Origin of the sequence: Clostridium boliviensis (assembly GCF_033342255.1) — a bacterium.
Lineage (GTDB): Bacteria > Bacillota > Clostridia > Lachnospirales > Lachnospiraceae > Lacrimispora > Lacrimispora boliviensis.
The window spans coordinates 1-57671 of the sequence record NZ_JAWONS010000278.1 but is presented as its reverse complement, the minus strand read 5'-3'; the positions used below and the strand labels follow the sequence as shown (position 1 = coordinate 57671).

Annotated in this window: 60 protein-coding genes and 1 riboswitch (1 of these 61 running past the window's edge); of the genes, 26 read left to right on the top strand and 34 right to left on the bottom strand. The window is 40.7% G+C overall.

From position 1 onward, the window contains the following. The 7 genes from RZO55_RS18420 to RZO55_RS18390 all read left to right on the top strand — a co-directional run. Positions 1–242, top strand: the final stretch of a protein-coding gene (locus RZO55_RS18420; RefSeq protein ID WP_336624332.1) for a biotin/lipoyl attachment domain-containing protein. It extends 1198 nt beyond the left edge of the window; the window shows 242 of its 1440 coding nt (coding positions 1199–1440); its start codon lies off the left edge, out of view; it ends in the stop codon at positions 240–242. Positions 243–254: 12 nt separating this feature from the next. Further along, positions 255–959 carry a YggS family pyridoxal phosphate-dependent enzyme gene (locus RZO55_RS18415; RefSeq protein ID WP_318065724.1) on the top strand — a complete coding sequence of 235 codons (705 nt, stop codon included), beginning with the start codon at positions 255–257 and terminating at the stop codon, positions 957–959. Then, a complete protein-coding gene (locus RZO55_RS18410; RefSeq protein ID WP_097004170.1) occupies positions 956–1474 on the top strand; it encodes a cell division protein SepF in 519 nt (172 codons plus the stop codon). Before RZO55_RS18415 ends, RZO55_RS18410 begins: the two co-directional genes overlap by 4 nt. Before the next feature lie 156 nt (positions 1475–1630). Continuing rightward, positions 1631–2719, top strand: coding sequence for a 3-dehydroquinate synthase (gene aroB / locus RZO55_RS18405; RefSeq protein ID WP_318065723.1), 1089 nt, complete (start codon positions 1631–1633; stop codon positions 2717–2719). A gap of 9 nt (positions 2720–2728) precedes the next feature. Continuing rightward, entirely contained in the window at positions 2729–3247 is a 519-nt protein-coding gene (gene lspA, locus RZO55_RS18400; protein ID WP_318065722.1) for a signal peptidase II, read from the top strand. After that, a complete protein-coding gene (locus RZO55_RS18395; RefSeq protein ID WP_318065721.1) occupies positions 3244–4158 on the top strand; it encodes an RluA family pseudouridine synthase in 915 nt (304 codons plus the stop codon). The genes lspA and RZO55_RS18395 overlap by 4 nt, the downstream gene beginning before the upstream one ends. Positions 4159–4285: 127 nt before the next feature. Beyond that, positions 4286–4921, top strand: coding sequence for a cytidylate kinase-like family protein (locus tag RZO55_RS18390; protein WP_318065720.1), 636 nt, complete (start codon positions 4286–4288; stop codon positions 4919–4921). A 101-nt stretch (positions 4922–5022) separates the two neighbouring features. On the opposite strand, the gene glmS is transcribed toward RZO55_RS18390, so the two are convergent. Then, positions 5023–6840, bottom strand: a complete 1818-nt coding sequence (gene glmS, locus RZO55_RS18385; protein WP_318065719.1) for a glutamine--fructose-6-phosphate transaminase (isomerizing) — start codon at positions 6838–6840, stop codon at positions 5023–5025. A 471-nt stretch (positions 6841–7311) separates the two neighbouring features. Between glmS and RZO55_RS18380 the strand changes: the two genes are divergently transcribed. From RZO55_RS18380 to RZO55_RS18345, 8 genes are all read left to right on the top strand, one after another. Next, positions 7312–8412, top strand: a complete 1101-nt coding sequence (locus RZO55_RS18380) for an ABC transporter ATP-binding protein (RefSeq protein ID WP_318065717.1) — start codon at positions 7312–7314, stop codon at positions 8410–8412. A gap of 11 nt (positions 8413–8423) precedes the next feature. After that, a complete protein-coding gene (locus RZO55_RS18375) occupies positions 8424–9290 on the top strand; it encodes a carbohydrate ABC transporter permease (protein ID WP_318065716.1) in 867 nt (288 codons plus the stop codon). 101 nt (positions 9291–9391) lie between these two features. After that, positions 9392–10198, top strand: coding sequence for a carbohydrate ABC transporter permease (locus RZO55_RS18370; protein ID WP_369293234.1), 807 nt, complete (start codon positions 9392–9394; stop codon positions 10196–10198). Positions 10199–10240: 42 nt separating this feature from the next. After that, positions 10241–11650 (top strand): ABC transporter substrate-binding protein, encoded by a 1410-nt coding sequence (locus RZO55_RS18365; RefSeq protein ID WP_318065714.1) that lies wholly within the window; start codon positions 10241–10243, stop codon positions 11648–11650. A 26-nt stretch (positions 11651–11676) separates the two neighbouring features. Beyond that, entirely contained in the window at positions 11677–12408 is a 732-nt protein-coding gene (locus RZO55_RS18360; protein WP_318065713.1) for a glycerophosphodiester phosphodiesterase, read from the top strand. A 5-nt stretch (positions 12409–12413) separates the two neighbouring features. Next, positions 12414–13274 carry an HAD family hydrolase gene (locus tag RZO55_RS18355; protein WP_318065712.1) on the top strand — a complete coding sequence of 287 codons (861 nt, stop codon included), beginning with the start codon at positions 12414–12416 and terminating at the stop codon, positions 13272–13274. Between the two features lie 205 nt (positions 13275–13479). After that, positions 13480–15009: an LCP family protein gene (locus RZO55_RS18350; RefSeq protein WP_318065711.1), complete on the top strand. Its 1530-nt coding sequence runs from the start codon at positions 13480–13482 to the stop codon at positions 15007–15009. A gap of 112 nt (positions 15010–15121) precedes the next feature. After that, entirely contained in the window at positions 15122–16186 is a 1065-nt protein-coding gene (locus RZO55_RS18345) for a Gfo/Idh/MocA family protein (protein WP_318065710.1), read from the top strand. Positions 16187–16226: 40 nt separating this feature from the next. Here RZO55_RS18345 and RZO55_RS18340 read toward each other — a convergent pair whose 3' ends face one another. The 5 genes from RZO55_RS18340 to thiS are packed head-to-tail and all read right to left on the bottom strand — an operon-like array spanning position 16227 to position 19729. Beyond that, the gene (locus tag RZO55_RS18340) at positions 16227–16835 is read right to left on the bottom strand and encodes a thiamine phosphate synthase (protein ID WP_318065709.1); all 609 of its coding nucleotides are present in this window, start codon (positions 16833–16835) and stop codon (positions 16227–16229) included. After that, positions 16828–18081, bottom strand: coding sequence for a 2-iminoacetate synthase ThiH (thiH, locus tag RZO55_RS18335; RefSeq protein WP_318065708.1), 1254 nt, complete (start codon positions 18079–18081; stop codon positions 16828–16830). The genes RZO55_RS18340 and thiH overlap by 8 nt, the downstream gene beginning before the upstream one ends. 13 nt (positions 18082–18094) lie before the next feature. After that, positions 18095–18868, bottom strand: coding sequence for a thiazole synthase (locus tag RZO55_RS18330; RefSeq protein WP_318065707.1), 774 nt, complete (start codon positions 18866–18868; stop codon positions 18095–18097). Positions 18869–18891: 23 nt separating this feature from the next. Further along, entirely contained in the window at positions 18892–19533 is a 642-nt protein-coding gene (thiF, locus tag RZO55_RS18325; RefSeq protein WP_318065706.1) for a thiamine biosynthesis protein ThiF, read from the bottom strand. 1 nt (position 19534) lies between these two features. Continuing rightward, a complete protein-coding gene (thiS, locus tag RZO55_RS18320) occupies positions 19535–19729 on the bottom strand; it encodes a sulfur carrier protein ThiS (protein ID WP_318065705.1) in 195 nt (64 codons plus the stop codon). 56 nt (positions 19730–19785) lie between these two features. After that, a riboswitch (TPP riboswitch) is annotated at positions 19786–19905 on the bottom strand. Positions 19906–20297: 392 nt separating this feature from the next. Between thiS and RZO55_RS18315 the strand changes: the two genes are divergently transcribed. The 4 genes from RZO55_RS18315 to RZO55_RS18300 all read left to right on the top strand — a co-directional run bounded on the left by RZO55_RS18315 (position 20298) and on the right by RZO55_RS18300 (position 24276). Next, positions 20298–21017 (top strand): protein kinase family protein, encoded by a 720-nt coding sequence (locus RZO55_RS18315; protein ID WP_318065704.1) that lies wholly within the window; start codon positions 20298–20300, stop codon positions 21015–21017. Between the two features lie 90 nt (positions 21018–21107). After that, on the top strand, positions 21108–21701 hold the full coding sequence (locus RZO55_RS18310) for a hypothetical protein (RefSeq protein ID WP_318065703.1): 594 nt from the start codon (positions 21108–21110) through the stop codon (positions 21699–21701). A gap of 921 nt (positions 21702–22622) precedes the next feature. Then, positions 22623–23480 (top strand): hypothetical protein, encoded by an 858-nt coding sequence (locus RZO55_RS18305; RefSeq protein WP_318065702.1) that lies wholly within the window; start codon positions 22623–22625, stop codon positions 23478–23480. A gap of 277 nt (positions 23481–23757) precedes the next feature. Then, positions 23758–24276: a lysozyme gene (locus tag RZO55_RS18300; protein ID WP_318065701.1), complete on the top strand. Its 519-nt coding sequence runs from the start codon at positions 23758–23760 to the stop codon at positions 24274–24276. 445 nt (positions 24277–24721) lie between these two features. Here RZO55_RS18300 and RZO55_RS18295 read toward each other — a convergent pair whose 3' ends face one another. Beyond that, the gene (locus tag RZO55_RS18295; RefSeq protein ID WP_318065700.1) at positions 24722–25048 is read right to left on the bottom strand and encodes a type II toxin-antitoxin system RelE/ParE family toxin; all 327 of its coding nucleotides are present in this window, start codon (positions 25046–25048) and stop codon (positions 24722–24724) included. Continuing rightward, positions 25038–25301 (bottom strand): type II toxin-antitoxin system Phd/YefM family antitoxin, encoded by a 264-nt coding sequence (locus RZO55_RS18290; RefSeq protein ID WP_314463345.1) that lies wholly within the window; start codon positions 25299–25301, stop codon positions 25038–25040. Before RZO55_RS18290 ends, RZO55_RS18295 begins: the two co-directional genes overlap by 11 nt. Before the next feature lie 1188 nt (positions 25302–26489). Between RZO55_RS18290 and RZO55_RS18285 the strand changes: the two genes are divergently transcribed. Continuing rightward, the gene (locus RZO55_RS18285; protein WP_318065699.1) at positions 26490–27545 is read left to right on the top strand and encodes a tyrosine-type recombinase/integrase; all 1056 of its coding nucleotides are present in this window, start codon (positions 26490–26492) and stop codon (positions 27543–27545) included. A gap of 144 nt (positions 27546–27689) precedes the next feature. On the opposite strand, the gene yneA is transcribed toward RZO55_RS18285, so the two are convergent. Then, a complete protein-coding gene (yneA, locus tag RZO55_RS18280; protein WP_318065698.1) occupies positions 27690–27992 on the bottom strand; it encodes a cell division suppressor protein YneA in 303 nt (100 codons plus the stop codon). 170 nt (positions 27993–28162) lie between these two features. Here yneA and lexA point away from each other — a divergent pair, with 170 nt between their 5' ends. Continuing rightward, complete coding sequence (gene lexA / locus RZO55_RS18275) at positions 28163–28783, top strand: transcriptional repressor LexA (protein ID WP_318065697.1); 621 nt, start codon at positions 28163–28165, stop codon at positions 28781–28783. A 110-nt stretch (positions 28784–28893) separates the two neighbouring features. On the opposite strand, the gene rsfS is transcribed toward lexA, so the two are convergent. The 8 genes from rsfS to rplU all read right to left on the bottom strand — a co-directional run bounded on the left by rsfS (position 28894) and on the right by rplU (position 33152). Beyond that, on the bottom strand, positions 28894–29253 hold the full coding sequence (gene rsfS, locus RZO55_RS18270; protein WP_318065696.1) for a ribosome silencing factor: 360 nt from the start codon (positions 29251–29253) through the stop codon (positions 28894–28896). Further along, positions 29250–29846 carry a bis(5'-nucleosyl)-tetraphosphatase (symmetrical) YqeK gene (gene yqeK / locus RZO55_RS18265; RefSeq protein WP_318065695.1) on the bottom strand — a complete coding sequence of 199 codons (597 nt, stop codon included), beginning with the start codon at positions 29844–29846 and terminating at the stop codon, positions 29250–29252. The genes rsfS and yqeK overlap by 4 nt, the downstream gene beginning before the upstream one ends. Continuing rightward, a complete protein-coding gene (nadD, locus tag RZO55_RS18260) occupies positions 29843–30463 on the bottom strand; it encodes a nicotinate-nucleotide adenylyltransferase (RefSeq protein WP_318065694.1) in 621 nt (206 codons plus the stop codon). The genes yqeK and nadD overlap by 4 nt, the downstream gene beginning before the upstream one ends. Positions 30464–30498: 35 nt before the next feature. Further along, positions 30499–30795: a ribosome assembly RNA-binding protein YhbY gene (gene yhbY / locus RZO55_RS18255; RefSeq protein ID WP_318065693.1), complete on the bottom strand. Its 297-nt coding sequence runs from the start codon at positions 30793–30795 to the stop codon at positions 30499–30501. A 13-nt stretch (positions 30796–30808) separates the two neighbouring features. Further along, positions 30809–32092, bottom strand: a complete 1284-nt coding sequence (obgE, locus tag RZO55_RS18250) for a GTPase ObgE (protein WP_318065692.1) — start codon at positions 32090–32092, stop codon at positions 30809–30811. A gap of 116 nt (positions 32093–32208) precedes the next feature. Beyond that, positions 32209–32499, bottom strand: a complete 291-nt coding sequence (rpmA, locus tag RZO55_RS18245; protein ID WP_097004202.1) for a 50S ribosomal protein L27 — start codon at positions 32497–32499, stop codon at positions 32209–32211. Positions 32500–32502: 3 nt separating this feature from the next. After that, positions 32503–32841: a ribosomal-processing cysteine protease Prp gene (locus RZO55_RS18240; protein WP_318065691.1), complete on the bottom strand. Its 339-nt coding sequence runs from the start codon at positions 32839–32841 to the stop codon at positions 32503–32505. Between the two features lie 2 nt (positions 32842–32843). Continuing rightward, positions 32844–33152, bottom strand: a complete 309-nt coding sequence (rplU, locus tag RZO55_RS18235; RefSeq protein ID WP_318065689.1) for a 50S ribosomal protein L21 — start codon at positions 33150–33152, stop codon at positions 32844–32846. Between the two features lie 231 nt (positions 33153–33383). Between rplU and RZO55_RS18230 the strand changes: the two genes are divergently transcribed. Then, positions 33384–34571 (top strand): MFS transporter, encoded by a 1188-nt coding sequence (locus RZO55_RS18230; protein WP_318065688.1) that lies wholly within the window; start codon positions 33384–33386, stop codon positions 34569–34571. Positions 34572–34598: 27 nt separating this feature from the next. On the opposite strand, the gene RZO55_RS18225 is transcribed toward RZO55_RS18230, so the two are convergent. The 16 genes from RZO55_RS18225 to RZO55_RS18150 all read right to left on the bottom strand — a co-directional run bounded on the left by RZO55_RS18225 (position 34599) and on the right by RZO55_RS18150 (position 51602). Further along, complete coding sequence (locus RZO55_RS18225; RefSeq protein WP_318065687.1) at positions 34599–35792, bottom strand: ribonuclease E/G; 1194 nt, start codon at positions 35790–35792, stop codon at positions 34599–34601. After that, on the bottom strand, positions 35785–36495 hold the full coding sequence (locus RZO55_RS18220) for a TIGR03936 family radical SAM-associated protein (protein WP_318065686.1): 711 nt from the start codon (positions 36493–36495) through the stop codon (positions 35785–35787). The genes RZO55_RS18225 and RZO55_RS18220 overlap by 8 nt, the downstream gene beginning before the upstream one ends. Continuing rightward, entirely contained in the window at positions 36479–38344 is a 1866-nt protein-coding gene (locus tag RZO55_RS18215) for a TIGR03960 family B12-binding radical SAM protein (protein ID WP_318065685.1), read from the bottom strand. The genes RZO55_RS18220 and RZO55_RS18215 overlap by 17 nt, the downstream gene beginning before the upstream one ends. Before the next feature lie 156 nt (positions 38345–38500). Beyond that, positions 38501–39301: a hypothetical protein gene (locus RZO55_RS18210; protein WP_318065684.1), complete on the bottom strand. Its 801-nt coding sequence runs from the start codon at positions 39299–39301 to the stop codon at positions 38501–38503. Beyond that, positions 39295–39993, bottom strand: coding sequence for an ABC transporter ATP-binding protein (locus tag RZO55_RS18205; RefSeq protein ID WP_318065683.1), 699 nt, complete (start codon positions 39991–39993; stop codon positions 39295–39297). The genes RZO55_RS18210 and RZO55_RS18205 overlap by 7 nt, the downstream gene beginning before the upstream one ends. A 30-nt stretch (positions 39994–40023) precedes the next feature. Continuing rightward, positions 40024–40383 (bottom strand): GntR family transcriptional regulator, encoded by a 360-nt coding sequence (locus RZO55_RS18200; protein WP_318065682.1) that lies wholly within the window; start codon positions 40381–40383, stop codon positions 40024–40026. A 299-nt stretch (positions 40384–40682) separates the two neighbouring features. Next, positions 40683–41999, bottom strand: a complete 1317-nt coding sequence (locus tag RZO55_RS18195; RefSeq protein ID WP_318065681.1) for an ABC transporter substrate-binding protein — start codon at positions 41997–41999, stop codon at positions 40683–40685. After that, on the bottom strand, positions 41996–42691 hold the full coding sequence (locus RZO55_RS18190) for a response regulator transcription factor (protein ID WP_318065680.1): 696 nt from the start codon (positions 42689–42691) through the stop codon (positions 41996–41998). The genes RZO55_RS18195 and RZO55_RS18190 overlap by 4 nt, the downstream gene beginning before the upstream one ends. Then, a complete protein-coding gene (locus RZO55_RS18185) occupies positions 42684–43997 on the bottom strand; it encodes a sensor histidine kinase (protein ID WP_318065679.1) in 1314 nt (437 codons plus the stop codon). The genes RZO55_RS18190 and RZO55_RS18185 overlap by 8 nt, the downstream gene beginning before the upstream one ends. Before the next feature lie 8 nt (positions 43998–44005). Then, positions 44006–44953 (bottom strand): sugar ABC transporter substrate-binding protein, encoded by a 948-nt coding sequence (locus RZO55_RS18180; protein ID WP_318065678.1) that lies wholly within the window; start codon positions 44951–44953, stop codon positions 44006–44008. Positions 44954–45038: 85 nt separating this feature from the next. Beyond that, the gene (locus tag RZO55_RS18175) at positions 45039–46007 is read right to left on the bottom strand and encodes an ABC transporter permease (protein WP_318065677.1); all 969 of its coding nucleotides are present in this window, start codon (positions 46005–46007) and stop codon (positions 45039–45041) included. An 18-nt stretch (positions 46008–46025) separates the two neighbouring features. Next, positions 46026–47513: a sugar ABC transporter ATP-binding protein gene (locus RZO55_RS18170; RefSeq protein WP_318065676.1), complete on the bottom strand. Its 1488-nt coding sequence runs from the start codon at positions 47511–47513 to the stop codon at positions 46026–46028. A 121-nt stretch (positions 47514–47634) separates the two neighbouring features. Next, positions 47635–48729 carry a sugar ABC transporter substrate-binding protein gene (locus RZO55_RS18165; RefSeq protein ID WP_318065675.1) on the bottom strand — a complete coding sequence of 365 codons (1095 nt, stop codon included), beginning with the start codon at positions 48727–48729 and terminating at the stop codon, positions 47635–47637. Positions 48730–48908: 179 nt separating this feature from the next. Next, on the bottom strand, positions 48909–49565 hold the full coding sequence (locus RZO55_RS18160) for a D-lyxose/D-mannose family sugar isomerase (RefSeq protein WP_318065674.1): 657 nt from the start codon (positions 49563–49565) through the stop codon (positions 48909–48911). Between the two features lie 5 nt (positions 49566–49570). After that, positions 49571–50446 (bottom strand): class II fructose-bisphosphate aldolase, encoded by an 876-nt coding sequence (locus RZO55_RS18155; RefSeq protein ID WP_318065673.1) that lies wholly within the window; start codon positions 50444–50446, stop codon positions 49571–49573. Between the two features lie 19 nt (positions 50447–50465). Continuing rightward, a complete protein-coding gene (locus tag RZO55_RS18150) occupies positions 50466–51602 on the bottom strand; it encodes a carbohydrate kinase family protein (RefSeq protein WP_318065672.1) in 1137 nt (378 codons plus the stop codon). A gap of 325 nt (positions 51603–51927) precedes the next feature. Between RZO55_RS18150 and RZO55_RS18145 the strand changes: the two genes are divergently transcribed. From RZO55_RS18145 to eutC, 4 genes are read left to right on the top strand one after another with little or no spacing between them, the layout of a single operon-like run. Beyond that, positions 51928–53322, top strand: a complete 1395-nt coding sequence (locus tag RZO55_RS18145) for an ethanolamine ammonia-lyase reactivating factor EutA (RefSeq protein WP_318065671.1) — start codon at positions 51928–51930, stop codon at positions 53320–53322. A gap of 59 nt (positions 53323–53381) precedes the next feature. Beyond that, positions 53382–54710 carry an ethanolamine permease gene (gene eat / locus RZO55_RS18140; RefSeq protein WP_318065670.1) on the top strand — a complete coding sequence of 443 codons (1329 nt, stop codon included), beginning with the start codon at positions 53382–53384 and terminating at the stop codon, positions 54708–54710. 12 nt (positions 54711–54722) lie between these two features. Then, entirely contained in the window at positions 54723–56090 is a 1368-nt protein-coding gene (locus tag RZO55_RS18135; RefSeq protein WP_318065669.1) for an ethanolamine ammonia-lyase subunit EutB, read from the top strand. Further along, entirely contained in the window at positions 56091–56861 is a 771-nt protein-coding gene (eutC, locus tag RZO55_RS18130) for an ethanolamine ammonia-lyase subunit EutC (protein WP_318065668.1), read from the top strand. A gap of 106 nt (positions 56862–56967) precedes the next feature. Here eutC and RZO55_RS18125 read toward each other — a convergent pair whose 3' ends face one another. Beyond that, on the bottom strand, positions 56968–57621 hold the full coding sequence (locus tag RZO55_RS18125; protein WP_318065667.1) for a flavodoxin family protein: 654 nt from the start codon (positions 57619–57621) through the stop codon (positions 56968–56970). Between the last annotated feature and the right edge of the window lie 50 nt (positions 57622–57671).

The window sequence follows — 57671 nt, the reverse complement described above, 5'->3', positions numbered from 1 at the left end:
AAGCTGGAGATTATATTGTAAAACCCAATTCGACGGAACGCTATCAGATTGGTCCCAGTGATTCGTTGCAGGGCGTTTATAACATCAACAAAGGATATGCGGTCTTTAAACAGATTGATGTATTGGCTTCCAACGATGAATATTATACGGTAAAAAAGAATATGACGTATGGACTTGCAGTTTATGACCATATCGTTCTCAATGCAGATTTAGTCAATGAGGGAGAACTAATTTATCAATAAGAGGTGATTGATTTGGTGAAAGAAAATCTTTTAATAGTACAAAGACGGATAGAAGAAGCCTGCAGAAGGAGCGGTCGTGACCCCAAAGAGGTTACTCTGATTGCTGTCAGCAAGACAAAACCTGCAGATATGATCATTGATGCCTATGAATCCGGAATTCGTGATTTTGGAGAAAATAAAGTACAGGAGCTTTGTGACAAATATGAACTGCTTCCTGATGATATCCACTGGCACATGATCGGTCATTTACAGCGCAATAAGGTAAAACAGGTGATTGATAAGGCCGTGCTGATCCACAGTGTAGATTCTTTCAGACTGGCAGAACAGATCGAGGAAGAAGCAGCGAAAAAAGAGATTTGTGTGGACATCTTATTGGAAGTAAATGTTGCAGATGAGGAAACCAAATTTGGTTTTCGGTTAGAGGAAACAGAACAGGCAATCCGTGATATTTCTGTTTTTCCCCATATTAGTATAAAAGGACTCATGACTATTGCGCCTTTTGTAGAAAATTCTGAGCAAAATCGTCCTGTTTTTAAAAAATTAAGTAAATTTTATGTTGACATGCAAAGGAAAAACATTGATAATGTTAGTATGAATATGCTCTCAATGGGTATGACCGGAGACTATGAAATTGCCATAGAAGAAGGGGCTACTCTGGTAAGAGTCGGTACCGGTATTTTTGGTACAAGATATAAGATTGGAGAGAATGAAGTATGAGCATTTTAGGCAAATTGATGGATAGCATGCGCTTGAATGATACAGATGATGAAGACGATTACTATTTAGATGACGACTATGAAGATGATAGCGATAAACATGCGAAGAAAACCCTCTTTTCAAAAAAAACAGAAGATGATTACTATGATGAAGAGGAGTATGAACAAAAGCCCCGTTTCTTATCACGCTCTCCCAAGGTAGTTCCCATGAAGCAGTCTCGTTCTATGGAGGTTTCCATGGTGAAACCTACCTCTATAGAGGATGCTAAGGAAATTTGTGATCATATGCTTGCCGGTAAAGCAGTTGTACTTAACATGGAAGGAATCCATACTGAGGTAGCTCAGAGAATTATAGATTTTACATCAGGTGCTACTTATTCGATGAATGGGAATCTGCAGAAGATATCTAATTATATTTTTATTGCTACGCCGGAATCAGTTGAGTTATCCGGAGATTTTCAGGATTTATTAAACAGCGGAAGTCTGGATATGGGCGGAATGAATCTGCGCCTTTAATCCATAATAATAAGGTTTCTCTTAATGGGACAAGCAGGCATTTTTCCATACCATTTGTTTTGGACAGGGAAATTGTTTGCTTTCTTCCATAAAGGGGTACCCAAAGGGTATTCCATAATAGAGGATTATGATACGGTGCTAGGGAGGAAGAACAGCATGGGAAGCAGAATGCCGGTACATATGGAAGGTACCTTTATTTATGATATAGTGATGGAAACTTCGTTTGAAGGTTTAAGGGATGAACTGGTGAAAATGAATTTAGGGGAGCATAAAGTCTGTATCGTTTCAGATACAAACGTGGCTCCTCTTTATCTTAATGAAGTTGAGCAGATTGTTTCCGGCTGTTTTCAAAAGACTGAACATTTTATTTTCCCTGCAGGAGAAGAACATAAAAATCTGAATACAGTTCGGGAGTTATATGAAACCCTCATTGTCAAACAGTTTGACAGACACGATTATCTGCTGGCATTAGGCGGCGGTGTTGTGGGGGATCTGTGCGGATTTGCAGCGGCCACTTATCTGAGAGGGATTTCCTTTATACAGGTACCTACCACACTCCTCTCACAGGTGGATTCAAGCATTGGCGGAAAAACAGGAGTTGATTTTGACGCATATAAAAACATGGTTGGTGCGTTTCACATGCCGAAGTTAGTTTATACCAATGTCGCTTCCTTAAAGACATTACCAGAGGAGCAGTTCTCTTCCGGTATGGGGGAAGTGATAAAGCACGGTCTGATTAGGGATGCTTCCTACTATCAGTGGCTGATGGATCATGCAAGTGAGATACAGAGCCGCAAACTAGATGTATTAAGTGAGATGGTTACAGTCAGCAACCGGATTAAGCGGGATGTGGTAGAAAAAGATCCTACCGAACAGGGGGAGCGGGCACTTTTAAATCTGGGACATACCCTGGGGCATGCCATTGAGAAGCTTTCTGACTTCCGTCTTGTTCATGGTCATTGCGTGGGACTGGGCTGTATTGCTGCCATGGCGATCTCCGTGAAACGGGGACTGATTCACAGTGACCAGCTTCCTGTACTTTTGGAAGTGATGAAGCAGTATCGTATGCCGGTAACTGTAGCTGGTTTAACGCCGGCTGACATTGTAAAAACTACTAAGAGTGATAAAAAAATGGATTCAGGAACCATACGCTTTATTTTGTTGGAAGAGATCGGTAAAGCATGTGTGGATAAAACCGTTTCCGAAGAAGAAATGACAGAAGGGCTGGCCCTGATTTTAACATAAGGAGAACTCATGAAACAAAAAACAAATTTAATTATCGGATTATTCATTGGCTTTTTTTGCGCTATTGGATTGGACCAATGGACCAAGTTACTTGCGGTCAGACATTTGATGGGGCAAAAGCCTTATTCTATCTGGAATGGTGTTTTTGAATTATACTATACAGAAAACCGTGGTGCTGCCTTTGGAATGCTTCAGGGGAAACAGTATTTCTTTTTATTGATTGCTGTATTAGTGCTGGCTTGTGCTATTTATGCCATCAGCCGTATGCCGGCTACCATAAAATATCTGCCTTTACACGTAATTGCCATGTTTCTCTGTGCAGGTGCAGTGGGAAATATGATAGACCGCTTTTCCAGAGGCTATGTGGTTGACTTTTTATACTTTAAATTAATTGATTTTCCGATTTTTAATGTTGCGGACTGCTATGTGACTGTTTCCATGTTCTTTTTTCTCCTTCTGTTTCTATTTCACTATAAGGAAGAAGATTTACAATGCCTGTCTTATAGGAAGAAGGAGGAACAGGCTTGAATCAGGAATATGATGTACAAGCACAAGAGGCAGGGATCCGCATAGACCGGTACTTAAGTGACCGGAACCAGGAGATTTCCCGTTCCTATTTACAGAAGCTTTTAAAGGACGAGAGTGTTTTGGTAAATGGGAAACCGGTAAAAAGTAATTATAAAGTCTCTGCCTCAGACAAAATCCAGGTAAGTATTCCAGAGGCAGTTGAGCCGGAGATTGAGCCAGAGGAGATTGATCTGGATATTATTTATGAGGACAGGGATATTGTTCTCATAAATAAACCCAAAGGTATGGTTGTCCATCCGGCTGCCGGACATTACAGCGGGACACTGGTAAATGCTTTAATGGCTCATTGCCGAGATGATTTATCCGGAATCAATGGAGTTATGCGCCCTGGCATTGTTCATCGTATTGATATGGATACTACAGGCGTCTTGATAGTCTGTAAGAATGACAGTTCCCACAACTCCATTGCAAAGCAGCTGAAGGATCATTCCATAACAAGGAAGTATTATGCAATTGTACATGGATCATTGAAAGAAGAGGCTGGAACCATTCATGCACCGATCGGACGTCATCCCATAGACCGGAAAAAGATGAGCGTAAACGAAAAGAATGGAAGAGATGCAATTACGCATTATCGTGTTCTGGAGCGGTTCAGGCAGTTTACCTTTGTGGAATGCCAGCTGGAAACAGGGCGGACACATCAGATCCGTGTGCATATGGCAAGTATCGGGCACCCTCTTTTGGGTGACAGCGTTTACGGACCGTCAAAGTGCCCTTATCGCCTTACAGGTCAGACTCTGCATGCAGGAGTCCTGGGAATCGTTCATCCTGCTACTGGAGAATATATGGAATTTCATGCACCTTTACCAGATTATTTTGAAGATTTACTACGAAAATTACGCGCCACCTAGACGATTAAGTCCAGGTGGTTTTTTAGTCCAAAGTGGATTGATTACTGTTAAAATTAGATAAAATATGGATTTTTCAGAAATTTAGTTGTATAATAGTAATATAAGATGACTGGAAGGAGTGATCGTTATGAGTGAAAACTTAGTGATTGCAATTGGAAGACAATGCGGAAGTTCTGGTAAGATCATTGGTGAAAAGCTGGCGAAAGCGCTTGGAATTAAATGCTACGATAAGGAGTTATTAGCACTGGCTGCTAAAAACAGTGGTTTATGTGAGGAACTGTTTCAGAGTCATGATGAAAAGCCTACCAACAGCTTTTTATATTCTCTGGTTATGGATACATATTCAGTAGGATTATCCAGCTCTGGTTATATGGATATGCCGATCAATCATAAGATTTTTCTGGCACAGTTTGATACAATTAAGAAACTGGCAGAGGAAGAGTCCTGTGTCATTGTGGGAAGATGTGCAGACTATGCACTGGCAGATAATCCCAATCTGGTTTCTGTATTTATTACTGCGGATGATAAGGATAAGATTCAGTCCTTAAAGGATCTGTATCAGATTGACGATGCCAAAGCAAAGGAAATTATGGTTAAAACAGATAAAAAGCGTTCCAGCTATTACAATTACTATTCCAACAAAAAATGGGGAGATGTAAGAAGCTATGATCTATGCATCAACCGCAGTGCGATTGGAGCAGACGGAACCGTAGACTTAATCCTTAAGTACGTGGATGTGAAAATGAAAGGCAAAAATAAATAACAGTAATACAGTAAATAGACGGACATTTCTTCTTGTCAAAGAAATGTCCGTTTTAGAAGGCTGGAACACTCCCGGATTATGGAGATTCCAGCCTATTTATTTTATTCTACGGTCACAGATTTAGCCAGATTCCTCGGCTGATCCACGTCTAAATTTTTTCCTACCGATGCGTAGTAGGCGATGAGCTGTAAAACTACTGCAATGGGGAATACTGTAAAACGGTCTCCGATATCAGGAATATTAATCCGGATATCTGCAATGCCAGGCTCTACTTTTAAGCTTTCCTTTGTAAGCAGGATTACAAAGGCGCCTCTGGCCTTTACCTCCCTGATATTGGAAATAGTTTTTGTAAATACATTTTCCTGAGTAGCGATGGCAATTACCGGAACCTCCTCTGTAATCAGGGCAATGGTTCCGTGTTTTAATTCACCGGCTGCATAGGCTTCTGCATGAATATAAGAAATTTCCTTCAGCTTTAATGCACCCTCCAGAGAAAAGGCATAATCAAGTCCGCGTCCGATGAAAAAAGCATCTGGTTTATTGATTAAGTGCGTTATCAGTGCTTTCACTGTATCCTTTTTTTCAATCATGGCTTCCATTGCAGGGATGGAGTCAAGAAGCTTCTTCATGAAATCTTCCGCTTCCTCTGCACCGTATTTTCCTCTTACAAGTGCCATACGGCAGCATACCATATAAAGGGCGGCCAGCTGAACCGAATAAGCTTTGGTACTGGCGACTGCAATCTCAGGGCCTGCGTGGCTGTAGAGCACATAATCGCTTTCTCTGGCTATGGTAGAACCTTTTACATTAACAACAGACAGTGTTCTGGCACCATAGCTTTTTGCAAGACGGAGGGCAGCCAGAGTATCGATGGTCTCACCGGATTGGGAGATGATAATTACCAGAGTTTTGTCATCTACCAGTGGATTTTCATAGCGGAATTCCGATGCGATGGAGACCGTAACCGGGATTCGCAGAAGTGGTTCCATTAAGGCTCTTGCCGCCATTCCTGCATGCATGGCAGTGCCGCAGGCAACAATCTGTACCTGATTACAATCTTCAAATACAAAGTCCGGTATCTGATCATCCGTAAAGTCAGGAAGACCTTTTGTAAGGCGGGGAAGAATTGTATTTTTTAAAGCATCCGGCTGTTCGTGGATCTCTTTAAGCATAAAATGAGGAAATCCATTTTTCATGGCAGCATCCATATTCCAGTTCACTTCCAGAATTTCTGGTTCCAGTTCCTTTAAATCCAGATCATACAGATGTACTTTATATGATGTGAGTCTTAAAATATGATTTTCCGGTACTACAAAATACTGTCTGGTATAGGGAATCAGAGCAGTCAGATCCGATGCCACGAATGAGCCTGAATGGGTATATGCGGCTACAAGAGGGCTTACGTTCCGGATCGCATAGATTTCACCCGGGTGATCTTCAAACATCATACAAAAGCTGTAGGACCCCTTTAAATGGGTGACCAGTTTTGCAATGGCCTCAGCCGGGTTTCCTTCATAGAGGCTTTCAAGAACCCAGGCAGCCACTTCACTGTCTGTTTCAGAAAGCAGCTTTCCTTCCAGGTTAAAATCTGTAGTAAGCTGGTGGTAGTTTTCAATAATGCCATTGTGAACTAATATAACACGTCCTGCCCTGTGGGGATGGGTGTTTTCCGTTGTGACACCACCATGTGTTGCCCATCTGGTGTGCCCCAGCCCGCAGTGGGAGACCTGGTTTATTTCCTCACAGCCCTTTTTTAAGTTGGAAACTTTTCCTGTATGACGGACCAGCTGAATTCTGGAATTTTCCATGCAAAGTGCAACTCCTGCGCTGTCGTATCCGCGGTATTCCAGCTGTGACAGTCCTTCTAACAGTATTTTTTTTGAGTCTAATGGTCCGCTATATCCAATAATTCCACACATAATTTAATCTCCTTTATGATACGTTTATAGTTTTATATTCCTGCTTCATTAAATATGCACACAAAAACAAGCTGTCTCTTATTGTCTGAAAAACGGACAGCGTTCTTGTATAACACATTTTTTCTTGCATATACCGGTTCCAGTGTGGTTGTTTTGCAGTTACCTGCATATTTCACATTGGATACACGCCCGGCAGCATGGAAGGGCATCCGCCGAATATTCGATAACCCTTCACCTCGTTAACCTTTAAATACCGTTTCCCTAAGAAAACGCTCACGATCGTATCCGCAGGTGCATGGCGCTTAGCTTTGCTATGTGTATTTATGCCTCCTTCATAAATTTAGTTTATTATAACTTTTCTTTCTTTGTGCGTCAATACCATGATTTACATCTATTTTACCAAAAGATTCTTTTTCATTTTACATCTGTTCTTTAAAATGGAATCAGGATATAAGAAAGGAAGCGGTTTTTATGGCGAATCTATCTTTGGTAAATGTATGTAAAACATTTAAAAATGGTCAGGTTGCGGTTAAAAATTTTAATCTGGATATAAAAGATCAGGAGTTTTTAATACTGGTAGGTCCATCTGGATGCGGAAAATCCACTACATTGCGGATGATTGCAGGTCTCGAGGAGATATCCTCCGGGGAGTTATGGATTGACGGAATGCTGATGAATCTGACAGTTCCACAGAAACGGGATTTATCCATGGTCTTTCAGTCTTATGCCCTTTACCCCCACCTGACTGTTTATGAGAACATGGCATTTAGCTTAAGAGTACGAAAGATCGAGAAAGCAGAGATTGACAAACGGGTGAGAAAAGCAGCCGATGTTTTGTGTATCAGCTACTTACTGGACCGGAAGCCCCGCGCATTATCAGGAGGACAGAAACAGAGAGTCGCTATTGGGAGTGCTATTGTACGGGAGCCCAGGGCTTATTTAATGGATGAGCCTCTTTCTAATCTGGATGCAAAGCTGAGAACACAAATGCGGGTAGAGTTATCCAAAATACATAAAGAACTGGGAGCAACCATAATATACGTAACTCATGACCAGGTAGAGGCCATGACTCTGGGGACCAGAATTGTGGTTATGGATTCCGGAGTTATTTTACAGGCGGATAAACCGGACGTTCTATATCGGAATCCGGTTAACAAATTTGTCGCCGGTTTTATAGGGTCACCTTCCATGAATTTCATTCCTGTCTGGGTGGAGAGAAGAGAAGACAGGATTTGTGTAGAGTTTTCCAGGAACCGGTTGTTTGTAAATGAAGAATGTGCACAGAGGCTGATTGATGGGGATTATCTGGGCAGAAGAGTATATCTTGGCATCCGTCCGGAGGATTTCCACGAAACCGGGTCAAAGGAGCAGAAACTGAAACTCAACGTTGATATAAAGGAAATTCTTGGTTCAGAAATCCTTCTTCATGGAAAAATAGGAAGACACTCAGTCTGCGCAAGACTGAAACCTGATTTTTCTTCTGAAGCGGGAAAGGAAGCCTCCGTTTTTGCAGATATGAACCAAATCCTTCTGTTTGATATGGATACAGAAGAAAACCTATTATACCGTTAAGGAGCAGTCTTATGAAGTTAAAAATAGTTACGAAATATCTAAGCCCTTATGCATACATCGTTCCGGCTATGGCAGTATTTGCAGTTTTCCTATTTTTCCCATTTTTTAAAACGATTTATTTAAGCCTTTACAAAACCAATAAAATGGGGCAGGCAAAGCTGTTTGTAGGTGCAGGAAATTATTCTGAACTGCTAAGCTCGGCATCATTCTTTAACAGTCTGTTTGTAACTGCAGTATTTGTACTGATTGTCGTAAGTGTCAGTATGCTTCTGGGTCTGATAACTGCAGTCTTGTGTCATCAGTCGTTTCCGGGCATACGGATTTTCAGTACAGCCTATGCACTTCCAATGGCAATCGCTTCAAGTTCGGCAGCTATGATATTTAAAATTATGCTTCATCCATCCATTGGAATTGTTAATAAGCTGCTGAGACTGCATATTAACTGGATCAGTGATCCCAAATATGCGTTGGTATGTGTGGCACTGTTAACCGCCTGGCTAAACAGCGGCATAAATTTTCTTTATTTCAGTGCGGGATTAAGTAATATTGATGATATCATTTACGAGCGGGCCTCTGTTGACGGTGCTGATGCATTCCAGAAGTTTTTCCGTTTAACACTGCCAGGGTTAAGCCCGATTTTGTTTTATACTCTGGTTGTTAATATCATTCAGTCATTCCAGTCTTTTGGTCAGGTGAAGGTATTAACCATGGGAGGTCCGGGAGAATCCACAAATCTGATTGTATATTCCATTTACAGGGATGCATTTTTTAATTACCGTTTCGGCAGTGCTGCAGCTCAGTCTGTGATTTTATTTATGATTATCATGGTTCTGACGTTATGCATGTTCCGATTGGAAAAGAAAGGGGTAGATTATTGATGGAATCTGTTATTTCCAGGACTGTAAAAGATATCACCAGAGAGGAACTGGAAGAACTTAAAAGAGACGCACTAAAGAAAGCAGTCATTCGCCGCAGAGCCATGAAACTGGCCCTGACCGGATTAAATCTTCTTATGGCCCTGTTTTTGCTGCTTCCGCTTTTATATGCAGTCAGCATTGCAGTCATGCCTTCCAGTGAACTGTTCACAACGAGTATGAACTTAATACCGTCAACACCTACACTTGATAATTTCCGTCAGGCATTGGTTAAAATTCCTTTAACCCGGTTTATCCTTAATTCATTTTTGGTGGCAGGCTGTATTACTGCCGGTCAGATTTTCTCCTGTTCACTGGCTGCCTTTTCTTTTTCCTTTCTCGATTTTAAAGGCAAAAATGTGCTGTTTATGCTTGTAATGGCAACCATGATGATACCGGGAGAAGCGACCATTATATCAAATTATTTAACAGTAAGCGGGTTTCGGTGGCTTGACAGCTACAAGGTTTTAATTATTCCGTACCTGACCTCAGCAATGGGAATCTTTTTGTTCCGGCAGTTTTATAAATCCTTTCCCATATCGTTATATGAATCAGCCCGGATTGATGGCTGTTCCAACTTAAGATTTATTTACAGCATCCTCATACCGCTTACAAAATCAGCAATTGGGGCAATGGCAGTTTACACCTTCATAAATGCCTGGAACATGTACATGTGGCCGCTTCTTGTTACAGGTTCGGATAAAATGAGAACGGTTCAGATCGGAATAGGAATGTTAGACAGCGTGGATTCCCAATCAATCTCCATGATGATTGCAGGCGTAGTCATGATTATCGTTCCATCGATTTCCGTCTTTATTCTGGGGCAGAAACAGTTAATCAGAGGAATGTTTTCAGGAGCCGTTAAAGGATGACCTGATTCAGAATAAATATTACATAAAATTTGGAGGATTAACATGAAAAAGAGAGCAGTTTCTTTTTGTATGGCAGCTTTCATGGCTGTCGGAATGCTGTCCGGCTGTTCCAGTCAGGCCGGATCCGGAAATACCGCAGCAGAACCAGCCACAGCAGTTCCAGCCACATCAGCTCCGGCTACAGCAGCTCCTGTTGCCGCTGATGCTTCAGGTAATCAGCAAAAGACTGCTATTACATTCTGGCACTCCATGGGTGGTGTCAATGGGGAAGCAATTGATGCACTTGTAGAGAAATTTAACAAGGAAAATACATCGGGAATTACCGTTGAGGCGCAGTATCAGGGCAGCTACGACGATGCAATTAACAAGCTGAAAAGTGCGCAGATCGGCAACATGGGAGCAGATCTTGTCCAGATTTACGACATTGGGACCCGGTTTATGATAGATTCCGGCTGGGTAGTACCGATGCAGCAGCTCATTGATGCGGATAACTGGGATATTTCCCAGGTGGAACCGAATATTGCTGCTTATTATACAGTAAACAATACCCTGTATTCCATGCCCTTTAACTCATCAACACCAATTCTATACTACAACAAAGACATGTTTAAAAAGGCTGGTATTACTGATGTACCGGACAGTCTGCCCGGAATCCAGCGAATTGGAGATGACCTGTTAAATAAAGGCGGTGCAGGAGAGGTAATTTCCCTTGGCATCTATGGCTGGTTTTTTGAGCAGTTCAACTGTAAGCAGCAGGCAGATTATGCGGATAACGGCAACGGACGAGATGGAGCAGCAACTGCGGTTGACTTCGATAAAAATGGCGCCGGTGTCAAAACACTGACAGCATGGAAGGAATTATCAGACAAAGGTTATGCCCCTAACGTAGGCAGAGGGGGAGATGCGGGCCTGGCGGACTTCAGCTCCGGGAAATCTGCCATGACACTTGGCTCCACCGCATCCTTAAAACAGATCTTAAATGATGTGAATGGAAAATTTGAAGTAGGAACTGCGTATTTTCCAAAGGTCAGTGATGCCGACCAGGGAGGTGTCTCCATAGGGGGAGGCTCTTTATGGGCATTAAACAATAATGATGCAGGCAAACAAAAGGCAGTATGGGAATTTGTTAAATTCCTGGTATCTCCGGAAAGCCAGGCGTTCTGGAATTCCCAGACAGGATATTTTCCTATTACAACAGCCGCTCATGAGGAACCTGTTTTCAAAGACAACATTGCAAAATTTCCACAATTTCAGACGGCTATTGATCAGCTTCATGATTCTTCTCCCCAGTCAGCCGGTGCCCTGTTAAGCGTCTTTCCTGAAGCAAGGCAGACGGTGGAAACTGAAATTGAAAACATGATCAACAACAATGGTACACCAGAAGATGCCATTTCTAAGATGGCAGAAAGAATTAATAAGTCCATAGCTGATTATAATCTATTAAATGAGTAAAATGACATCAGGAAGGATATTGGCAGATGAAAACAAAGGTTTGGGCTCACAGGGGAGCTTGTGCATACGCACCGGAGAATACTCTGGAAGCATTTGAACTGGCAGTCAGGCAGGGGGCAGACGGAGTAGAGCTGGATGTACAGCTTACGAAAGACGGAAAACTGGCTGTAATACATGATGAAACCATTGACCGCACCTGCGGCGGCTCTGGCAGAGTTAAGGATTTCACCATGGCAGAGTTAAAACAGTTCTCATGCAATAAAACACATCCGGAATACACCGATGCAGTCATACCGGAGTTAAAAGAAGTTCTTAAGCTGTTAAAGCCCACAGACTTAACTGTAAATATCGAGTTAAAAACCAGTGTATACCGTTATAAGGGCATTGAAGAGAAAGTAATCAGGCTGGTCAGAGAAATGGAGATGGAAGAGAGAGTGATCTACTCCTCTTTCCATCACCCCAGTGTGATAAGAATCAAAAAGCTGGATCCAAAAGCAAAGACCGGAATATTGTATTCGGATGGCTGGATTCATGTGATAACCTATGCAAAGCTGATTGGGGCAGACGCCCTTCATCCGTCTGTCAATAACCTTAGGTCTGATAAACTAATCAGAAAAGCAAAAAAAAATAAGATTCAATTGCATGTATGGACTGTTAATGATGAATCTTTGATGGAATACTTAGCGGAGCAGGAGATTGGAGCTATCATCACCAATTACCCTGACATTGCAAGAAAAATAGTGGATAAGAAAGGATAAAATATATGATTCGATTAGTTGCTTCCGATATGGACGGAACCTTATTAAACCGTTATGGAAAAATATCATTAAAAAATCAGGCTGCTATTTCTGCACTGAAGAGAAGAAATATTGGTTTTATTGTATGTACAGGGCGCAATTATACAGATGCTTACGCTCCTTTAAAAGAGGCGGGTATATCCTGTGATATAATCTGCATGAATGGCGCAGCAGTATTTAACAGCAAAGGAGAACAAATCCGCAAGCAGGCGTTGTTAAAAAGCCAGGTTACCCGTATCTTAAACATCTGCAGGCCTTTTTCCGTTCTGTTCGATTTTATGACTGATGATGGAAGCTATACAACTTCAAGTATGGAAGAATTTAAGGAAAGCTTTGAGAATAAAATTTTTCTCTCCATGGTTTCTGACGAACATACCTTTGAAACCATTGTCAAGCGCTTTCAGTTTGTTTCTGAAGAGCATCTGTTTCAATCTGATACCGACATATACAAAATATCAGTTGTACATGAGGACCCTCAGGTCCTGGGCTATATCCGATCCTGTCTGGAAAAGGATGAGGGTATCTCCATTGCTTCTTCTGCATCATCTAACCTTGAATTAACCCATTTGAATGCTCAAAAAGGAAATGCACTGCTTGAATATGCCATAAATACTAAAGTTCACCCCAGAGAGATCCTGGCCATGGGAGACAGTGAAAATGATCTGTCTATGCTGGTTCTGCCGTTGGGTTATACTGTTGCCATGGATAATGGGTCGGAAAAAATCAAGAAAAGCGCACGGCTGGTCACCAGATCCAATGAAGAGGACGGAGTGGCAGCAGCTATTGAAGCACTGATCTTATCGGATGCAGCCTTAGCAACCGGTTAAAATTCTTATCTGGTACCTCATCTGAAACCTTATGTCTTTCGGTCAGCCTTTATCTCATTTCTCAACCCCTCTCAGTTTCAATCTGATCTTAGGAAAAAATTGATTGACTGAGAATATTAAGAGAAAAGCAAGGAATAAAAGATGAATTTCTGATAAAATATGTGGGGTTGTCTGAGACAATCAGGAAAGGGATGAGGTTAGAGTCATGGATAATGAGGATGAAGTAGACCGTATGCGGGCTCGAAGAAAGAGAAGTGAAAGCAGCAGAGTACGGGGAAAATCCGGGCATTCTACTGAGCGAAGCAGCAAGGCACAGGATCATATAGAGACTTCTCGTGGTGAGAGAACGTATTACAGTACAGGTGACGGAAGAAACCCCCGGGTCCGGTATAGCGGTCAACAAAACGCAGCGAACCAAAAGAAGAAAAAAAGACATCATAAGAAACACAAAATTATTTTTAAACTGCTTGTAATTGCATTATTGCTGATTGCAGGCTTATTTCTGTTTAAGCAGCGGACCCATGAGAAAGGTTACTGGACCATTGCCATATTCGGTGTGGATTCCAGAGACGGTAAACTGGATAAGGGTGCGCTTTCAGACGTGGAAATGCTCTGCAATATCAATAAGGAGACCGGAGAGATTAAGCTGGTATCTGTTTATCGTGATACCTACTTAAAAATAAATAGTAAGGGTACTTATCATAAAATAAATGAGGCCTACTTTAAGGGCGGACATAAACAGGCTCTGGAAGCCTTAAACGAAAATCTGGACTTAAATATCGACGATTATGCTACATTTAACTGGAAATCCGTTGCAGATGCCATAAATATTCTGGGCGGAATTGATCTGGAGATCACTGATTCAGAATTCGCTTACATCAATGGATTTATTACTGAAACAGTTAATTCCACAGGAGTCGGTTCCCATCAGTTAAAACATGCAGGTATGAATCATCTGGATGGGGTACAGGCAGTGGCTTATGCAAGACTGCGTCTGATGGACACTGATTTTAATCGTACCGAGCGTCAGAGAAAAGTCGTAAACCTTGCCATGGAAAAAGCCAAAAATGCAGATTTTGCCACAAGAAAAACTCTGGTAACGGCTGTATTTCCGCAGATTTCCACCAGCATTGGTATGAATGATATCCTTGCGGTTGCTAAAGGCATCAGCAAATATCATATCGGTGAAACAGATGGCTTTCCGTTCTCACGTACTACGATGAAAATAGGGAAAATGGACTGTGTCATTCCTGCTACATTAGAGAGCAACGTGGTACAGCTGCATCAATTCCTTTATGGTCAGGAAAGTTATACTCCATCTGCTGCTGTTAAGAAAATCAGCCAGTCGATTTCAAAAGAAAGCGGAATTTCGGAACCTGGTCAAAAGGCTTCTTCCGGAGGCACTTCCAACAGTAAAAAGAAGAAGAAACAAACGGCTGCCCCCGCAGAAACAACTCCAGCCCAGACAGAAGCCGTTGTTGAAACTACAGAAGAGACCAAAGAAACAGCGGCTGAAACGACCGCTGTAGAAACGAAAGAGCAGGAGTATGGGGAAAAACCAACCCAGGAAGATGGAAGTCTGGTGGGACCGGGAGCAAAGATACCGGATAAAAAAGAACCAGATACAAAAAAAGAAGATAATGCGAGTGAGACGAAAAAGCAAGCCGGATCCGAAAAAGGTTCAGATGAAGGCGTTACCACTGAACCGGAAACAAATGCAGGTCCAGATGCATAAAAAGTAAAATATTAAAAATGACAAATCATTAAAATAGCAAAGAAAATAGGTAAATTGTTTATATATAAATAACAAATGCTTAGAAATTTGTTGATTGATTAAGGAGGGCTCTATGACTAAAATTAGATACGCTATTATTGGAAATGGATTTCGGGCAATGGCTTTTTTAAGAATAGGCCTTGTTCTATCTACACAATTTGAAGTAACTTCTGTTTTCTTTCGAAATAAAGAGAAAGCAGCCAAATTTTCCCAAACATATTCCGTTCCAACAGCTATGACCATAGAGGAATGCTTATCTGCAAATCCTGATTTTGTGGTAATAGCCATTGGAAGGAATGGAAATCCTGAGATGATAAAAAAGTTAATCCCTTATGGCATTCCAATGTTAGTTGAGACACCGCCTGCCATGAACTTAAATGACCTTCATTCCCTGTGGGACATTTCTATAAAACAAGATGCCAGGATTCAGGTTGCGGAACAGTATTTTTTACAGCCGCTTAATGAGGCAAAATTAAAGGCTCTAAAAAAAGGAATATTAGGCGAGGTCCATAACTTATCCATATCCTGGGCTCATGACTATCACGGTGTCAGCTTAATCCGAAAACTGTTAGGAGTTGGATTTGAAAAAGCTCAAATAACTGGTAAAAACTATCAATTTCCTGTGACGGTTACTGATTCAAGAGATGGAATTAAGACAGATGGAGAAGTCGTTATGGCTGACCGGTCAAGGTATACCATAGAATTTGAAAGCGGAAAAGTAGCTTTTTATGATTTCGCATCTAATGTACAATACCGTTCCAAAATCCGAACCCGTCATATTAATATGCAAGGGGTTCGCGGGGAAATGGATGATGATATTGTACGCAGCTTGACCAAAGATAACCAGCCGTTAGTCCAAACATTTCAGGTTACCCAGGACATTAATACATTGTCCACCTATTCCATTAATCTTGGTGGTGAATGCCTCTATAGGAATCCTTTTGCAAGGGAACGGCTTACGGATGATGAAGTTGCAATGTCACGCTGTCTCCTTGGAATGAAAGAATATCTTCTGACTGGTAACAGCTTTTATTCCTTTGCCGAGGGCTGTCAGGATAACTACTTTTTCTTATTGATGCAGGAGGCTTTAAAACAGCCGTATGTAGCTGTAAAAACAGAAGTTCAACCATGGAATTAGATAAATAATATAATGAATGATATGCAAAAAATACATGATATCAAATTGAATCATCCACCTCTTCAAAGCTCATCATAAACGACTTTAAATCATTACATGTCATAAACCCACTCATAATACAGGCTCCTTTGGCTCCTGCTTTACAGACAGAACGGGCATTATTACATTCTATCCCTCCGATGGCGTAAACTGGTACAGATACACTCTTACAAATACCTTCCAGGAAGCGGATACCCCGCCCAGGTAATCCCTTCTTGCAGCCAGTTGCAAAAATATGCCCGGCGATAATATAGGTACACCCAAGTCTTTCAGCTTCTCTGGCCTCCTCTGTCGAATGACAGGATACACCAATTATTTTAAAATGTCTTCTCTGTACATCGGACATTTCCCGCATTTTCGGGAGCGGAAGGTGTATCGCCTTAGCATTTAGCTCTATGGCAGTATCAACAAAGCTATGAAGCACGCATGGAATCTGGTGCTTAGTACAAATTTTAACGACCTGTTTTGCAAGCTGTCCGTATTGTAGCTCTGATAAGTCCTTTTCCCGGAGGATGATACCGGCAGGATGGCTGATAGCAATTTTTTCTATTCGATGCAGAAAATCTTCTTCACACAAAATCCGGCTGGTAACACAATATATATTAAACATAAAGATAATCATTCAAAACGGGCTGCAGGCCTTCTTTAGAAATGTGTTCATACATTTTTTGGAAGCTGCGATTGTCATTGATTTCAAACTGCTCATCGCCTTGTGGTCCGTCTGACTCCTTTCCCCTGTATTTGCTTTCATGGTCGCCAATTCCCGTTGAAACTCCTGCAGAAACTTTCGTGGCTGCAATTTTTACAATACCATTGCGGAAAGCCTCACTCTCACGGGAAGAAACAGTAATTCCCACAAACGGCAGAAAAATGCGGTAAGCACAGATGACCTGACAAAGCTGTTTTTCACCCACATCCATAGGATTTATTTTATCATTATTAATGATGGGGCGAAGTCTGGGGCAGGAGAGGGACATTTCTGCATGCGGGTATTTTCTTTGTAAATAATACACGTGAAGTGCACTGGCAAGTGCATCCGTCCGAAAATCGGAAAGGCCCAGCAATGCAGAAAATCCAACGCCACGCATACCGCCTCTGAGAGCTCGTTCCTGGGCATCAAAACGATAGGGCCACACCCGCTTGTGCCCATATAAATGTATGGTTTCGTATTTATCTGAATCATAAGTTTCCTGAAACACCGTTACATAGTCTGCTCCGCATTGGTGAAGATACCGATACTCATCTGTATTTACCGGATATATTTCCAGCCCTACCATGCGGAAAATTCTCCGGGCCAGCTTACACGCTTCACCTATATAAGCCACATCACTCTGGGTACGGCTTTCTCCTGTAAGTATCAGAATTTCCTCCATACCGCTGTCTGCAATAATCTTCATTTCATGTTCAATCTGCTCCATGCTCAGCTTCATACGCCTGATATGATTATAACAGTTAAATCCGCAGTACACACAGTAGTTTTCACAATAGTTTGCGATATACAGCGGAGTAAAAAGATAAACTGTATTGCCAAAGTGCCTGCTGGTTTCCAGCCTCGCTTTGTTGGCCAGCTGCTCAAGAAAGGGCTCTGCAACAGGCGATAACAGAGCTTTGAAATCTTCCAGAGAACAAATATCATGATCCAATGCTGACATAACATCTTTTTCAGTATATTGGGAGTAGTCATAGGAATTCATCTCTGATATAACCTTATCGCAGATACCGGATTGAATCTGTTCCATTCCAGGCAGATACTCCATGTGATTTTTGCGGCATGACGGATCCGTTTCCAGCAGATGTTTTTTATCAAGAACGGATTCTGGTAAATTCTCAGAATCAAATAAAAATTTATTTTCCATACAATGCACCCCCCTAATTATGCAGGAAACCGGTCAGAGGGTCGGAGGCAGCTGCCCCCCGAACTAGAACTCTGCCTAGACCAGAAAGATATGCCTTTCTTCCAGCTTCAATTGCCTGACGAAATGCGGATGCCATCAGAGGCAGGTTCCCAGCTGTGGCAAGAGCAGTATTTGCCATAATTGCCGCGGCGCCCATTTCCATTGCCTCACAAGCCTGGGAAGGCCGGCCAATGCCGGCATCAACAATGATTGGAAGATCGATCTCATCTATTAAGATCTGAATAAACTCCCGTGTAGCGAGTCCCTTGTTGGATCCGATGGGAGAAGCCAGCGGCATAATAGAAGCAGCACCGGCACTCACAAGATCTCGAGCTGTATTCAAATCTGGATACATATAAGGCAGGACCACAAATCCTTCGTTTGCAAGAATTTCAGTGGCTTTGATGGTTTCCTGATTATCGGGCAGGAGATATTTGGAGTCCCGCATAATTTCAATCTTTACAAAGCTACCGCACCCTAAATCTCTTGCAAGTCTGGCGATACGCACCGCTTCCCCGGCATCTCTTGCACCGGAAGTATTGGGAAGCAGTGTGACCCCTTTTGGAATGTAATCCAGTATATTTTCCTGTTCTTTCGTATTGGCTCTGCGAACGGCCAGGGTGATGATTTCTGCACCGGCATCCTTTACCGCCGCTTGAATCAGACTCTGGGAATACTTTCCGGAGCCCAGAATGAAACGGGAGCTGAATTCCTGACCGCCAATGATCAGTTTGTCGTTTGATTGCATAATGTCTACCTTCTTTCTGTAATTCAGGCTTCATATTTTTCCGCAAGAATGCGGAGCGCCATATGTGCCTGATGTGCGGCGCACAACATGACTCGTGAGGACATAAGTCCAATATTATCCTCTACATCACTGACTTCATCTCCACAGAGATAGAAATGATCTGTAATCCTTCTGGTTCTTACAACGTTAGCAGAATCAATTCCTGCCATTCCGGAAGCGGCGATCAGATACCTTTCAGGCATCTTTTCCAGCACACTGTTTACCAGCATAGCTTTAGCCTCAGCCCCATCGAAGGCCTCACAAATGATATCCGCATTGCATAGCAGTTCATTAAAGTTATTCTCATCGATTTGCCTGGTATGTGTGATGACTGTTAAATATGGTGCGATTTCCTTTAAGTTTGCAGCAAGAGCCTCTGTTTTAAAGCATCCGGTTTGGGAAGCCTTATACTGCTGGCGGTGGAGATTAGAAACCTCCACTTTATCAAAATCAATCAGAATCAGCCTGCCCACACCTGCACGGGCAAGGGCAACAGCAATATTTGATCCAAGACCTCCAAGCCCGCAGATAGCGACAGTGGAGTTTGCAAACTTATCCTGCAAAGATTTTCCGTTTCGATTGTCAAGAGCACTCCTCATTTCCTCCAGTGTAGGAATGATGTTCATATCAACCACCTCCTACAAAACTGACTACCTCAACAACATCACCATTTTGAAGTACTGTTTTCTCATACTGTTCTTTTGTGACGATTACTCCGTTCCATTCAACTGCAATCCGCTTGGGATTGTAGCTGGTGCCTGCCAGATATTCTGCCAGTGTTTTTCCTGCTGCTTCATGAAAAATGCCACTGATTTTTATCATGATTTTAATCCTCCTTAAAAAAATAGGAAGCTGCCTGATTGGCAACTTCCCATAATATTAATAAATTCAGTCGTCCCTACGTTGGCATTATCCAAATCAGGTTAATGGGTCGAAAGTCACACTTTCCTCTCAGCCTGTTTGGGTAAAAACACCCGCAAGCTCCCCTGTATTAAATTATTATTAATAATACTACTATACGTGTGATTATGCAAGACAAATAACATGATATTCCTGAATAAATCGATAAGCCATCAATCGATTTCCTTCGCAAAGTCGCTTCCCCGGGACAACCAAATAGAGAGCGCGCAGAATGTAACAAAATAATAAGCAATTCATAATATAATGTATAGCTAATCCATATCAGTACGATTAAGAAAATTAGATAAATTATTTGAATACAAATTCAAATAAAAGGAGGGGTATTATGAAAAACAAAAAATTCAAATCAAATAAAGGCCATGTTTACTATAGAAGAACTAGCCGTTCTAGTGCATCAAGCAGATCATCTAGTCGTTCTTATAGTTATAGTAGATAGTATTTTTAAATGAAAAGATAAAGTATTAATAGTATGGACAAATATTATCAACCTGGTGAAACACTAAACGGCTATACTATTTTAAATAAGATAGGCGAAGGGCGATATGGAATTGTTTATTTAGCAGAAAATAGCAATTTTAAAAAATGCATTATAAAACAATTAAAAAAAGACACGTTAAAAACATCTAAAAAGAAACTGTATTACGAACAAGAAATATTAAAAAGTATAAATAATCCTAAGTTTCCCGCCTTTATTGAAAAATTGGAAGACGAGGATATACAAGCATATGTATTAGAATATATTTCAGGGAAAGTTTTTGAAGATTTATTATTTAATGATGAATATGTATTTAATAAAGTTCAAATATACAAAATCGCCACTCAGTTACTAGAGATAATAGCAATATTGCATCAACAGAATATTGTTCATAGAGATATTAGACCACCCAATGTTATCTTAAGGGGAAATCGAGATATTGTTTTAATTGATTTTGGATTAGCTAGATATATAGACAATAAAAAATATACTCAACAAACGGATTATTGGTACTTTGGAGATTTTTTGATTCATTTATATTATACATCGTGTTATCAAGACTTAGGGCTGGAAGAGAAGGCCTGGTACGAAGAACTTGATATAAACGAACATGAAAAATTGTTTTTAAAAAAACTTATGGGAATTGAAGATAGTTATACTAATTTGCAACAAATAGAAAATGATCTTCAAGAAATTAAAAATGAAAGTCTTTAATGATAATGAACCATATGGTCAAGAAAACATTTCTTAACTGTATGGTTCATATCGTAAGTAATGAATTATTCAAAACAGGAGAGAATCATTGTGAACATTTCACCACGTATTTTAGAAGTTCATAAGAAAAGTTTTTGTGCTAATGTATACTCTGTTAAACATTTCAGAATGATTGGTTTAATTGATGTAAATATCTTATATTATGATGGGGCAGAACGAGTAACATTAGCTTATTACAGTTCATCAGGTACTAATAATGGTAAGATCAAAGGTTTGTGGTACCCAATTGTAGGTATAAAAACAACTACAGGATCGTTTATAGAATTTACAGATTATTTGAATTTTGTTTTATCAAATAGTACAAACGACAGTATGGCGGAAAAAGGCTGGCTTGCTAAATCGCTTTTTTTCTACGCAGCCTTTTTCGACGATTCAATGATTGAAGGTTTTTCATGTGGAAAGCATTATGAGGATCTTTTAAATATTGGTAAAACTTTAAAATACTTATATGAAAATGATGAATTCTGCAATATTAGTTATCTTGATGCACATATGTTAAATGATATTGTAACTTCAAAAAAAATATATAGAGGAAATAGACATTCACAAAGAGAAAATTATGAACTTTTTATGCGAGATATATTTATTCAGGCTCAAAACTCCTTTGATTTTCATTTTAACTAGAATACTTAATAAAAAAAGTACATTGAAGAGTATGAAGTCAATTACAAGAGAGAAGAGCGAATCTCATAATTCCTTTGTTATGTAAATCACAATAAATGTTAATACGACAGGAATTAATACGGTGGTATTACCTGTATGGGTTCCTGTATCTGACTGCTGTGATCGACTGGAACAGCCCTTAATGAAATATATGGAGCATGGGGAGTATTCCACTATTCTCCCCATGCTCCTTGTCACTTAATCAGATACCTTTCAGGCATACATGACAATAGGAGGAGAGTAGAACGTAAATAACAAAACTGCTCCATAAAGCAAGGCAGCAAAGGAGGAGGAATCACATTGCTAAAAGTACTTCTATGATACAAATGCAAGCATTTTAATATAATTTGATTTAATAAAACAAAAAAGTGTTACTAGTTATAGATTTAAAACGTTTATATAATAGAAGACGGTTTATAACTACAAGATATAACGAAATAAGGAATGCTATGATTATGAAAAAAAGGACACTTTTTGTTATGTATTATTAGGCTTTTTTGATGAGGAGGTGAGTGAAACTAAATTTTATGGTATAATTTAGTTAATCCTGATTCAATGAAGTCTGTGAAAACAGATAGGGTAAAAGGTCGCACACATTATAGCTTCAAGTAAAAGTGTGGAACTTATAAATAATACGTGGAATCAAACCAACACCAACCATACAAGTATAGATGTTATGAAATGGTATTATTAGAGTTAGTGGTCATGCTAGCCTAAGTTTAATGTATATTTTACGGTTAAGCAGATTAGCATTTATTAAAAGATTAATAAGAGGAAAATAGCAATCGGGGCGGTGAACTGAAAAATTGGCACCCCTGCTATAACATTACGATGTGATAGAGTCGTCCTAATTATCTTAATTTATTTAAAGGAGATTTTATAATGTATAAGAAAAGTGCTGTTTTTAGTTATATTTTTATTTGTTGTATTATAATTTCAGGCTGCCAGAGAAGGGACTTAACATATGTTACAACAAATACAAATGAATACGTCTCTTCTAATAATAATATAGAAACAAAGAATCAGATAGCTATAGATTCTGATACAAATAATTTAGATATTGAAAAAGTAGAATTAGTTATAGAAAATAATATAAATAACGTTTTTGAAGGTAATATTGGGAATCAAAATATATGTATGGCTATTTATAGAGATGGTGAACAACTATCCGCTTCCTATATTACACAAAATGACGATGATGGCGAAATAAAATTGCAAGGAAAAATACAATTAGATAATGCTTCTTTTATTTTGCACAATGAAAATAATAATATAATTTTTAGCGGTACAATTAAACCTGATACAAAGGAAGGTGAATTATTGGATGGAAACTTTACAAATGTTGAGAAATCCCATTTTTCCCTTGTGTATACGCATGCAATAGGCAATACATATGAAACGCGCTATTCGATACCTGGCACTAATACAGAGGATATAGAAAAATTTGCAAAAAAAATCAAAGAATATATTATTGAAAATAATAAGCAAGATTTTGCAGAGCTTATTGATTACCCCATTAATATAAAAATAAATGAGAAAAAAACAATTATTAATAGTGCCGAGGAATTCGAAAAAAAATATGATGATATAATAAACTCTGATTTTAAACATGTACTATCAAAAGCATATACAAAATATTTAGATAGCAACCCTACAGGAATTATGCTTGCAAATGGAAAGATATGGATAAACTATATTAACGATAAAGAAGGATTACGTATTTTTGCTATTAATAACTAATGTCTTAATTTGAAGTAGAACAATAATATCAAATAAAAAAAGAAGAATAAATAGGGATATCCTTATTTATTCTTCTTTTTTTATCTGTAGATTTACTGCAACTTATGATATTTTAGCATTAATTGTGGGATATCAAGAGAATTATTAATAATAGTTTACAAAATAATACTTTTTTTCTTTTTATATTATGTAACTGAAACAAATATAAAACGCCGGCAAAATATTTGCTCAGTTATATATTGACTAAATATTATAAAATTTTAAGGAGGAAAAGAACATGAATGTTAGTTCTTCAGGAAAAACTTTTATTAAGGAACATGAATGTATTGGTGGAAAACCTGACTTAACAGTTTACGAAGATGCAGCTGGATATCCAACAGTTGGTTACGGTCATAAAGTTACATCGGCTGATAAATTAAAGGTGGGAGATAAAATCACCAAAACTAAAGCTAATAGTTTATTTACATCAGATATAAGTTCGTTTGAAGAGGCTGCAAACACTTTACCTAAGTTATCTAAGATGAATCAAGATCAGTTTGATGCAGTTGTATCTCTGATATTCAATGTTGGCAAAGACCCGGTTCTGAAAACAACTAATGATTTGTATGTAGCATTGAATGATAATAATACATATAAAAAACCAATATCATCTGCCTGCAAAAAAGCTGTTGTTAAAGGCTTTACCTATACAAAAGCAGGAGGTAAAAGGCTTCAGGGATTGGTGGACAGAAGAAACGATGAATTAAACTTATTTTTAGGCACTGATTCAGTGGAATACATTACGATGGATTCATAAGTATCGGTAGTGCATTAACTTTTGTGCCTAGGAAATAAATGGCTTCTTTCTGGGAATGAATTATTTATCTAATTTATTATCAGAAGGAAGCTGATATATACAACAATCAGAGCAAATCCAACAGTAACAGATAACCGAAAAATTTCCGACAAAACTCCGGAAGTCCGGGACCCTTTATAAAGACTGAGTCAGGAGGGCTTTGTCGCAGAAATTTGGAAAACGACAAAACCCTGAAAACGACAAAATAAAATGACATAGTTTTGTCGCTTTTTTATTAACAATAAAAAAGATAAAAGCGGAGATAGGGAGAGAAAAGCGACAAAACTGATTGGTGTTATAGTGCGAAACAGAAGATAAGAGTAGCAGCTGTCGGGAGTTGATAAGTAGCCCACCTCCGTTTTGAGACCAGTAGCAAAAATGTGGTAGCATATCCAGTGTTATATAGCTATTTATGATCAATTTTCAAATTATTAAATGACTTTGGATAATCGGTTTGTGTATCTGCAATATGATAAATAAAAATTTTATTATCCTGCGGTTCTACCCGGTAGATTACAACGAATCTCCCTGAATAAAGCTCTTTGTAGCCTAATTTTCTTAAAAGTTCATCTTTCGCTGGTACACCGGAGTAAGGATAATCTGCCAGGCGAACGATACTCCCTCTGATCTGCTCATATACTTTATATGCACTTTCTACGTTGAAGGTCAGAGCATAATAATCCGTTATATTATCTAGGTCTGCCAACGCAGCATCTAAATATTCAATTCTCATAGCGTTTTCTAAACCTTTCGTCTACTTCATCCTGGCTGTGTGTCTTACCGCCGGCCAAGCGCGCATTTTCGGCCGCTAGCACCCGGCTTCTCATCAACAAAAGTTCTTCCCTCTTTTCAAAGGCCTCGATGCTCATAAAGACTCCATCTCCATTCCCATTAAGCGTAATATAAATAGGTTCACCGGAAACTTTTGCCAATTCGGAAACTTCCGAATATTTGTTTCTCAAGTCGGCTGATGATTTAATGTTCATATACGATCCCTCCTGATTCATAATATTTGTATAATTATATCCATATTATACACCAGAATATGTAAGGTCGCAAGGCCTCTGGTTGCTTTTTAACAGATTTGTTGTCCTGTAAGGTAAAGGTATACTTAGCTGGCCAAGAAATTCGGAAAGGTCAAGAGAGCAGCCGATCAATGCTGTAGAGTAGCTGGAAACCGGCGGAACCTGAACCGACCTGTAGCCCCAAGGAGAAAATGATATTATATTATCAAAAGCGGAAAAAGGAGCCTTGTCCGTATTGTAAGGGGATGCGCAGAAAAATGCATCATTTTTTATAATATCATTAGACTAGTTTAATGATATTATGATATACTACAATGAATAGTATCGAACGGAAAAACGACAAAACAGCAGTAATTTTTTTTCGGTTATAACTTGGTAAGTGACGGTTTCAACTATTCGCGAAAGTCTAGTTTAACGAATAGTTGGTATAGAAAAAGAGGGTTAACAGACCATGGCGTTTAATCATGGCTTGTGACCCTCTTATTTTTATATCTTCATAGCCTATACCATTGCTCTTTAGTCTTGTTCATATCTTCGTCAACAAAGGCTTTCACAAATCGACTCATAGCTCTTTATATCCTTTGTAATATGCTTTATGGCATAATATTCACCAATGGGAATATATACTTTTACAGATTTATATATAAGATTTATCTCACCGGTCTCCTTATAAAGCTTGTATATTGTATTCTCGGATATATTCTGACCTGTCTTGCATTATTACCATTCCTGTATAGGCTAGAAATCGCCTTTGGACAGATTACAATCTGCTTATTAAAGTAGAAATAAGAAAGTAAAACAAAACCCCGCTTAAGAAAATAAGTAGTTTCCTCATTTTCTAATCTGCTCCACTTCTATCTTTTTTAGAAAAACCATTGGGTCACCTTCCTTTCTTTTTTTAGTATAGATTAGATATTGTAATAAAGATATAAAAAATTACTTTTAAATCCTTACAAAATAGTTAAAAATAGCATTTTTAAGCTCCCATTGGCTATATCTTTCTAATGGTAACTTTTAGCCTTGCTAAAATGTATATGGTATGCAATGTTGTCGACTTGTATTATTATTGTAATTTTGCTAAAATAAGTAAAGTGATTATTCAATTATTGCTTTACTCATAAATACTTAAATAATGAAAGAGGTGAATCCATGAAAAGTACTCTCTCCTACCATCAGCAAAAAGACATAGAAAATGTAAAGCATTTGCGTGAACTGATCAAAGAACTCCCCCATTTCTGTGGTGACTTTTTCCGTGGCATTGAGCCTCGCACGTCCTCTCGGACCAGGATCGCTTATGCTTATGATTTAAAGGTGTTTTTTGATTTCCTTCAGAAAGAAAATCCAGTCATTCGTAAAATTCAAATGAGAGAAATTCCGCTAGATTTTCTAAACACACTCAGGGTTGTTGATATTGAGGAATACATGGAATACTTAAAATATCGTTTTAATGATAAAAATCAGGAAATAACCAACAAAGAGCGCGGAATCATGCGAAAAGTATCCTCTTTGAAAAGCTTTTATAATTATTATTACCGCAATGAACGGCTTCAAAACAATCCTGCAGCCCTTATTCAGCTTCCTAAACTGCATGAGAAAGAAATTATTCGTCTGGATGTAGATGAAGTTGCACTGCTGTTGGATGAAGTGGAAAAAGGAGAATCTTTAACAGATAAGCAAAAGGCTTATCATGAGAAAACAAAAGTTCGGGATCTTGCACTGCTGACGCTTTTGCTTGGTACGGGAATTCGTGTCTCAGAATGTGTTGGATTGGACCTTAATGATATTGATTTCAAAAATGGTGGCATACGTATACATAGAAAGGGAGGAAAAGAGGTAACGGTTTACTTCGGTTCTGAAGTTGAGGATGCTCTTCAGGATTACCTGGAAGAACGCTATCAGATTAACCCTGAAGCGGGCAATGAACAGGCTCTTTTTCTATCTATACAGAAAAAAAGAATTGGTGTCCGCAGTGTGGAAAATCTGGTTAAAAAATATTCCAGACTGGTGACGCCTTTAAAAAAGATTACTCCCCATAAGCTTCGCAGCACCTATGGAACCTCTCTTTATAAAGAAACCGGCGATATATATTTAGTGGCAGACGTTCTGGGACATTCTGATGTAAATACTACAAAGAAGCATTATGCGGCATTGGAGGATGAACGCCGACGCAGCGCCAGAAATAAAGTGAAATTGAGGGAAGTATAAATATATGAGGAAGGGTTTAATATAGCCCCTCCTCTTTTATTTATTTCAGATATTGTATTATTTATCAAGAATCGTATTAACAGGACATTCATTTATTTACAGCATATAAAAACATGATTTCTTCTGATATGGTTGAGAGCCAGGCTATTTTTCCTGGCTCTCAACATAATAGGCCACAGTCAGATGCTGGCCGGAATGAATGGTATCTTCTTTCAACCGGTTCATACTTTTTAATTCCTGTACATATTGAGCGGTTGTCATCCCGCTGTTTTCAGCATAACGGCCGGCAATGCTCCAAAGACTGTCTCCGTTCATGATCTCTATACTGGTATAATACTTTTCCAATGACGGAGTCCCCACTTCTCCTGCCAATACATTCATCAGGGAATGTCCGCAAAAATGAGATCCCAGCAAAACTGTCAGTGTTAACATGATCAACTGTTTCATAATATGCATTCCTCCTCAAGCAAGAACATATGTTCCTTTTGTCTGAATTAATAATAGCACTAAGAACATACGTTTGTCAATCTGTTTTGCATTTTTTCGAACAAAGGTTTGCATTTTTCTCGAACATATGTTACTATAGTTTTAATGAATAGGAATGAGGAGGCTGTGTTATGGCGCAAGAAAAAATTACACCCAAACAGCAGGAGATTTTAGTATATATAAAAGAGACTATTTTAAAGAAGGGATATCCGCCTGCAGTAAGAGAGATCTGCGAAGCGGTTCATCTGAAGTCTACATCATCGGTACACTCTCATTTAGAAACGCTTGAAGAAAAAGGGTATATTAGAAGAGACCCGACCAAACCACGTACAATTGAGATTATTGATGACTGCTTTAATCTTACCCGCCGGGAAGTTGTGAACGTTCCCATACTGGGTACTGTTGCTGCTGGTCAGCCTCTGTATGCGGAAGAGAATATTGAAAATTACTATCCCATTCCCTCCGATCTTCTGCCGAATACAGAGACGTTCATGTTAAAGGTCAGGGGTAACTCCATGATTAATGCAGGAATATTGGAAGGGGACCAGATTATCGTGGAGCACTGTTCCACTGCGCAAAATGGAGAGATCGTTGTAGCACTGGTAGATGATTCCGCTACCGTAAAGCGCTTCTTTAAAGAAAAAGGACAATACAGACTTCAACCTGAGAATGATTCTATGGACCCTATTATTGTAGATCATGTGGATATTCTTGGTAAAGTGATTGGATTGTTCAGACTGGGAATTCACTAAATGAAATAGGGTCAAGGTTGACATAATGAATTTATGTCAACCTTGACCCTAAAATAAACGGCTTACACAATTTGTGAAGCCGCTCATTAATATACTTAAACTATTTAAATCTATTTTTCTTCCAGATCTTCCACAGCGATTGTCTTTCCATCTCGCCAGATTCGCTCCAGATCATAGAAAAGACGGTTCTCTTTGTCGAATACATGAACAATGATATCGCCATAATCCATAAGGATCCAATTGGCATTCTGGTAGCCTTCTATCTGCTTGCACACATATCCCTTTTTCCCAAGTTCCTCTTCTACATTGTCCACCATTGCCTGTACCTGGTTGGAATTGGTACCACTGGCGATAATAAAATAATCTGCAAGAACTGATACGTTTCGTATGTCAATGATGCTGATTTCCTCGCCTTTTTTATCAGATAAAGCTGCATAAGCAGTTTTTACCATATCCATGGGTTGATTCATCTTGTTTCTCCCTTCTTTTCGTTATGAACCTGTTTATAATAAGCATATGCCTGGTTTGAAACAGAGTCCACAAATTTTCCTTTGCTTTCCAGATATTCAAGAGTATTCTTAAGAATCTGATAAACACATTCATCCAAATCTGTAAATGCAATAGAACGAATATGAAGCAGATCCGGTGCCCTCTCCCGTCTTGGTTCTATAAAATCTGCCGTAAATACGATTTTCTCAAGCAGGGACATGTCGGGTCTTCCTGTCGTATGCCACCGTATGGCATTTATCACCTCTTGGTCAGTTATATTATATTTATGCTCCGCCAGCCATGCTCCATATTTGGCATGAAGCACGACTGGGGCTTTAAGTTCATCGTCAGTTAATAGAATATCCTGTTTCCGGCATTTTTTAATAATCTCTTCATTTCCGTAGTGCTTTGCACAGTCGTGGAGCAAACCGGCAAGCTCAGCCTGATCTAAATTAAAACTGTAACACATTGCCAATGCGGTACAGATAAAAGAAACACTTAACGTGTGCTCGTATCTTAAAGGGCTCAATTTCTCTTTTAAATCGTTTCTCAATTCCATAATAACATCTATCATGCTTTATCCTTCTCCTGATATAAGCCTTGATTGTTAATAAATCTAGATACCTCAGAGGGTACATATTCTGAAACAGAAAGACCTTTTGCAATCCGTTCCCGCAGCATTTCGGAAGAAATATCCATCTCTTCACAGTGAAGAATTCGAATATCTGCGTTGTATTTGTTATGGAGTATGGCTATCTGCTTCTCCATGGATGGGTGAGCATCTTCATATTCCCGCCTGGCAGCTAAAAATACAGCTTGAGACAGAACCTGTTCCGGCTCATACCATTTCTCAATTTCATAAAGAGAATCTGCTCCTATGATAAAAAAGAAGTGATGCTGCGGATATGCTTCCCGCAACAGCTTCAAGGTTTGAGAAGTATAGGTACTGCCATTCCTTCTGACCTCAAAATCTGAACAGATGAATCCTGTTTTTCCGCGAACAGCAAGCTTCGTCATCGCAAGGCGGACCGCAGGATCCGTTATCTTTCTATCATTTTTGTGAGGTGGATGCCCGGAGGGCATAAACCATACCTCGTCCAGCTGATATTCCTCAAATGCCTGTTCTCCCAGCATCAGATGCCCATTGTGGATCGGATCGAATGTTCCGCCCATTATCCCTATATTACCCATAATTATCGACTCCCTGGCCTGAAAATCAGGCTTCGTTATTTAGGAAGAACAATTTTTCGTTTTGTTTCGTCTTTCGCCTGCTTATAAAGTACAATTTTTCTTCCAATGACCTGAACGATCTCAGAACGGGTTCGTTCAGACAGAACTGAGGCAACGCTGTTTCCGTCGTCTGCACAATTTTTTAATATAGTTATTTTAATTAATTCTCTTGCTTCTAAAGCTTCTGCGATCGCATTTGTGATCTCAGGGGTTAAGCTGGACTTTCCAATCTGAAAGATTGGATCTATATTCATCGCTAATCCTTTTAAATAGGATCTCTGCTTACTTGTCATATTATTCTCCTTGTTACTTGTAATAGTCAAATTCAAGACCATACATTCGGACCGTATCGCCTTCCTTGATTCCGGCATTTTCCAGTTTTTCCAGTATTCCATTGTCTTTTAAGAACTTCTGGAAGAAACTGAAGCCCTTCTCAGATTCCAGATTCGTATAACCCAGCATTTTTTCAATACGGGGGCCTTCAACCACATAGACTCCGTCTTCTGTTACTTCCACAGAGTAAGGCAGCATTACTCCGGACAGGCTCTTTAAGTCAAATTCCTTTTCAAAGACCATAGGACTTAAATTGACTGTTTTAAGCAGTTCACAGACAGCATATAGCAGCTCCTTAACTCCCTGTCCGCTGACTGCAGAGATGGGATAAACTTTAATACCCTTAGGTTCAAACTCAGCTTTCAGTTTGTCAACAGGACTCTCACCATCTTCATAAATGGCATCAATCTTGTTTGCAGCTATAATCTGAGGACGCTTGATTAAATCTGGATTATAGGCTTCAAGCTCTTTATTAATGGCTATGATATCGGCGATCGGGTCACGGCCTTCTGTTGAAGCTGCATCAACAACATGAACCAGTACTCTTGTCCGCTCAATATGGCGAAGGAAATCATGTCCCAGTCCGATACCTTGAGAAGCTCCTTCAATGAGTCCGGGAATATCTGCCATGACAAAACCGTTTCCTCCATCTATATCAACTACTCCCAGATGAGGGTTTAACGTAGTGAAATGGTAATTGGCAATTTTGGGTCTGGCATTGCTGACTCTTGATAATAGAGTCGATTTTCCAACATTGGGAAATCCCACTAATCCGACATCAGCGATTACCTTTAATTCCATCTGAACCCAAAGCTCCTGGGAGGCCTGTCCCGGCTGAGCATACTTCGGCGCCTGCATGGTAGGGGTAGCGAAATTCATGTTACCCTGTCCGCCTCTGCCGCCTTTTAAGATAACCTCACGACGGTTTTCTCCGGACATATCGGCAATGACTTTTCCAGATTCAAAATCCTTTAAAACGGTCCCTTCCGGTACCTTAATAATTAAGTCGCCGCCATCTTTTCCGTGACACCGGCGTTTCCCGCCTGGTTCTCCATCCTGCGCGGTATACTTGTGAATGTGTCTGAAGTCACTTAATGTATTCAGTCCTTCATCCACTTCAAATATAATATTACCGCCTCTGCCCCCGTCACCGCCGTCGGGTCCGCCGCAGGGAACGTAAATTTCTCTCCGGAAGCTGACATGACCATCGCCGCCCTTTCCGGATCTTATATATATTTTTGCTCTATCGGCAAACATTCATTCACCTGTTTCCTTTCTACTGATAAAAAAACCAAATCCCATTATTCTATATTCAGACTAATGGGCGTATCGTAAAAAACGGCTCCATACGTCAAGGTATGAAGCCGGTCCAATTATTCGTTAATTGCTTTTGGATAAACAGAAACCTGCTTTTTGTCTCTGCCTTTTCTCTCAAATCTCACAACGCCATCCACTAAAGCGAATAATGTATCATCACCGCCGCGGCCTACGTTGATGCCTGGATGAATGTGAGTTCCACGCTGTCTGTAAAGAATATTGCCAGCTAACACGAACTGTCCATCAGCTCTTTTGGCACCTAATCTCTTAGACTCGGAATCTCTGCCGTTCTTTGTAGAACCAACACCCTTTTTATGAGCGAAAAATTGAAGGTTCATCTTTAACATCACTTACACCTCCTTAAATCGGATTTTAATATATGGTTCTCCATATTCTTCCTCAATATCCTGTAATCCGAATACCAGAGAATTCATAAGGAGCTGCGACCCGGAACTTATGTCAGAAGTAAAACGAAACTGAAAAGAACCTGTCTTTTCTTCCTGATTCACTTCAAAAGAATCCTCTGTGAAATGCTCCACACTGTTGGACATATTAAAAGTTAAAGCTGAAACAGCGGAACAGACAAGTTCTTGTCCATCCTGATGATTATCAGCAAACCCAGCATGTCCTGACAGTTCAATTCCTGTATAACGTTGTTCTGAATCAACAAATACGGTTACTCTTATCATGATTAAGCATTGATCTTTTCGATCTTAACCTGAGTATAAGACTGTCTGTGACCATTCTTCTTATGGTATCCAGATTTTCTCTTATACTTGTAAACAATAACTTTCTTAGCTTTGCCTTCTTTAACAACTGTACCTGTTACGGTAGCACCTGCTACAGTCGGGCTGCCTACTGCTAATTCACCATTGTTTACAACAAGTACCTGGTCAAATGTGACAGCTTCACCAGCGTCAACACCAAGCTTTTCAACTTTAATGATATCGCCTTCCGCTACTTTGTACTGCTTACCACCTGTTGCAATAATTGCGTACATATGGCACCTCCTATTATCATTACTCGCCAATTATGGTGTTCTGTAACAACAGAAACTTTTTAACCTCATTGTGCGGCATACTGTATAAATATAGCATTTCTAAAAGGTTATGTCAATATTTTTTCTGCAAAATTATCAGAAAAAACGTGGTTTTTATGACTTCTCCTTGTATTTTCCCAGAACTCTTAGTATAATGGTCAAAGTTTGACTATAAAAGGGGGTAATATACCAATGAAAACAGATCAAAGAAATTCAATTTTTATCCGCTGCTGCTATGGATATGCTGTCAGCGGCATGGCGGTTTTAGTTATAGGAGCCATACTTCCATCTATAATAAAGGAAGCGGGAATCAGCTTTCTTGCGGCCGGAGGACTTTTATCTATTATGGCTATTGGCAATCTTTCTTCAAGTTTTATTTTCCCTGTTATGGTTTCTCTTATGGGGAAAAAGAAATCCATTACCATAGTTACTCTTTTTGTGCCATCTTCCCTGCTGGTTTTAAGCCTTTTACCTCCGCTTGCAGTCATGTACGCTGTTATACTGCTTTACGGCTTTGCGCGGGGCTGCATTACTATATTAAATAATGCGGCAGTCAACGATATCTATGGAGATACAGCCACCAGTAAGCTGAATATTCTTCACTGTTCCTTTGCAGTCGGGGCGTTCCTTGCTCCTTTGCTTACAGCAGCGATGATGAAACTGGGATTTGGTTGGAAAATAACCCTCTATTTGATCGTTGTATTAACGATTTTCTCCGCAATCTCATATGGGACCATGAATTATCAATTAATCGATGACAGAAAAAGTAAATCCAACAATTCAGTTGCTGGGAACAGAGGATTTCTACGCTCTTTTCCATTTTACTGCATTGCTTTTATTCTGTTTTTTTATCTTGGAGTTGAAAACTGCATCAATGGATGGTTTGTTACCTATCTTCAGAATACAGGAGTGATGAGTGCTGAATTTGCCACAACATTGGTGTCTCTTACCTGGCTGGTTATTATGGGGGGACGGTTAGTTTGTGCAGCAATGTCTAAAAAAATGCATAGAAGCACCATACTGCTGATTCATTCTATAGGAAGTGCAGTCTGCTTATTTATCCTGATTAAAGTAAATTCGTTACCTCTGGTGACAATCTCATTGCTGGGACTTGGTTACTTTCTCTCCGGAATTTATCCTACCTGTATTGCCAATGCAGGACCATTGATTCAGGGCTCTACCTTTGGAATGTCACTACTGACTGCAATCTCTGCCATGGGAGGTATTTTCACTCCCCAGATTGTCGGCGGAGCAGCCGACCGTGTGGGAATTGTAGCTGCAATCAGTATCCTGGTTTTTAATGTGGTTTTTGTTGTTATTCTGTCTGCAGTCAATTTTAGAATCTGGCATCAGAAAAAGAAGGTTGGTCAGACTTCATGACATTCCTGGACAGAGGGGGATATTTCATTATGAAATATCCCCCATCTGTAATGCCTGTTCATAAAGGGGCTTTCGAATTTTTTTCCTTGTCAGTTCAACCAGATTCAGTTTGGTTATTTCAACAACTGTGGTTTTAACAGGATCTTTAGAAACAATTTCTTCCAGACGCTTTAATAATATTATCTTATCTTCTTCATTATCCATGTCAATAAAATCAATTACAATAATTCCCGACAGATTTCTAAGCCGGATCTGATGTGCGATTTCCCCGGCCGCTTCCAGATTTATTTTCATGATCGTCTCCCGGAGCGCTTTTTTCCCTGAGTACTTGCCGGTATTTACATCGATAACAACTAAGGCTTCGGTTGGCTCAATGACCAGATACCCCCCGGATTTCATCCAAACTTTTTTGCCAAGTGCTTCCTTTACGGTTTTTTCAATCTGGTACAGCTTTTTTAAAGGAAGCAGAGAATCCTCGTAAAAAGACAGAAGATGCAGATCCTCTTTTTGATGTTCTGTTAGATATTCTTTAACTGCCTCATAAATATCCGGCTCATCGGTTATTACTGATTCAAGAGAAGACCGGAAGCTGTCACGCAGGCCGCCTAAATAAGACGGCGCAGAACTGTATAAGAGACTGTAGCAGGTTCTGTGTCCGGCATGTGTAAGAATACCGGTCAGTTTCTCTTTCAGCTGGATTAATTCCTGGTTTAAGGCTTCCATGGAGGCAGAGTAAGCGTTTGTTCTTACAATGATTCCCCAGTCCTCTTTCATACCTTCCAGATATTCTTTCATTTGCTGTTTCCATGCCGGATCCTGGATCTTGCCTGAAAAACCAATCTGCTTTTTCCCGGAAGTCAGAACAAAGTATCTGCCCGTCAAATTTAAATTCCCTGTAAGAACAGGAGCTTTCGTCTTTACCGCATCCCGTTCCACCTGGACGACAATCTCATCACCCTGACGGAGTCTGCCGTCATAGGGACGTCCGTCTGCAAAATGAACCGATGAGTCTGTAAGACTTAAATACCCCATTTGTCCATTACCAATATCCACAAATGCTGCATTAATATTTTTTACGATATTTTTTACTTTTCCTATATAAATATTCCCCAGAAATGAATGACCCTCCTCCGGCTCCATATCAATCTGAAGGGTTACCCTCCCTGACTGCAGAAAAGTGATTACGCAGCCATTCCATCTGGTTATAATCAATTTATTCAACGGATTCTCCTATAAGTCCCAGAGGAACAAGAATAGGATTGGTCTCATCACCTGTATTTCCGTATACCTCTTCTCTCTGGATACAAAATGCAAATTCCGGGCTGGCTTCCCCTCTCCACTGGTCGTATGCTTCCATTACCAGCTCCGGTTTTAAGTTGTCTGCACTTCCTGCTGATAGCTTCATAAAAATTTTGTTGTCTATGACGGAAAGGTGGTAGATATAATTCTTAAGATCTACTTCTCTCTCCCCCTTTTTAGACTTTTTCATAATCAGAATATGATCCTGCTCTTTAAATGCCAGAAGACCGTCAAAAAAGCCCTTTTTATCATCGGGTTCCTTCCCTTCCCGGAAGGTAACGGTGTAGTCTGCGGCAGCAACTAAAGACATGGCATTCTTTGCATTATCATTGAGCCGGTGACATTCGGTAACGGTAATCCCTTCTGCCATCACATCATTGAGCTGCTTCATTAAGGTTTCACAGTCCGCCATGGAATGTACCTCTATATCCATATATTCCCCATTACTGGTAAGACCGACGCCTAATGGTGCTGCAAAAGACATAATCTGATGAGGACTGAAGCCCTCGCTGTATTTAATATCAACATCAGCTCTTCTCATGGACTTCTGAAAATAGCGCATGATATCAAGATGGCCAACAAACTTGACAGGCCCCTGTTTCGCAAATTTAATTCTTACTTTCATTGCAGACACCTCCTTGAAAACTCATGGCACCACAGCCAGTACACTGCATCCGGCAGTTGGGGGTGACTTTCTCGTCAATGGCATTTCGCCATTCTCTTTTTAGAAATTCCTTTGATACTCCTGCATTAATAAAGTCCCATGGAAATACCTCGTCTAAGCTTCTTTCCCTGACTGTATAGAAATCGGAATCCAGACCGCAAGTTTCAAATGCTTTCATCCAGATATCATTTTTAAAATGTTCAGACCAGCTGTCATAAAGAGCACCGTTTCTGTAGACTTCTTCAATCAGAGCCGATATCTTTCTGTCTCCTCTTGCAAGAACTCCTTCCAGAACCGTTAAGTCTGCCTCATGATAATTGTATTTCAAGCTCTTCTGATTGAGCATAGTACGGAATTTATCCTTCACCAGATAGGCTTTCTGCAAAAATTCATCCTTTGTGCACATTCTTGCCCACTGGAATGGAGTAAATGGCTTCGGTACAAAGAATGAGGAACTGGCAACAACCTGCACCTTTCCGTTGCGCTGGTCTTTGGGTATTTCATAGTAAACTTCAGCCACTTTCTCTGAAAGCTCTGCAATTCCTTCCATGTCCTCTGCTGTCTCCGTAGGAAGTCCCAGCATAAAATAGAGTTTTACCCGGTTCCAGCCTCCACGGAACGCTTCCCCGGCTCCTTTTAAAATAATTTCTTCTGTGAGCCCCTTATTAATCACATCCCGAAGTCTCTGAGAGCCAGCCTCCGGAGCGAAGGTCAGACTGCTCTTACGGATATCCTGTACTTTACTCATAACATCCAGCGAAAATGCATCGATACGAAGAGAAGGAAGAGAAACATTGACGCCTTTGCCCTTAAATTCATCAATTAAAAAATTAACGATTCCTTCCAGTTCACTGTAATCACTGGAACTTAAGGAACTTAAGGAGATTTCCTCATGTCCGGTACTCTTTAACAGCTTATAGGCGTAATCTTTTAAATACTCCAGACTATGCTCTCTCATCGGCCGGTAAACATTGCCTGCCTGACAGAAGCGGCAGCCCCGGATACAGCCTCGTTGAATCTCCAGAACAACACGGTCCTGAGTTACCTTTATAAATGGAACAACCGGTTTTTCGATGTAAGCAGCATCATCCATACGAACAACCAGCTGTTTGGTAACGGTTGCCTTTGCATGGGGGTTGTTGGGTGTCATGCTTTTAATAGTGCCATCCTCATTGTAGGATACATCATAAAAAGAAGGAACATAGATTCCTTCGATTTCAGCGGCCATCTCAAGAAATTCTTTCCGGCTGCCCCCTGCTTTTTTATTCTCCTTATAGCGGTCCATCAGTTCAAAATAAACAGTTTCTCCTTCACCGATATAAAACATGTCAAAAAATGCAGCAAGAGGTTCCGGATTATATGCACAGGGACCGCCTCCGATGATAATGGGATCACTCTCCTGTCGGTCGGATGCATGAAGGGGAATCTGGCCCAGATCCAGGACCTGCAGAATATTGGTATAACACATTTCATATTGGAGTGTGATTCCAATAAAATCAAACTCCTTAATCGGATCCTGAGATTCCAGCGCAAAAAGAGGAATCTTCTTCTCTCTCATAATCTTGTCTAAATCAGTCCATGGAGAAAAAATACGTTCACAGTAGATGTCATCTCTCCTGTTAAACATATCATATAAAATCTGTATTCCAAGGTGGGACATTCCAATTTCGTAAACATCCGGGAAACACATACCGAATCGGATGTCTACTGAATCAGGATCCTTTCTTGCCATATTGACTTCATTCCCAATATACCGGGCAGGTTTTTCAATACTTAATAGTATTTCGTCTGATAAAGCTAATTTTTTCATATTAATTCCTTTTTATCTTGTGCCAGATGCACATTATTATAGATCAAAGTTTAATTATAAAATACTTTACAGGATTAAGCAATACTATTCGCCAAAACTACAGTAATTGGAACAAAAAAGGCATTGACCCATAAAATGAATCAATGCCAGAATGGATTATTCCAGATTCAGTTTCTTCTTGAAAATATAATCCGTAATTCCAAAAAGAAGTAATTGCATGAAGACTGCAAAAAGAATCATTATCGGGAAAAAGAAATTTGCAAAAAAGGCAAGTATGGAATTTGCAGATTCATTAAGCTTATCTCCGTAAACTCCAAGGGGCACCATGACAATTACCCCAATGATCTGTGATGCTATCTGGATAATAAAATACCCGATAATAGCGCCTAAAATCTTATTCTTGCTGATCACCTGACCCAGCGCTATGGCTGCGTAATAAATTAAAGGTGATGTAAAGATACCAAATAAAAACATAAACAGGAATTCAATTATAAACAGGACCAGCAGGGAACTGTTCATTGTGGTGTTAATATAGAACCAGGCATATGAAAGTTTATCAGTTAATACAGAAAAAAGATCTGACGTATAAAACATACCAAATATTGATATGAATATCACCAGCCAGCTGCTGACGGTCCAAATACTGGCGACAGTCAGTTTTGAAATGATATGACTCTCTGTTGAAACCGGAAGGGTATGCATTAAATAACCCTCATCTGTAACCATACTCTTATAAAAACGGTGAATAATCAGTAAGATACTTGCACTTGCAACAATGATCAAAGTAGCTACATATAGAAAAACAATAACGGTGGGAATAAACTGTAAAATCGGAGGATAATTTCCAATCCATAGTGTAAATCTGGTAATTGGCGTAAGTGCAATAGCAATCAGAAACAGCGGTAAAAAATAGCGTGCTGTTGCTTTTAATTCGTGTCTAATCAATTTTCCTAACATTTAAATACCTCCCTGAAATACGCATCAACCGATTTTCCTTCTTTCACACGGATATCATCTACTGAGGATTGAAGGGTGATGCGGCCATTTTGAATGAAAATCGCTTCGTCCAGAACATTTTCAATGTCTGCAATCAGGTGTGTGGATATGAGGACTGTTGAATTTTCACTGTAATTGCTGATAATTGTATCCAGGATGTAATCTCTGGAAGCTGGATCAACGCCGCCAATAGGCTCATCCAGTACATAAAGGTCAGCATTCCGGCTCATAACAAGAATCAGCTGCACTTTTTCTTTTGTTCCTTTTGACATTGTCTTTAAAGAGTCATTAGGATTGATATGAAGTTTTTCCAGCATATCATAGGCACGTTTTTTATCAAAGTTATTATAAAAATCTTCAAAAAAATCCAGCAGATTTTTAACTTTCATCCAATTGTTTAAGTAGGTCTTATCCGGGAGATAGGAAACAATTTTTTTCGTTTCTATTCCTGGTTTTGTACCATCAATCAGTATCTGACCGCCAGATGGAACCAGCAATCCGTTGATCAGCTTAATCAATGTGGTCTTTCCACTTCCGTTGGGACCAAGAAGTCCTATGATTCTGCCTCTTTCCAATGTCAGATTGATGTCTGATAAAGCAGTTACACTGCCGTAGCGTTTGCTTAACGTATTACATTCAAGTAATGGATTCATACTTATTACCTCCCATATATGAAATATTGTTTACCGGACAGATTCGAGAATAAACGTTTTTACCTCTTCGTCACTGAATCCCAGTTTTTTTAATTGTTCCAAAAAGTTTTCCAGTTGCTCTTTCGCCAATTCCATCTTCATTTTTTGTATCATTGATTGATCCTCCGTAATAAAACGGCCACTGGTACGATTGGTAACCAGCAGACCGCTATGTTCCAGTTCAGAAAGTGCTTTTTGCATCGTATTCGGGTTAACAGAAGCTTCTGCAGCTAAATCCCTGACGCTTGGAAGCTTGGAACCTGATTCGTATTCACCGGATATAATCCGATAATGAATCTGCTCAATTAGTTGAATATAGATAGGGCGGTCATTCTTAAGTTCCCATGCCATTTATTATTCCTCCTCCGCATCATATTGTACTACTGTATTAATTGCTTAATACAATAATACAGCTATATAATTAATTTGTCAACTGTTTATTGCAAAAAAACAGAGCAGCTGCTCCTGTAAATAGATTATTTACGCTTGCAACCACCCTATTCATGTGAAATTTATAAATTAAGCCTGTTCGATATAATCGTCAACCATTTCAAAAAGTGCCTGTTCTTTCTCGCTCTTTATCATCATTGGATATTGATGAATCGGAACCTGTCAATTTTCCATAAATGCATTAATCTGCCTCTTTTCTGTTATTTCTGCTGCTGCAAATATTTACTGACTGTCCGCTGAAAGATCTTCATGCTGCTGTCCACATTTTTATTTTCCTGCAGAATTTTGGAAACCTCCCCGTCTGCCAGATTCATAACCTGCTGATACTGGAGAAGCTTGGGTTCGATAATCCCGTTTTCAATGACATGGCATAGAAGTGTGCTGCTTATGACCAGCTCTCCTTCATCCATGTCCTCCTGAAGACAATCCACCCCCTCCTGGGAAGAAGCGACTGCTTTTAAAGCCGGAACTCCCTGGGAATAACGGTAGACGTCCATCTGCATCTTTCTGGTATAGGTCAGCTGCTTTAAAAACTCCCAGGCAAGGGTTTCATGTCTGGTTCTGCTGCCGATGCCGATTAGCAGGGCATCCACCTTGGATATATTTCCACCTTCTTTATCTGCCGGGAATGTGATGCAGTCCCACTGAAATTTGGTGTATTTTTTAATCCGGTACGGATAGGTTTTGTAAGTGCGGTACTCTGCGAACGTAAGAGGCATAAATGCCACTTTTCCTGCGTTGAAATCTTCCTGTGTTACATTCTGGCCCTGATTGATATCATTCAGGCGTTTGATGTATTTGACTGCATTTAAGACGCGGTTGTCCGTAAAGGAAATCTGAGCCTGATTATTCTCATATAATTTGCCGCCGCAGGTGTATAAGGCATCCCTCCAGCTGTAATTATAGGTTCCAAACTGGTCTAAAAGTCCATCCTGGTCCGTATCTTTTGTGACTTTCTGGCAGATCCGGTCCATATCTTCCCAGGTCCAGTCTTCTTTTGGCATCTCGATGCCTTCTTTTGCAAGAAGAGACTTATTAACAAACATCAGGGTTGGCACTACTTCATAAGGGAGTGCATACTGATGCTCTCCGTTTCGGCCGGTGTTTAAAGCGGTAGCAAAAAAGTCCCCTTTGTGAAAGCTGCTGTCAGAGGACATTAGATCATCCAGGTTTTTCATAACTCCAAGGGATGTAAATTTGTCAAAGTCAGAATCCAGCACTATAAACACATCCGGTGTTTTTCCTTCCAGCAGTTTTCTTGCGCACCATTCGGAATAATCCTCTTTTGCAATTCCACTGTAATAATGAATCTTCACATTCGGATGCGTTTTTTCAAAATCTGCAATGGCACGATCCATAATTTTAAAGCTGTTGGCACTTGCAACATCCCAGTTACTGCCAGTAAACATGCCGAATTCCAGTATAACCGGCCGGCTGCTTCTATTGTAGAGAAGGCATCCCCCCGACAGCAAAAGCAAAAGTATCACCCCGGTCAGGATGAGTTTTCTTTTCTTCATAACGCTCCCTCTGTTTCCTCGATCCGTCCTTCCACCTTATTCCTGACATTGCTCTGAACTGCCCAGATTGCAAGCTGGGTCCGATCCCTTAAATTCAGTTTATTTAAAATGGTACTTAAATAATTTCGTACGGTTCCCTCTGATAAGTTTAAAGTTCCTGCGATTTCCCGGTTGCTTGCTCCCTTTTCAATCTGTGCGATGATCTTCCATTCCGCTCTTGTCAGTTCATCCATATTTTTTTCTTTTACCGTAATGGAATAGTCTGCTTTAGCCATTTGAGAAAACAGCCGCAGCACCTTTGCTGTAATATCCGGATTAATCATCGCCCAGCCATTGTAAACAGTAGTAATTGCATTGGCAAGCTCTTCCATGGAGACTCCTTTGAGTAAATATCCGCTGGCACCGTATTTTAAAGCATTGTACACATATTCATCATCATCAAAGGTGGTCAGTATAATAATCTTTATCTGAGGGCAGCTTTCCTTAATGAGTTTTGTGCATTGGACCCCATCCATTTTTGGCATACGCACATCCATTAAAATCACGTCCGGCTTACTTTTACGGATGCACCGCATCACCTCCTGGCCATCAGCCGCCACATCGGTAACGGTCATGTCTTTCCTGCTGTTTAAAACGATCTGCAGACTCTGGCGTATCAGTTCCTGATCATCGGCAATCAATACTTTAATCATAGGATTCTCCCCTCCGGATTGGTATTCTTGCATTTACGATAAAACCATTGCTCCCGTCAAATGTCACGGCTCCGTTTAACATACGAATCCGCTCTTTCATATGCTTGGTACCGAAACCGCTTTTCATCTCCTTACATCCAATTCCATTATCTTTAATCTGAATCAGGATATCGTCCTCTTCCATTTTCATAGTTACCCATATCTCTTTGGCCAGCCCGTGACGTATGGCATTGGTGATTCCTTCCTGAACCACGCGGTAAATAGCATTCTCTTCATCTTCACCGAATTTTAAATTACTTACCCTGCAGTCAAAATAGACTCTGGTATCCGAAACGGCATTTAAATCAGTTACCATCTTATTAATGGCCATTTCCAGGCTGAAGCGCTCTAAGGCATCCGGTCTTAATTCACTGACGGAACGGCGGATGTCCTTAATTCCGTCTCTGGTAACTTTAGATATCAGCTCCAGCTGCTTTTTCGTCTGTTCCGGTGAAGTGCCAATGATCGCAAGACAAGCGTCAATTCCCGCTGAAATCCCGGTAAGTGTATGTCCCAGTGTATCATGGATTTCCCTTGCAAGACGGTTGCGTTCTCTGGTTTCTGCCATTTTTTCCGCCATAAGAGAATACTTTTGCAGCTGTTCGTTCACATCATGCAGCTTTTCGTTTAACCCATGTATCTCATCGATGTTTCCCTGCTGCTCGTTGATAATATTGACGCAGTAAGTCACGAATAAGATTACATTTAAGGATATAAAGATGTTATAAATACTCAGAAAATACTGCTGTTGGGATGCGCTGTAAAAAGCAATATAATCCTGGATGGAATACAGTCTGTAGGAAATGGACAACAGTTCATAATCAGCCAATATAAAGCTTCCAATGGCAACAGCCGCCAGTATGTATCTGGATTTTCCGTTTTTTACATATAGAATTACATTAGAAAATACCAGCAGAAGAATTCCGTTGTAGTTGAAATTCAGTTCAATGATAATTGCAAAGCATACGATAAAATCTGCTACCAGACTAGTTAAAATAACCTTACTGTTATTTGGAAACAGCCGGTCTCTGATTACCATGCTTAAGGTGAGAAAACCTAACAGCAGGGCGCAGAGCCATATTTTGGCATAGGGATACCAGACGATAGCCTGAATTTCATTTAAGAATTCTCTTGCACCGTATGATCTGCGGATTTTTTCGATTGTAATGTATATAAAAATGCTGATCCCCATTACTGATATAATGTTGAGGATGAGGATTCCGGTCTGAAGGATTCTCATCCTTGCGTTAGATTTATTCTCTTCCATTTCTCACCCTACTGCCATCCGTCAATTTCATAGTCCGCCAGATTGTCCTTTGTGATCAGGGTACTGGACAGACTGATATATGGGTCCACCGGTTCTCCGCTTAAATACCGGTAAGCGGTTTCTGCAGCAACTCTGCCAATGGATTTAGGACTTTGGGCACTGGTTCCGGTCACATATCCCATATCCAGAATCGCCTTGAAGTCAGGAGATCCGTCTACGCCGTAGATAAGAACTCCTTCCTCCCTTCTCGCCTGCTGAAGTGCTGCAAGCGCACCAAGAGCAGTTGGATCATTACCCCCAAGAACCACATCAAAGTCTTTATTCTGATTTAAGAACTCCTCCATTACTTTGGAAGATACCTCAATCTCCCCTGCTGCAGCATGCCGGTATACTACGCGATAATTTGGATTTCCTGCAATGGCATCGGTAAATCCCTGTGCCCGGTAGGTGATGGACATCTGAATGGGGTTATCCAGTATTACAATATCCGCCGATTTCTTACGCATCATCATATCCAGGGCGCAAAGCTGGCCTGCCTGATAGTTGTCAGTCTCAATCACGGATATGACCAGATCCCGGTCTTTTACCACGGTATCCACGTTAATGACTGCCACACCTGCCTTTTTACATGCAATTAATGCTGGGCGGACCGCTTCCCAGTCCACCGGATTTAAGAATAGCATACGGATTCCTTCGTCGATGAGTTCCTGAATCTGTTCATTCTGTTTCTCCTGGTCCTGTAAAGGATCTCTGGTTAAAAGAATATCTCCATTGGCCTCCACTACTTCTTCGATCCCCTGTCCCAGAACATTAAAATAGGGATTATTGCGTGTCATATAAGTGGCTCCGAATATAAGTGCTTCGTGAGGAGGGGCTTCGTCCTTCCTCTTGCCGCAGCCTGCCAGCAAAGCTGCAATCAGTGCAATTAAGAGAAATACCTCCGCCTTTCTCTTCATGTTTTTAACACCCCCGCATTTTTTATTTAGTATACCACAAAAAGCGTTTCGCTGTTAAGGAAACGCTCCCTGCCTGTGGAGATTTTTAACCCTTTTTCTTGTTTCTTAAGTAGTCTACAAAAACTGCCAGAAGAATTACAATGCCTTTTACCACATACTGCCAGAATGAGTTGACATTCAAAAGATTCAGACCGTTGTTTAATACACCGATAATCAGCCCTCCGATAATGGTGCCTCCGATTTTACCGGAACCGCCTGCCATGGAGGTTCCGCCAACCACAACTGCTGCAATGGCATCCATTTCAGCCCCGTCTCCTGCAGTAGGCTGACCGGAATACATACGGGAAGCGAGGACAACGCCTGCAAGACCAGCCATAATTCCGGAATAGGTATGTACCAGTAATTTCACTCTTGCTGTGCTGATTCCGGAAAACCTGGCAGCCTGTGAATTCCCTCCCACTGCATAGATGTGGCGTCCCAGCTTTGTCTTATTCATAATAATTGCGGTGATGATTAACACAAACACCAGGATAATGACAGGGGTGGGAACTCCTCCAATGTAGCCGGCACCGAGAAACTGCCATTTCTTAGTGACAACTCTAACTGGAGAACCACCGGTATAAACGTATGCCAGTCCTTTCGCTACATTCATGGTAGCAAGTGTGACTATAAATGGTGGAATGGTTGTTTTGGAGATTACCACACCGTTTGCCATTCCAACTGCCATACCAACCAAAACGCCGATTACAATTGCAGCAGGTATGGGAAGATTATAACGCGCAACACAGCCAGCAGCAACACAGCCGGAAAGGGCTATAATGGAACCTACGGAAAGGTCAATTCCTCCTAAAATAATTACCATGGTCATTCCGCATGCAAGGAATAAGTTTGAAGAAATCTGCCTCAGTACATTAAATATATTTTTATTTGTCAGAAATACACCGCTGGTCTTTGGAAATACAGACAGGAAAACACACAAAATCAGCAGTGCACCGATAATTCCGATGTTATCTATGAAATATTGTTTTATACTTTTTTGAATTCTGGTTGTCATCTGATCGCTCCCTCTTTCCTACTTGGCTGCCAGCTTCATAATCTGTTCCTGGGTAATGTTTTCGCTATGGTGGAAACAGCCGGCGGTTTTTCCGTCACACATAACATATACCCGGTCGCTCATATTAAGAATTTCCGGAAGTTCGGAAGAAATCATGATAATTGACATCCCTTCCTTCACCAGCTCATTCATGGCTGCATAAATTTCTGATTTTGCTCCTACATCCACGCCTCTGGTAGGTTCATCAAGAATCAGGATGTCTGGAGATGTGGCGAGCCATCTTCCGATCATGACTTTTTGCTGGTTTCCACCGGATAAGTTACCGATCAGCTGGTCCTGGGATGGAGTCTTTGTATCCATCATTTCAATATATTTTCCGGCTATTTCTTCTTCTTTTTTCTGATCTACTAAAATGCCATTGATAAAGGATTTAAGTACTTCTATAGTAGAGTTAAAACGGACGCTTTGTACCGGATAAAGTCCTTCCTGCTTCCGGTCTTCCGGCACCAGGGCAATTTTGTATTTCATGGCATCTAAGGGGGATCTGATTTTTGCTGGTTTTTCATTTACATATATTTCTCCGGACAGATATGGTGTCAGACCGAAAATACATTTCATGGTTTCACTTCTGCCTGCTCCCACTAAACCTGCAAAGCCGATGATTTCCCCCTGACGCAGTTCAAAACTGGCACCCTTTACCATCTTTCCGTCTGTTATATTTTCACATTTTAATACAACTTCACCCGGCTCCTTATAATCTCTTGTATAATATTTTGTCAGCTCCCGTCCTACCATCATGGAGATCAGCTGGTCTCTTGATGTGTTCTTTACAACGTTTGTTCCTACATAGGTTCCATCTCTAAGAACGGTCACTCTGTCGCAGATCTGCTCCAGTTCATCCATCTTATGGGAGATATAGATAATTCCTACTCCCTTTTTGACCAGCATACGCATAGTATCAAAAAGGAACTCCACCTCTTTATCTGATATGGAGGAGGTTGGTTCATCCATGACAAGAATCTTTGAACGGTAGGAAATGGCTTTGACGATCTCTACCATCTGCTGCTGCGCAATGGTTAAGTCCTTGACAAAAGCTGCCGGAGAGATGCTCATATGATAATCATCTAAGAGCTTTTCTGCTTCCCGTTCCATTGTCTCATGGTCAATAAATCCGCCTTTTAAAGGTTCCCGCCCCAGGAAAATATTTTCTGCCACAGTCATATGGGGGACCAGCACCAGTTCCTGATGTATGATGGAAATTCCATTGTCATGAGAAGCATTTACTCCGTCAATGGCCACTTTTTTTCCTTCAATGAAAATGTCTCCTTCTTCTGCAATATAAATTCCGCCTAACACCTTAATTAATGTGGATTTTCCAGCCCCGTTTTCTCCAAGAAGCGCATGCACTTCTCCAGGGAACAACTCAAAATCTACCCCCTGCAGTGCGTTGACACCGGGGAAGGATTTATGGATGTTTTTCATTTGGAGCAGAATTTTCTCACTCATATATTCACCTGCCTGTTCTTACACTGCGTTATCCATATAGGTCCAGTTGGGGAAAAAAGGTACCGCCTCCCGGGGCATGCAAACTCATCTGCACCAGGAGGCATGGTTCCTTTATCTGTATTTACTGCCAGCCGTCTGTGCCATAATCCTTCACGTTATCAGATGTAATCAGGAATGTTTCTACCGGATACCGGTCAGCCACTTCTTCCCCATTTAAGTAAGAATACATAATGTTGACTGCAGAACGTGCAATTTTAACAGGTGACTGGGCACCGCTTCCTTCAATGAGGGATTCCCCGGAGGCCATTTCTGCCTTAATATCAGGAGAGCCGTCTACACCGTAGATTTTACAGTCTTTGATTCCTGCTGCATTGGCAGCTGCCAGTGCTCCAAGGGCTGTGGGATCATTTCCACCAAATATGGCAACTACATCACCGTGCGCCTGAAGTAAATCTTCTGCAATTCCCATAGAGACCTCTAAATTTCCTTTTGCATCCTGCTGAGCAACGATATTAAATTTGTGGTCTTTAATCGCATCCAAAAATCCGTTGGTTCTGTCGGTTACAGAATTCATGGTCGGGGAATCAAGAACGATGATATCTCCGCCATCCGGATATTTCTTTACTAAATCTTCTCCGCATACGAAACCTGCATTGTAGTTATCAGAGCCGGTATAAGAGATCAGAAATGACATATCCGCCACTTCCGTATCAAATCCTACGGTAGGAATCTTTGCTTCTTTTAACTGGTCCAGTGCCGGAAGAATTCCTTCTGCTTCTGCCGGATTCATAAACATGGCATCAATTTTCTGTGAGATTAAATCCTCTACCTGGGTAATCTGGAGTGTTACATCATTAGCTGGATCCACAGAAATCAGTTCGTCTCCCTGGGCTTCAACCATTTCCCGCATGGTTTTTTCAATTGTTACAAAGAACGGGTTGGTTCCGTCCATACAGGTATATCCGAATTTATAGTGCTTGTTTGGATCTTTCTTTTTTACGTCTGCATCTGCCATATTTACAGTAGATTCGGATTTTACTGCAGCCGTTGTTTCTGCTTTCGCATCCGCTTTTGTTTCTGCCTTTGTTTCCTCAGCAGCTTTTGTTGTCTCTGGCGCCTTTGTTTCTGGTTCCCCATTGCTGCAGCCTGCCATAGACATTCCGGCAAGCGCTGCACACATCAGAATTGCGGCAAGCTTTTTTGTGCTTTTTTTCATGGTAAGTCCTCCTTATACATTATATAATTGTGTTATATGCTGCATAAATATCATACCACTATGTATTTTTTAAAACATGTGCACAATGTAATCAGTTTCTCATTACATTTGTCATATTTAATTTATAGTATTTGTCCAATCAGGATTGTCCCTGCCTGAATTTTCATCACAATGCACAATTACTCTGCCTCCGGGTATTCATTGCAAAGGAGGCGGTAAGGGGGCACGTCTTCTTCGATCTCAGGGAAACGGCCGATTGGCTGGTAAAAGCGGTTGTCCTCCTCATCGTTGTTGCGCATAGAAACTTCACCAAGCAGTACCGGCCCGGTATGGGGTTCCACATGAAAATCATGGTAGAGATAAGGATAGATAGTAATACTTTCTCCTGGGTGCAGCGTTACAACTGTTCCGGCAGGAACTTTATAACTTCTTCCATCGCTGTTTACCGTCACCTCCGAATCAGAGAGACTTCCATCAGCAGTGGATTCATAAACACGAATCAGGACGTTTCCTCCCCCTCTGTTTATAATATCCTCCATCTTCTTCCAGTGAAAATGCATGGCAGCTGACTGCCCTTCTATTAAGAACAGCAGCTTTTCTGCATAGATTTTCGTATTGCGGAGAGTAATAAGAGAAAATCCGGTCCGGTCAAAATCTCCAAGTCCGAAATCTGTGATATCCCAGCCAAGCATATTGTTACGGACTTCATCGTAATCATGCCCTTTTTTCCCCCATTCCTCTGGAGTAAAGCTGCAAAATGGAGGAAGGAAAAATCCGCATGTTTTAACCATCTGCTCCATATCCTTTAAAGCATTGTTGATTTCAGAACGTTTCATAGTTTTCAACCCTCTTTCTGTTCTATACCAGAGAATACCTTAATCGTATGAAGAACGTCTCTTTTCATTGCTTCCACACCCCACATTGTCACATCATGATAAAATACGATATCATCTGTTTTTGTGGCTTTTTCTTTCACATACATGCCGCCTGCCTTTGCCAGATAAGTATAGTAATTGATCTTACGGACACCCCGATTAATGCACTGACGGAAATCTTCATCACTGATTCCGGACCCTCCGTGCATGACAATGGGAAGCTCCACTTTTTTCCGAATCCGGCTGATTCTATCCAGGTCAAGATCTGGCTTTTTCAGATAAAGGCCATGTACAGTACCAAAGGAGCAGGCTAATGCATCAATTCCTGTAGCTGCAGCAAACATTTCCGCCTGATCAGGGTCTGTGTAGCAGCTTTCGGCCGCTTCACTTCCTTCTCCTTCTTCTCCCACGCTTAAAAATTCCTCTCTTCCCATAGCTCCGATCTCTCCTTCAACGGAAGCACCATATGCGCCGGCAAGCTCCACCGCAATTTTAGTTCCTGCCATATTTTCCTCAAAAGGAAGGGCGGAACCATCGTACATAACCGAGGTAAATCCCAGGTCTAAAGCCTGCTTTAATACCTTGAAATCATCACAGTGATCTAAGTGGACAGCTACTGGAACAGCTGCATTTTCCGCCATCATAACTATGATGGGACCAATTACCGTCAGGGGAATAATTGTTTCATGAACTGGTGCAAACTGTAAAATGACGGGCTGACCGGCTTCTTCTGCAGCACCCAGTACTGCCTGGATTCCCTCCAGGGAGGTGATATTAAAAGCACCTACGGCTATTTTTCTGGCCTCCGCCAGTTTGAGAATTGATTTCATTGTGATCAACATATGTAATTCCTCCTTTTGTTTATGGCAGGATTTGCTTTTGCTCTTCCCACCCATTTTTCATTTTTTCTTCTAACTTTTCAAATGACATCAGGCCGCTTACTGTATCATAGGCAGTCACACAGGAGGCGCCTGTTGCAGCAGCAAGTCTTACACATTCTACTGGGCTGCGCCTTTCAAGCATAGCCTTAATAAAAGCAGCGATACTGGTATCTCCCGCTCCGGTGGCAGACAGAATGCGGTCAGGGAGAAAGCTGTTCTGGAAGTAAGAAATTTCTCCCCACCCCTTTAAGAAATCCGGTCCATTTACGAACGCCTGGTTTGAAGCCGTTTTTAAGAACATTCCGGCTGCCCCGCATTTTAAAAGGACTGCCTTCGCTCCCAGTTGCAAAGCTTGATCAGCAATGGTTTCCACGTCTCCTTTTAAAGAGAGAATAGAGGTAATATCTTCGCCGGCGGCAATCGCCTGCCATTTCTCATACAGGGGACGGTTTAACAAAAATCCCAGTTCTTCGATACTTGGAACAAAAAAATCCACATAGGGAAGCACAGATTTAAATATCCGGTCCCAGCGGCAGGCTGCGGCTTCCGATTCGGGGTCCACAGCGGCCAGATCCAGCGAAGTAGTAAGCCCAAGCTCTTTGATGCTGCAAAAAAGTTCTTTTAATTCCAGTCCGTCATTTTGGTAGAACCGCTTCATCAGTGTAGGATAGCCGAAATGGAAATGATCCGCTGTTGCTGCTTTCTTTAAATCCACATGCTCAAAGCCAAACGTATCATTACAGCCGGGATTATGAAGAAATAACCGGTCAACCCCCTTTGGTGCAAGAACAATTGTGTAGGAGGTAATCTCCCCCGGCAGAACCGTAATACAGCTTTCGCACCCTCTTTCCTGTATCTTTCCTTTCAGAATCCGTCCAAAATCATCATCTCCTGTGTTTGCCATCAAAAGGACCTCTGCACCCAGTGCATGCAGTCCCAGTCCAGTGTTAAAAGCAGCCCCGCCTCCGGATACGCTGGCCTTTCCAACTTCTAAAAGTTTACCAGGCTGAAAGGATCTAAGAATCTTCTTTCCATCACCGCCTTTAAAGACAGGTGTAATATCCAGGGAAATGTGTCCGGCAACGATTATTTTTTTATTTCCCTTCTCATCTGGCATAATAAACTCCCCCTTTCCTGCCTTCATCATAGCAACCATAAGAGGAAAGTCAACAGTATTTATGCATTATTACTATTGCACTTGTTATTGTGACATTTGTCATGTACATATTGCACAATGAATTTTTCTGTTATACTTAAGTTTCTTAGGAGTATAAAACTTTTGCATTTAATTATTGACAAATGCAAACAAAGTCCTTATATTAATTGTTAATATTAAAACTTCATACGAGCTTGTAAAGACGAAGACGTTTCCTGCCAGGAAACCCTCTTCGTCTTTTTTATTTGTTCTTTCGTTTTTGAAGCTGCCAGAAGGAGGTATAAGGTTGTACAGTATTGGAGTAGATATCGGAACCAGTACAACGGAAATTATTATCAGCAATATTAAGATCTCCACCAGACTGGGGTCATCCCTTCTTCCCACAACCAGAATCGATGAGACTGAGGTTGTCTACCGGAGTCCGGTTATCTTCACACCACTCATTTCAAGGGATACCATAGATTTTGAACAGATACGTGAACGGTTAAAGGAGGCTTTTAGGGAAAGCGGAATTGATAAGGAGAACATAGAAACCGGTGCAGTCATTATAACGGGGGAAACAGCAAGAAAGGAAAATGCCAGTCAGGTGAATATCTGGTTATCAGAATACCTGGGCGATTTTGTTGTTGCTGCCGCAGGTCCCAAGCTGGAATCGGTTTTAGCCGGGAAAGGTGCTGGAATCAGCGGAGAATCAAAAAGAAGGAGCCGAAAAATCATTAACCTGGATATTGGCGGGGGGACCTTAAATGCGGCTGTATTTGACTGCGGAATCTGTACAGATTCATTTGCAATGGACATTGGCGGAAGGCTGATTAAGCTGGATGAAACTGGCACCGTAACCTATATTTCAGACCGGATTCTCCATATTCTTGAAAATCATGAACTGCCCATCAGGCAGGGAGATACTGCTGATATCAAGGTTCTTGAACGTTTCTGCGGTTATCTGGCAGACAGCTGCCTTCAGGCACTTGGGCTGCGTAAAATGAATGAGGATACGCTTCCCTTGTACATCACAGATTTTATCATTCCTGAGAATCTTGATTTCATATCCATATCCGGCGGAGTTGGCGAATATGTGGGATCGTTAAACGAAAGCCAGGATCAGGAACAATGGTTCCAATACGGAGACATCGGCCCTTTGCTTGGAATTAAAATTACTGAGGCTCTTTCCCCATATAAGAGCAGACTTATTACTCCTGATGAAAAAATAAGGGCAACAGTAATTGGAGCAGGAAGTCACTCTCTGTCCGTCAGTGGAAGTACTGTGGGAGTTGAACCCTCCATTTTACCTATGCGAAATATTCCCATAGTAAAATGCCCGGCAGAGGCGGACCAGTGGGGAGATATATTTAGAAGTACCAGACCTCTTATGGAGCTTTACGAGGACGATTTTCTTGCAGTGAGTATAAGGGGAGAAAGAAGTCCCGGATACCAGGATCTTAAACTTCTTGCAGATCAGATCGCCAGCCTTTATGAGGGATTAAAAAGCCCTGTGATTGTACTCTTAAAAGAAGACTTTGCTAAAGCGCTCAGTCAGATGATCCGGATTCATACGCCATGCAGAAAACCCGTTATCTGTCTGGATCAGATACAGTTTGAAGCCGGTGATTACATTGATATCGGATCACCTGTTGGAAGCGCGGTACCTGTTGTTATTAAAACATTAGTTTATCAATCCTGATGAAATACCAGATCAGGATTTAGAAAAATAAAACCATGAAATATCAGGAGGATTCCATTATGGAAGAAAAAAATTTGAACAAAGCCCTTACACCGGTTAAACTATGGGCGATTATCGTTGGAGCAGTTGTTTCCGGTATGTATTTTGGCTGGAATTACTTGTTTGAGATGACTAATTTCACAGGTGCGTTAATTGCCACCTTCATTGTCACTCTTTTCTACGTTTCCTTTGTATTTTGTTACTCTGAGCTGGCAACAGCCATTCCGTCTGCAGCCGGTCCTACTGCATATGCAGAAAAATCATTCGGTAAGTTTGCCGGTTTTATCGCCGGTTTCTCAATACTCCTTGAGTATATCTTTGCAACGCCAGGAATTGCACTATCCATCGGCGCATATGTTCATGGACTGTTTCCTGTTATCCCGGCAAATATCGCCGCTATTACAGCTTTCTGCATCTTCGTGTTTATTAATATCCGTGGAATTGAATCTGCGGCAATCGTCAGTGTGATTGTTACGGCAGTGGCTATTCTTGGAGTGGCTGTTTACTTTATCGTTGGAATACCTACTGTGGATGTAAATGGTCTGTTCTCTTCCGGAGCATCCATGAACGGCATTCATGGCATTTTTGCTGCCATTCCATTTGTAGTCTGGTTTTATCTGGCAGTAGAGTCAGGGGCAATGGGGGCGGAAGAATGTAAAAATCCGCAAAAAGATATACCAAAAGCATTTATTTCAGGAATCGGTGCACTGGTTGTAATGGCAGTTGCCGTTCTTATCGTTACAGCCGGAAACTCTGCTTCTGATCTGTCTGCTATTGCAGCCACAGATAACCCACTTCCGGCAATTTTATCAAAAGTCTATGGTGAGAATTCATTCCTGGTAAAATTGGTTGGATTTTTTGGATTATTTGGTCTGGCAGCCAGTCTTCATGGTATTATGATCGGTTATTCCAGGCAGGCATACGCTATGTCCAGAAGCGGGTATCTACCCAAAGCACTTTCAAACCTTGATAAAAATGGTACTCCGGTCTTTGCCCTTATAAGCACCAGCCTGATTGGTCTCTTTTTTGTAATTACAGGAAATGTAGGCAGTCTGGTTGTATTCTCCTGCATCGGCTCGTCTGTAATGGCAGTTTTATCCATTGCCTCCTGGTTTGTTCTAAGGAAAAGAGAGCCGGATCTGGCACGTCCTTACCGGTTAAAGTCCGCCCTTATTCCAGTCATTGCAGCAGTTACCTGTGCAATTGTAGTAGTTGCCATCGTAGTTTCGCAGGCTTCTCTTTTGTTCCTGGCCGCCATTGTTTATGCAGCCGCTATTCTTTATTACCTTGTAAAAGACAAAGTTTTTGCAAATGGGTTTGTATCCATAGAAAATGAAATGGAATCATAGGAGGCCTAAACGGTGAAGTTAAAGACAAGATTATTCGGAAAAACCTACGAATTCCGGTCAGTAAAGGAAGTCCTGGCAAAGGCAAATGAAGAGAAATCCGGTGATACACTGGCTGGAATCGCAGCTTTAGATGCGGCAGAGCGTATTGCAGCCAAAGTGGTGCTTGCCGATTTAACCGTTTCCGATTTACGCAACCATCCGGTTGCTGATTATGAAACAGATGAAGTCACAAGAGTGATTCAGGACGGTTTGGATGAGGAAGCCTATAAAAAAATCAAATCCATAACTATTGGAGAATTTCGGGAATTTATACTGGCCTCTCCTGCCGCTGCCATTGAAGAGATCCGGGATGGTCTCACAGCTGAGGTGATTGCAGGGGTAACTAAATTAATGAGCAATCTTGATATCATTGTGGCTTCAAAGAAGCTGATTGTTCCTGCTACCTGCAATACAACAATCGGTCTTCCGGGAACTCTTGCCTCCAGACTGCAGCCCAATCATCCCACCGACAGCTTTGAAGGGGTTATGGCATCTGTATTTGAAGGAATCTCCTATGCAAATGGTGATGCATTAATTGGCTTAAATCCGGCCATAGATACGGTGGAACAAACGGATAAAATCCTCCGTGCATTCCGTGATTTTATGGATAAGTGGCAGATTCCCACTCAAAACTGCGTTCTTTCCCATGTTACCACGCAGATGGAAGCTTTAAAAAAAGGCAGTCCCATGGATTTAATGTTCCAATCTATTGCCGGATCACAGATATCCAATACCGCTTTCGGAATCAGTGCCGCCTTAATGGATGAGGCGTATGAACTGATGAAAGAAAAAAGAAGCTCAAAAGGTCCCAACTTCATGTATTTTGAAACAGGTCAGGGGGCTGAACTTTCCTCAGAAGGCCATCATGATGCGGATCAGCTGGTAATGGAGGCACGATGCTACGGATTTGCAAAACGTTACCACCCTTACTGCGTCAATACCGTAGTTGGTTTTATCGGACCGGAATATTTATATGACGGAGCACAGGTAATCCGTGCAGGACTGGAAGATCATTTTATGGGAAAGCTGACCGGTATCCCTATGGGCTGCGATGTCTGTTATACCAATCATATGAAGGCCAGCCAGAATGATTTGGAAAACTTAGGTGTCCTCCTTGCCAGTGCAGGTGTCAATTATGTAATGGGAATACCGGCCGGGGATGACATTATGCTGATGTATCAGTCTTCAAGCTATCATGATGCCGCAGCATTTCGGGAAACAAGCGGAAAACGCCCCATGCGGGAATTTGAAAAGCGTATGGAAGAACTTGGTATCATGGAAGACGGACATTTGACAGAGCGGGCCGGGGATCCATCTATTTTCACACAGGAGGTAAAGTAAATGAGTCAGGACCTAGTAAGGGATATCTCTTCTCTTGATTTAACAGACAGGGTAACGATTGACCAGCCAGTTGACCTCCAGTCCTGTGTCAATTTAAAAAAGACAACAGCTGCAAGAATCTGTGTGGGCAAGGCAGGAACCAGGTTGAAAACAGAAACCTATCTCCGCTTCCGTGCTGACCATGCAGTTGCCATGGATGCCGTCTGGTCAGAAGTGGATGAAAAAGTGGTGGATCAGCTGGGATTTTTAAAGGTTCAGAGTTTATGCAAAAATAAAGATGAGTACATAACAAGACCGGACCTTGGAAGACGTTTTTTCGATGAAACACTAAAAATAATCAGTGAAAAATGCAGACACGATATCGATGTGCAGATCATTGCCGGTGATGGACTTAGCTCCCCTGCAATCACCAGTAATCTTCCTGATATCTATCCAATGCTTATGGATGGACTGAAAGAAAAGGGATATACGGTAGGTGATCCCATCTTTGTCAAATTTGCGAGGGTTGCAACCATGGACCGGATCAGTGAAACGTTAAAAGCAAAAATCACCATTATTCTCATAGGGGAACGGCCGGGTCTTGCAACCGGAGAAAGTTTAAGTGCATATATGGCATATGAATCAAGCACGAAGAAGCCGGAATCCCAGAGAACGGTGGTATCCAATATCCATAAGAATGGAATGCCGCCGGTAGAAGCCGGTGCACAGATCATTTCTATTGTGGAGGCAATTATGAAAGCAAAAACCAGCGGAATTGATTTAAAATTATAGCTCTGTTAGATAATACGAATGCTTACTTTATCTAAATATAAAACTCCTTTGAAATATTAAATTTAGTCAGAATATTTCAAAGGAGTTTTTCACTTTAGTTAATATATTACTTTATTAAATTTGCACCTAATTCAAATGCTTTTAGACAATCTAAAGGAAATTGTATTTTTCTATGTTCTGCTTTTGCTTCTTCAGAAAAGGCATTGGATTTATATTTTGAGTAATCATCAAATTGGTAAGTATTATTTGAATACATAACTAATGGCTTAGTAAACATACGTTCAAGGCCAGATTCAATTTTATTAAAAGTTGACAGGTATCCACTTTTATCCATGAATTCTTCAGTAGCATTCATTGTATAAATGAATGCTGTTGGCATCTTCTTTGGTGTAATTAAAGAATAATTTTCATCGTACACTAAATAAGGAAAGATTAGTCTTTCTATAAATGATTGTAATTGACCTGTTATATTACCAAAGTATATTGGAGAACCAAAAATAAGCCCGTCAGCTTGAGATACCTTTTCTAAAACTTCTTGAATATCGTCTTTTACTGCACATTTTCCATAACTTACACCGCCAAGTCTTTTGCAGGCAAAACAGCTTTTACATCCAGTATAGTTTAAATCATATAAATTAATGATTTTAGTTTCAATATTTTTACCATTTGCTGATTCTTTTACTCCATCTAAAGCTTTTTGAAGCAATGTAGCAGTATTTCTATTTTTTCTTGGACTTCCATTAATAGCATAAAATTTCATAGTGACACTCCTATTTTTTATTTATTTATGTATTTATAACTTTATGCTAT

Bases quoted from the DNA above. Each gene is read 5' to 3' on its own strand.
- RZO55_RS18410 (WP_097004170.1), top strand. From the start codon at position 956: ATGAGCATTTTAGGCAAATTGATGGATAGCATGCGCTTGAATGATACA.
- aroB (WP_318065723.1), top strand. From the start codon at position 1,631: ATGGGAAGCAGAATGCCGGTACATATGGAAGGTACCTTTATTTATGAT.
- lspA (WP_318065722.1), top strand. From the start codon at position 2,729: ATGAAACAAAAAACAAATTTAATTATCGGATTATTCATTGGCTTTTTT.
- RZO55_RS18390 (WP_318065720.1), top strand. From the start codon at position 4,286: ATGAGTGAAAACTTAGTGATTGCAATTGGAAGACAATGCGGAAGTTCT.
- glmS (WP_318065719.1), bottom strand. From the start codon at position 6,840: ATGTGTGGAATTATTGGATATAGCGGACCATTAGACTCAAAAAAAATA.
- RZO55_RS18380 (WP_318065717.1), top strand. From the start codon at position 7,312: ATGGCGAATCTATCTTTGGTAAATGTATGTAAAACATTTAAAAATGGT.
- RZO55_RS18375 (WP_318065716.1), top strand. From the start codon at position 8,424: ATGAAGTTAAAAATAGTTACGAAATATCTAAGCCCTTATGCATACATC.
- RZO55_RS18370 (WP_369293234.1), top strand. From the start codon at position 9,392: ATGAAACTGGCCCTGACCGGATTAAATCTTCTTATGGCCCTGTTTTTG.
- RZO55_RS18365 (WP_318065714.1), top strand. From the start codon at position 10,241: ATGAAAAAGAGAGCAGTTTCTTTTTGTATGGCAGCTTTCATGGCTGTC.
- RZO55_RS18360 (WP_318065713.1), top strand. From the start codon at position 11,677: ATGAAAACAAAGGTTTGGGCTCACAGGGGAGCTTGTGCATACGCACCG.
- RZO55_RS18355 (WP_318065712.1), top strand. From the start codon at position 12,414: ATGATTCGATTAGTTGCTTCCGATATGGACGGAACCTTATTAAACCGT.
- RZO55_RS18350 (WP_318065711.1), top strand. From the start codon at position 13,480: ATGGATAATGAGGATGAAGTAGACCGTATGCGGGCTCGAAGAAAGAGA.
- RZO55_RS18345 (WP_318065710.1), top strand. From the start codon at position 15,122: ATGACTAAAATTAGATACGCTATTATTGGAAATGGATTTCGGGCAATG.
- RZO55_RS18340 (WP_318065709.1), bottom strand. From the start codon at position 16,835: ATGTTTAATATATATTGTGTTACCAGCCGGATTTTGTGTGAAGAAGAT.
- thiH (WP_318065708.1), bottom strand. From the start codon at position 18,081: ATGGAAAATAAATTTTTATTTGATTCTGAGAATTTACCAGAATCCGTT.
- RZO55_RS18330 (WP_318065707.1), bottom strand. From the start codon at position 18,868: ATGCAATCAAACGACAAACTGATCATTGGCGGTCAGGAATTCAGCTCC.
- thiF (WP_318065706.1), bottom strand. From the start codon at position 19,533: ATGAACATCATTCCTACACTGGAGGAAATGAGGAGTGCTCTTGACAAT.
- thiS (WP_318065705.1), bottom strand. From the start codon at position 19,729: ATGATAAAAATCAGTGGCATTTTTCATGAAGCAGCAGGAAAAACACTG.
- RZO55_RS18315 (WP_318065704.1), top strand. From the start codon at position 20,298: ATGGACAAATATTATCAACCTGGTGAAACACTAAACGGCTATACTATT.
- RZO55_RS18305 (WP_318065702.1), top strand. From the start codon at position 22,623: ATGTATAAGAAAAGTGCTGTTTTTAGTTATATTTTTATTTGTTGTATT.
- RZO55_RS18300 (WP_318065701.1), top strand. From the start codon at position 23,758: ATGAATGTTAGTTCTTCAGGAAAAACTTTTATTAAGGAACATGAATGT.
- RZO55_RS18295 (WP_318065700.1), bottom strand. From the start codon at position 25,048: ATGAGAATTGAATATTTAGATGCTGCGTTGGCAGACCTAGATAATATA.
- RZO55_RS18290 (WP_314463345.1), bottom strand. From the start codon at position 25,301: ATGAACATTAAATCATCAGCCGACTTGAGAAACAAATATTCGGAAGTT.
- RZO55_RS18285 (WP_318065699.1), top strand. From the start codon at position 26,490: ATGAAAAGTACTCTCTCCTACCATCAGCAAAAAGACATAGAAAATGTA.
- yneA (WP_318065698.1), bottom strand. From the start codon at position 27,992: ATGAAACAGTTGATCATGTTAACACTGACAGTTTTGCTGGGATCTCAT.
- lexA (WP_318065697.1), top strand. From the start codon at position 28,163: ATGGCGCAAGAAAAAATTACACCCAAACAGCAGGAGATTTTAGTATAT.
- rsfS (WP_318065696.1), bottom strand. From the start codon at position 29,253: ATGAATCAACCCATGGATATGGTAAAAACTGCTTATGCAGCTTTATCT.
- yqeK (WP_318065695.1), bottom strand. From the start codon at position 29,846: ATGATAGATGTTATTATGGAATTGAGAAACGATTTAAAAGAGAAATTG.
- nadD (WP_318065694.1), bottom strand. From the start codon at position 30,463: ATGGGTAATATAGGGATAATGGGCGGAACATTCGATCCGATCCACAAT.
- yhbY (WP_318065693.1), bottom strand. From the start codon at position 30,795: ATGACAAGTAAGCAGAGATCCTATTTAAAAGGATTAGCGATGAATATA.
- obgE (WP_318065692.1), bottom strand. From the start codon at position 32,092: ATGTTTGCCGATAGAGCAAAAATATATATAAGATCCGGAAAGGGCGGC.
- rpmA (WP_097004202.1), bottom strand. From the start codon at position 32,499: ATGTTAAAGATGAACCTTCAATTTTTCGCTCATAAAAAGGGTGTTGGT.
- RZO55_RS18240 (WP_318065691.1), bottom strand. From the start codon at position 32,841: ATGATAAGAGTAACCGTATTTGTTGATTCAGAACAACGTTATACAGGA.
- rplU (WP_318065689.1), bottom strand. From the start codon at position 33,152: ATGTACGCAATTATTGCAACAGGTGGTAAGCAGTACAAAGTAGCGGAA.
- RZO55_RS18230 (WP_318065688.1), top strand. From the start codon at position 33,384: ATGAAAACAGATCAAAGAAATTCAATTTTTATCCGCTGCTGCTATGGA.
- RZO55_RS18220 (WP_318065686.1), bottom strand. From the start codon at position 36,495: ATGAAAGTAAGAATTAAATTTGCGAAACAGGGGCCTGTCAAGTTTGTT.
- RZO55_RS18215 (WP_318065685.1), bottom strand. From the start codon at position 38,344: ATGAAAAAATTAGCTTTATCAGACGAAATACTATTAAGTATTGAAAAA.
- RZO55_RS18210 (WP_318065684.1), bottom strand. From the start codon at position 39,301: ATGTTAGGAAAATTGATTAGACACGAATTAAAAGCAACAGCACGCTAT.
- RZO55_RS18205 (WP_318065683.1), bottom strand. From the start codon at position 39,993: ATGAATCCATTACTTGAATGTAATACGTTAAGCAAACGCTACGGCAGT.
- RZO55_RS18200 (WP_318065682.1), bottom strand. From the start codon at position 40,383: ATGGCATGGGAACTTAAGAATGACCGCCCTATCTATATTCAACTAATT.
- RZO55_RS18195 (WP_318065681.1), bottom strand. From the start codon at position 41,999: ATGAAGAAAAGAAAACTCATCCTGACCGGGGTGATACTTTTGCTTTTG.
- RZO55_RS18190 (WP_318065680.1), bottom strand. From the start codon at position 42,691: ATGATTAAAGTATTGATTGCCGATGATCAGGAACTGATACGCCAGAGT.
- RZO55_RS18185 (WP_318065679.1), bottom strand. From the start codon at position 43,997: ATGGAAGAGAATAAATCTAACGCAAGGATGAGAATCCTTCAGACCGGA.
- RZO55_RS18180 (WP_318065678.1), bottom strand. From the start codon at position 44,953: ATGAAGAGAAAGGCGGAGGTATTTCTCTTAATTGCACTGATTGCAGCT.
- RZO55_RS18175 (WP_318065677.1), bottom strand. From the start codon at position 46,007: ATGACAACCAGAATTCAAAAAAGTATAAAACAATATTTCATAGATAAC.
- RZO55_RS18170 (WP_318065676.1), bottom strand. From the start codon at position 47,513: ATGAGTGAGAAAATTCTGCTCCAAATGAAAAACATCCATAAATCCTTC.
- RZO55_RS18165 (WP_318065675.1), bottom strand. From the start codon at position 48,729: ATGAAAAAAAGCACAAAAAAGCTTGCCGCAATTCTGATGTGTGCAGCG.
- RZO55_RS18160 (WP_318065674.1), bottom strand. From the start codon at position 49,565: ATGAAACGTTCTGAAATCAACAATGCTTTAAAGGATATGGAGCAGATG.
- RZO55_RS18155 (WP_318065673.1), bottom strand. From the start codon at position 50,446: ATGTTGATCACAATGAAATCAATTCTCAAACTGGCGGAGGCCAGAAAA.
- RZO55_RS18150 (WP_318065672.1), bottom strand. From the start codon at position 51,602: ATGCCAGATGAGAAGGGAAATAAAAAAATAATCGTTGCCGGACACATT.
- eat (WP_318065670.1), top strand. From the start codon at position 53,382: ATGGAAGAAAAAAATTTGAACAAAGCCCTTACACCGGTTAAACTATGG.
- eutC (WP_318065668.1), top strand. From the start codon at position 56,091: ATGAGTCAGGACCTAGTAAGGGATATCTCTTCTCTTGATTTAACAGAC.
- RZO55_RS18125 (WP_318065667.1), bottom strand. From the start codon at position 57,621: ATGAAATTTTATGCTATTAATGGAAGTCCAAGAAAAAATAGAAATACT.